Source organism: Flavobacterium akiainvivens (assembly GCF_001278115.1).
GTDB lineage: Bacteria > Bacteroidota > Bacteroidia > Flavobacteriales > Flavobacteriaceae > Flavobacterium > Flavobacterium akiainvivens.
In genome coordinates this window covers 3,021,623-3,079,293 of sequence record NZ_LIYD01000005.1, presented here as the reverse complement: position 1 = coordinate 3,079,293, position 57,671 = coordinate 3,021,623, and the positions used below count along the sequence as shown (strand labels likewise).

Here is a 57,671-nt window from a genome sequence, read left to right as displayed (position 1 = left end):
TGATATTGCAAACGGCATTTTTTGGGGCGAAATGTACCTGCTGGGCGTAGATATGGGCGGCGAAGAATATATTACCGTTAAATACATACGCAAGAGCGACAAAAAAGGCCACATTGTGCTGTCGAGCGAAAATAAAGCCCACCAGGACAAGGAAATTTCAATTTCAGACATCAGGGCGCTGGCGCTGGTAAAAGGCAGCATACGCATTAATGCGATGATTTAAGGAAAGGTTCTGAGGTGTTTAGGCGTTGAGGTTCTTAGATACAATACAAGCCGTTGCAAATGCAACGGTTTTTTGTTTTAAATAGGCGGTTAAGGCATGGTTTTCATATTCGCTTTAGGCGAAATGGCTCTGTTCCCTCATCGCTGCGTGAGACACATTCTGAGAAACATTCAATGTGTCTCTACAGAAAACCTCTGTGTGTGTCTGCGTTTGCCTCCGTGAATCTCTGTGGTACAGTCTTTTTTAATTTCTTTGCGAACCCCCCCCTCTTTCTACAAAAAATCCTCAACAATCCACAAAAAACTACAGCAGGCATTGTTTTGGCACCGGCTTCAAAAAATCTTCAGTTAAATTTTAAATAACTGTTTTTCAGGGTGTTTTGGGTTTGTTTTTTCTGTTTAACGTTTCTTTAAGGCGCTCAGGGCATTGATGTTGCCTTTTACTATGGCGTACAACGATGATTAAAATTAAAAACATTATACAATGAAAAAGTTATTTGTAAGCGCCCTGATGCTAACAGGATTTATGGCAATGGCGCAAGAACCGGCAACACAAGCACAACCACAATCTGCAACTACAACAACGGCTAAGCCTGCACAACCTGCATCGGCTACGCAGCAACCGGCAACAGCAGCTACGCCTGCTCCTGCAAGTACAACTACAGCCCCTGCTACTACAGCAACACCGGCTGAAGTTTCTAAAAAAGAGGCTCCTGCCGCTACACCGGCACAGCCTGCTGCTGCACCTAAAAAAGAAACCGCAGCAACCAAACCCGCTGACCCTGCTAAAAAATCTTAATTCCACGACTTTTTAGCGCCTATTTATATATCCACAGTCAGGGCAGTTTTTTTTATCTATTTTACCTGCCCTACATTCAAAAACCCTCCAGGCTTTATTGTTTGGAGGGTTTTTTTGTGTTTGAATTTTATTTCCTACTTCTTGGTATACAGGTTGTTGTCCTTGTTTACATCGGCCATGCGCTCAGCAGGGTCAATGGCCAGTGCACTTACGTTAGCTTTTGGCTTGCTTAGCTTAAACTCATAGGTTTGGTGTCCCCAGTCCCAGTCCGGCAATACGGTGCGTTTGGCATTAGGGTAAGGATTGTCTTTAATAAAGCGCATCATTTCCAGCGGAATGTAAAACGTTTCCTGCGTACCGTCGTCATAGGCCACAATCAGGTCAAGCGGCATAGGCATACGGCCTTTGCGTTCCAGCACTACGGTGCCGTCTTCCTTAACTTCCTTAATGCCATAGTCAATGGTGTTGGTGGTTTGTGTCCAGTCAGTAAGATACCAGTCCAGCTCGGCACCGCTTACCTTTTCGGCTACGCGCTTAAAATTGTTGGGTGTAGGGTGTTTAAACTTAAACTCGTTGTAATAACGGTTCAGGGTTTTGGCAAGGTTGTCTTCGCCTATAAGGTAGCCCAGCTGTGCCAAAAACACCTCGCCCTTGCTGTATGAAGCAATACTGTAGGCCATGTTAAGGTCATAGCGGTCAGAATGCGTGCTTTGCGGCTGCTCTTTACCGGTTTTAACCAGGTACAGGTAGCTGGCATAGGCATCGGCAAACGGGTTTTCGTTGTCTTCTGCCTTTGGTTTTGGCATAACGGTAGCCAGTGCCAGGTCTGATATATAGCTGGTAAAGCCTTCGTCCATCCACGGGTGCTTGCTCTCATTACTGCCCAGTATGTGCTGAAACCACGAGTGGGCAAACTCATGCGCCGTAACACCCACAAGGCCGGCATAAGTATGGCCTGTAATAAGCGTACACATGGCATACTCCATACCGCCATCGCCACCCTGAATAACAGAATATTGCTTGTATGGGTATGGGCCTATATGCTTGTTGTAAAACTCTAAAAGCTCAACGGTTTTGGGCTGCATCTGTTTCCAGGGCTCCAGGTTTTCGGGTACGTTTTTGTATAAAAAGTGCAGCGTAACGCCGTTTGGCCCGTCTACCTTATCGTGAATATACGCCGGGTCTGCCGCCCATGTAAAATCGTGTACCTGTGGCGCTACAAAATGCCAGGTAAGCGTTTTGGTTTTTTTCGGGATTTTAACCTCCACACCGGCATCCTGGTAGCCTTTGCCTATTTCGTTAGGGTTTTGCAGGTAGCCGCTGCCGCCCACGGTATAGTCTTTATCAATGGTAATGTTTACATCATAATCGCCCCATACGCCGTAAAATTCGCGTGCAATATATGGGTCGGCATGCCAGCCTTCAAAGTCATATTCCGCCAGCTTGGGGTACCATTGGGTCATGCTCAGTGCCACGCCTTCAGATGAATTACGCCCGTTACGGCGAATCTGTACCGGCACCTGGCCTTCAAAATCGAGCGTAAAAGTGGTTTTAGCACCCGGCAGAATGGGTTTGGCAAGGGTAACCTCAAGTATGGTGCCCGATACTACATTAGTAGCCGCTGCGCCGTCCTGCTTTAGGTTTTTTATGTTGAGGTAGCCTATTTCATCGGGCTTAAGAGTGCTGATGCGGCTTTGTTTGGTGGTCTTGTTGTCGGCGCCTTTAAAGCTTTTAACCATGCGCCCATCTGGGTCCTGTATGGCCTGCAGGCGGGCATCCATTTCGCTGCCCGGCTGAAAGGCGTTGTTGTACAGGTGGTAGTACACACGCTTTAAGGTGTCGGGCGAATAGTTAGTATATACCAGGGTTTGCGTGCCGGTATATTTATAGGTTTTTACATCCATATTGACGTCCATTTTGTAGTCAACATGCTGTTGCCAGTAGCCCGTGTTTGGGTCGCGCTGTGCAAAAAGGCTCGTGGCCGAAAGTATGGTTATGGCTAAAAGTGTTCTCATTCAGTAAAAATAGTTAAAAAGTCGAAAGTCTTAAAGTCAAAAGTTATAAAGAAGCTACAGATATACAAGGGAGACATTTATTCAATAATCCCCATCATCAGGGCTGTTTTCACGGCTTCGGCGGTATTGGCTACCTGCATTTTGCTTATAATGTTCTGCCTGTGGCGGTTAACCGTGTATGCCGATATGTGCAGCTGCCCGGCTATTTCTTTGCTGGCAATGCCTTTTGCAATCAGTGCCAGTACCTGTGCCTCGCGGGTGCTGAGCAGCTGGCGGTCATACTGGCTGTATGCTTCCACGGGTAATACCTCGCCGGTTTCGGTGTTAATAATGCGCCCGTTTATGCCCTTTTGCGGCTCGTTATTTGCCGCCGGGGCATACAGGCACAAGGCAAGCCATATACTGCCGTTAACAAGGCTTTTTGGGTACAGCATGCGATGGGTTATGGGCACATAACTGCCTTGTGGGTTTAGCGCCCTGAGTGTGCAGCAGGTGCTGTATTTTATACGTTCATGGGCAGGCAGGCTGTTTTGCAGCTGAATGTAACGCAGCTCCAGCACGTGGCGTTCGGCAATATCATCGGGGTGTATTTTGTTGAAGATAAAATCTTCAAAGGCAGATTCTATAATAGTACCTGATTGCGGAAGGCCAAAAAAATGCCCAAACGCACCGGCATAAATATAGCTGCTGTTGGTACTGAAGTCTGACAGTACGGCCACATTGTTTTCTATAGCTACATACTGCTGTACCTGCTCTTTGTATGCGGCAAGGGTTTCCTGCCTGTTTTCGGCATCGTTTAAAAAAGCCTGGCCCAGCAGCATACTGCTTAACTCCTGCGGAACGGTGGTTGTCATTACTTAAAATGGTTAATTATAGGTATTGCGCCCGGTTGTGTGTGCGGCTACCTTTGTTTCAAATGTACTTAAATCTTTCTATAACAAACCTGTTTATATATGAAAACAAACACGCTTACTGTTGTGGCGCTCGCTTTGCTGGTGGCTTCCTGCAGCCCTAAAAAAGAAGATGCCCCCAAGCCTGCCGAAGCCCCCGAACAAACTGCTAAAACGGGTGGTTTTGTAAATGGCAACCCCTGCAACATAACCATTTCGGGTATTAACTTTACCAAATCAGTTAACGGTGCTGATAGCCTGGTTACAGCCGATGCCAATGGTAAGGTTACCTTTAAGGTGGGCGCTAAAAAAGATTATTTTAACGACCCCGACGGAAAACTGTCTAACAACACTGCGCCTATATTGCTAACTGAGGTTGATAATACAAAGCCGTTTACCCTTACGGCGAAAGTTACCCCGGGCTTTACCGAAAAAGGCCTGTACAACGCCGGCGTGCTGTATATGTATGTTAACGATGACCTGTACCAGAAATTTTGCTTTGAGCAGGACGAGCGCGGCAAACACCGTGTGGTTACCGTGCGCACCATAGGCACGAGTGACGATAATAACCATGATGTGGTAAACCAGCCGTGGGTATACATGAAGATAAGCAGCGACGGCAAAACCGTGGGTAGCTACTATTCGTTAGATAATAAAGAATGGCAAATGGCGCGCCTGTATAAAAACGAATATCCCGAAAAGCTGTGGCTTGGCCTTAGCTCACAATGCCCTGTAGACGAAGGTACAACAAGCTATTTTGAAGCAGTAAGCCTGAAACAGGAAAGCATTAAGGATTTCCGTACAGGGCTTTAGATTTATACATTTCCCCCAAAAACAAGAAAACCCCCGGCCATTACAGCCGGGGGTTCCTATTATTAAAAATACCTCAGAAAAAACTATTTTCTCGACTCCTTGTCAGCAAGTATAATCGCGTTGTAAGCGTTTACAATCTTGCCCGACTGAGAAGCCTCTGCAAATGGGCGTGTGTTAGACGGGTCTCCGCCCACAATCACGTTGCCCGGCAGTGCAAGGCCGCTATCCATAAGGATGTGCTTAACCTGAACGGCGCTAAGCTTAGGGTAGTAAGCACGCACAAGCGCTGCCACACCCGCTGCATTAGGCGATGCCATAGAGGTGCCCTGCAGGTACTTGTATTCGTTATTAGGCGTAGTGGCATAAATCCTCATGCCCGGTGCATAAACGTCTACCTTTACCTTGCCGTAGTTAGAAAAAGGAGCAACAACTTTTGTGCCATAATCATAGCCAAGTGCGCCCACTGTTAGAATATTATCAGTATACTGCGTTAGCGTGTTTTTATCATCGTTAGGGTAACGCTCTGTGTTGTCGGCATCAAGGTCCATACCTTCGTTACCGGCGGCAAACACAATAAGAACGTCTTTATCGGCTGCATATTTTATAGCATCATATACCCAGTCGCTGTGTGTGGCATAGTATTTACCAAATGAGCCGTTGATTACCTTAGCGCCGTTATCTACCGCATAGCGAATGGCTTTTGCAACGTCTTTGTCATACTCATCGCCATCGGGCACTGCACGAACCGACATGATTTCTACATAGTTAGAAGCTACACCATCTCCGCCTATGCCGTTACCCCTTGCCTGTGCAATAATACCGGCAACGTGTGTGCCGTGTAGCGCACCTTCTTTTTCTGGGCCCCAGGCTACGTTATTACCATATCCGTTGGCATTCCAGTCGTCTGCGTTGTCTTTAAGTATGTCTTTACGCGGGCTGTAGTCTATGTTAAGGTGGTATTTGCCTTCATCGCCCACACCGTTCATGGCCTCTTCAAGCTCAGATGAAAGCTCGTTTTGGTCTACCTGCGCCAGTATCCTTACAAAACGCTCTTTAGAGTCGTTAAGCATCTGGTTGTCTGTCTTCAGGTTTTTAACCTGTTCAGCGGTATAGCCTTTGCCAAGTACTTTTTCAAACTCCTTGTTGGCATCATAAATATACTGTATGCGTTTTTTTCCGGCCTGTATTTGCTGGATTTCCTCATCATACTCAGCCTTGGCACGCTTGTAGGTAGCGCTGCCGTCGTCTCCTTTTTTCACGATACGCACAAACTCCATGTTTTCGTGCTCAACATCACCAAGGAAGTTCCAGCCGTGTACGTCGTCTATATAGCCGTTTTTATCGTCATCAATGCCGTTATTAGGAATTTCTTTAGTGTTTGTCCAGATAACGTCTTTAAGGTCAGGGTGCTCAATATCTACACCGCTGTCTATAACGCCCACTACCACTTTAGTAGCCTTGCGGCCTTTAAGCAGTTCATAAGCACGGTCTACGCTCATGCCAGGAACCGAGTCGTTAACCAGGTCAAGGTGGCTCCAGCGCTGTTCCTGCGCTTCAGTAAGCTTGGCTTTTTTAGCCGTTATGGTTGATGTTACTTCAAGAGGGGTAGCCGTAATCTTTTTCGCGCCACAGCTTGCTAAAAAAAGTGCCAGCGCTGAAGAAAGTAAAATGGATTTAAATTTCATTTTTGAAAATGTGTGAATTACGTTATGTACAAAATTGGTCTAAAGTATTGCCAAATTGTTACACAAATGTACATATTAACATTATATTAATACCTCATTAGCCTTAAAAACTTCTTTAAGGCGCACGCCTTTCTCGGTGTGTTCTACAGTTATAACCTCATTATACGGGTCGTGTTCCAGTATAAGGTAGTAGCCTTTACTGGCCGCTTCATTAAGAAATTTTGATTTTTCGTCGAGTGTAAGCAACGGCCTTGTGTCATAGCCCATTACATACGGCAGCGGAATGTGCCCGGCGGTAGGCAGCAGGTCGGCCACAAAAACAAAGGTCTTGCCGTTAAGGTTCAGGGTAGGCAGCATTTGCTTTTCGGTATGGCCATCCATAAAGAAAACGCCAAACCCGGCTTCGGTCTCTGCCTTAAAATCGCCGCTTTCGGGGCGGGTTATAAATTTCAGCTGGCCGCTTTCGTGCATGGGCAGTATATTTTCCGGCAGGAACGATGCCTTTTCGCGGGCATTGGGTTTGGTAGCCCACTCCCAGTGGTTGTCGTTTGTCCAGAAATGGGCGTTTTTAAAAGCAGGCTCATAGCCCGTGCGGTCTTTGTTCCACTGTATGGCGCCGCCGCTGTGGTCAAAATGCAGGTGGGTTAAAAACACATCGGTAATATCATCGCGGCTAAAACCATGTGCCGCCAGCGATTTATCCAGGCTGTGGTCTCCCCAAAGGGAGTAGTAGCCAAAAAACTTGTCGTTTTGCTTGTTGCCCATTCCGGTGTCAATAAGGGTAAGGCGGCTGCCGTCTTCCACCAGCAGGCAGCGTGCGGCCATGTCTATAAGGTTATTGGCATCGGCCGGGTTGGTTTTATTCCATATTGTTTTTGGCACCACGCCAAACATAGCGCCGCCGTCGAGCTTAAAGTTACCGCTCTCTATTGGGTATAGTTTCATTTGGGTTTGTTGTTTGCGGTATGCAAATTAGGGTTTATTTATGGCATGGGCAAAAATGGCTGCTGTAAAAACAACACAGTTTATGCACGTTGCATAAAAACAAAGCCAAATGCATTTAGATTGTATAAAAATAAACGTAATCTATGGTAATATTTGGCATAAAGATAGTAACAGTTTATAAACACAACTTTTTGTGGTATCTTTGCACAAAATTTACACTAATAATAAGGTATAGATTATGATAAAAGTTTCTGATTCAGCAAAAAAGAGGGCTATCATGCTCATGGAGGATGACGGCTTTAACGCAGCTACCGATTATATAAGGGTAGGCGTAAAGAGCGGCGGATGTTCAGGCTTGTCATATGAACTAAAGTTTGACAACGCGCTTAGCGAAAATGATAAAGTATTTGAAGACAACGGCGTTAAAATAGCGGTAGACAAAAAAAGCGTGCTGTACCTTGCCGGTACCATACTTGAGTTTAGCGGCGGCCTTAACGGCAAAGGCTTTGTTTTCAACAATCCTAATGCCGCAAGAACATGTGGTTGTGGGGAGAGTTTTTCATTATAATTGAAAGATTGAAAAGATTTAATAATTGAAAGATTGATGAGCCTGACCAAAACCTTTGATCAGTTTGAGGTGTATCAAAAATCTATAGTTCTTGCAAGGGAAATATTTAATTTGATGAACCATTCAAGCTTTGAAAAGGAATATGGGTTTAAAGATCAGATAAAAAGAGCTGTTGTTTCTATAAGCAACAATATTGCTGAAGGTTCTGAGTATAATAATAACCGTCAGTTTATCAGGTTTCTTAGCCACTCTAAAGGGAGCTGTGCAGAAGTAAGAAGCATGTTGATACTGGCTGTTGAATTAGGACTATTGAGCAGGGAGCAGATTCAGGTGTCATTTGATTTAAGTATTGAGATATCAAAAAATCTCTCAAAGTTCATTGATTATCTAAAGTCAAGGCTTTAGAATATTTCAATCATTAAATTTTTAAATCTTTAAATAACTAAAGATGAGTAAGTATACAGAAGAAGAATTAAAAATCGAACTCGAAAACAAAGAGTATGAGTACGGTTTTTATACCGATATAGAGAGCGATACGTTTCCGGTAGGGTTAAACGAGGATATTGTGCGTGCGCTATCGGCCAAGAAAGAAGAGCCGGAGTGGATGACACATTGGCGCCTTGAGGCTTTTAGGGCATGGGAGCAGATGACCGAGCCTAACTGGGCTAACGTGCATTATGATAAGCCCGATTTCCAGGCCATATCATACTACTCGGCGCCATTAAAAAAGGCTAAGTATGAAAGCCTTGACGAGGTAGACCCTGAGTTGCTTGAAACCTTCAAGAAGCTGGGCATCTCTATAGATGAGCAAAAAAAACTGACGGGCGTGGCGGTAGATATCGTTATGGACTCGGTATCGGTAGCTACTACATTTAAAAAGACACTGGCTGAAAAGGGCATTATTTTCTGCTCTATAAGCGAGGCTATAAAAGAACACCCTGAACTGGTACAGAAATACATAGGCAGTGTGGTGCCGCAAAAAGACAACTTTTATGCAGCACTAAACTCGGCCGTATTTAGTGATGGGTCGTTTTGTTATATACCAAAAGGTGTGCGTTGCCCAATGGAACTGAGCACCTACTTCCGTATTAACCAAGCAGGTACAGGCCAGTTTGAGCGTACACTTGTTATTGCCGATGAAGACAGCTATGTAAGTTACCTTGAAGGCTGTACGGCCCCAAGCCGCGATGAAAACCAGCTGCACGCTGCGGTGGTTGAACTTATAGCGCTTGACAATGCCGAAATTAAATACAGCACGGTGCAAAACTGGTTCCCCGGTAATAAAGAGGGTAAGGGCGGTGTGTTTAACTTTGTTACCAAGCGCGGCCTTTGCGAAACCAATGCCAAGATATCTTGGACGCAGGTAGAAACCGGCAGCGCCGTTACCTGGAAATACCCAAGCTGCGTGCTGAAAGGCGATAACTCGGTAGGGGAGTTTTACTCAATTGCCGTTACCAACAACTTCCAGCAGGCCGATACAGGTACCAAGATGATTCACCTGGGTAAAAATACCAAGAGTACCATTATTTCTAAGGGTATCTCGGCGGGTAAGTCGCAAAACAGCTACCGCGGGCTTGTACAGATAGGCAGCCGTGCCGAAAATGCACGTAACTTCTCTCAGTGCGACTCGCTGCTTATGGGCAACAACTGTGGTGCGCATACGTTCCCGTACATCGAATCGAAAAACACAACAGCCAAGATAGAGCACGAGGCTACAACCAGTAAAATTGGCGAAGATCAGGTGTTTTATTGCAACCAGCGTGGTATACCAACCGAAAAGGCTATTGCCCTTATTGTAAATGGCTTTAGCAAAGAGGTGCTTAACAAGCTGCCTATGGAGTTTGCTGTGGAAGCGCAAAAGCTGCTGGAGATTAGCCTTGAGGGGTCTGTAGGTTAAATTTGTTTCTGGTTTCAAGTCACTTACTCATCATTTAAATTTGTAGTTATGGACTTTATTTTAAATAATGTAAAGAAAGAAGATTTGCCTGTGCTTAAGGCATTAGCAAAACGTCTTGACTTTGAAATTGAAATTATTGAAACGGAAAGTAAATCTGTAGAAACTGATAATTAAGAATATTATAAAGATATGAGGCTCTGAGTCAGCAACCTGAAACTTGGAACCTGAAACCTGAAACTTACTACGATGCTAAAAATAAGTAACCTGCACGCCAGGGTAGAAGACAAAGACATATTAAAGGGTATTAACCTTGAGGTTAAGGCCGGTGAGGTACATGCCATAATGGGGCCAAACGGTTCGGGTAAGAGTACGCTTTCATCGGTTATTGCCGGTAATGAAAACTATGAGGTAACCGATGGCGAAATCCTTCTTGAAGGTGAAGACATAGGCGAGCTGGCTCCGGAAGAGCGTGCACACAAAGGTGTGTTTCTTTCGTTTCAGTACCCTGTAGAGATACCGGGGGTATCGGTAACCAACTTCATGAAAACGGCCATAAACGAAACCCGCAAGGCTAACGGCCAGGAAGAAATGCCGGCTAACGAGATGCTGAAGCTTATCCGCGAAAAAAGCGAGCTGCTGGAAATAGACCGAAAGTTCCTTTCGCGGTCGCTAAACGAAGGTTTTTCGGGTGGTGAGAAAAAGCGTAACGAAATCTTCCAGATGGCTATGCTGGAGCCTAAAGTGGCTATTCTTGATGAAACCGACTCAGGCCTTGATATCGATGCACTTCGCATTGTGGCAAACGGTGTTAACAAGCTACGTAACGAAGAAAATGCTGTGATTGTTATTACCCACTACCAGCGCCTTCTTGATTATATTGTGCCTGATTTTGTACACGTATTGTACAACGGCAAGATTGTAAAGAGTGGCGGTAAAGAGCTGGCCTACGAGCTTGAAGAAAAAGGCTACGATTGGATTAAGGCGGAAAACTAGTTCTGCGAGTAGAAGGTCAAAAGTCATAAAGTCGAAAGTTGAGAAATGGGAAAGTTCGGTTCTTTTGAGGAGATTAATTCGTGGCAAAAGGCCAGGGTTTTCAACAAAAAGATATATACTATTACCGATTCTGATGCTTTTAAAAGAGATTTTGACTTAGCCAGACAGATAAGAAGATGCTCTGTTTCTGTCTCTTCTAATATCGCAGAAGGCTTTGAGAGGAATACAGATAAAGAGTTTATACACTTTCTTTACATTGCTAAAGGGTCTGCTGCCGAAGTGCGTTCGCAATTATATCTGGCTTTAGATCTGAATTACATATCTCAGGAGACATTTAACGAATTGTTTTCTGAAATTACAGAAATATCAAGGCTGCTTGGCGGCTTTATAAAATATCTTACTAAGTAGGGTTCGATGAGGTCTTTTGACTTTTGACTTTACAACTTTAGACTGTTTTAATGGATTTAAAAGAAAAACTATTATCGTCTTTTATGGCTTTTGAGGAGCGTGTAGATGTAAACACATCATTGCACGACATCCGTACAGAGGCTATTAAAAACTTTGAAGCAAAAGGCTTTCCTACCAAAAAGGAAGAAGCCTGGAAATATACATCGCTAAACGCGGTGCTTAAAAATGATTTCAGCGTGTTTCCCAAGCAGGAAAATGCGCTTAATTATGCCGATGTAAAAAAATACTTCCTGCACCAGATAGACACTTATAAACTGGTGTTTATAGATGGCGTGTTCAGCTCGTTTTTAAGCAGCACCACGCACGACGGGCTTGATGTATGCCTTATGTCTTCGGCGCTTACAAAGCCTAAGTATAAAGAGGTTATAGACACCTACTTTAACAAGATTGCAAATACCGATGAAACGCTTACATCGCTTAATACAGCATTTGCAGTTGAGGGCGCATTTATAAACATACCTAAAAGCAAGGTAGCCGATAAGCCTGTTGAAATCATGTACCTGTCTACAGGTAATGAGGCCGCCCTTATGGTGCAGCCGCGTAACCTGATTATTGTGGGCGAAAATGCGCAGGTGCAAATTATAGAGCGTCACCAGAGCCTTAACGAAAACCCGGTACTTACCAACAGCGTTACCGAAATTTTTGCACAGGAATACAGTAACGTAGATTATTACAAAGTGCAGAATGATGTGCTTACTGCCACTCTTGTAGATAATACCTATATAGCCCAGAAAGGGCATAGCGACGCTTCTGTGCACACATTTTCGTTTGGGGGTAACATAACCCGCAACAACCTTAATTTTTACCACCAGGGCGAACGTATTGAGAGTACGCTTAAGGGTATTACCATTATTGGCGATAAGCAGCTGGTAGACCACTACACACTTGTGCGCCATGCCGAACCGAATTGCGAAAGCCACCAAAACTACAAAGGTATTTTTGACGGTAATTCAACCGGTGTGTTTAACGGTAAGATATATGTTGAGAAAGAAGCACAGAAAACCGATGCTTTCCAGCAGAACAACAACATATTAATGAGCGAAAAGGCAACCATAAATGCCAAGCCGCAGCTTGAAATTTTTGCCGATGACGTAAAATGTTCACACGGCTGTACCATAGGCCAGCTGGATGACGATGCCATGTTCTATATGCAAAGCCGCGGTATCCCGGCTAAAGAGGCCAAGGCCCTGCTTATGTATGCGTTTACCAATGAGGTTATAGAAAGTATACGCATACCAGAGCTTAAACAGCGTATAACAAAGCTTATAGCCACTAAGCTGGGTGTTAATATAGGGTTTGACCTGTAATCATCTAAATTATAAATCAGGCCGCATGTTTACCGCATGCGGCTTTTTTATTACAAAACCTGAGATTAATCATAGGTTAAATAAGGCCAATCTTATTTAGAAACATTAAAAATAATTTGGTTATCTAACCCACACGCTGTAGATTTGCACTCAATTTAGAATTAATCTAACTAAATGAGAATGCAATTCAGGGCCAAAGTTTCTTTATTTTTTATTTCTGTTCTTTCGCTTACAGCCGCGGCCCAGGAAAATGATACTATTAAGGGTGTGCTTGAAGAGGTAGTGGTAACCGGCCAGATAGAACCACAATCCATCAACAAATCAGTTTTTAACGTGCGTGTTATATCTAACGAAGATATAAAAAGGCAGGCCGGCAACAACCTGGCCGACGTTATGAACCAGTACCTTAACATAACGGTTATGCCCAATAACAGCACGGGCAAAAGTACCGTGAGTATGTTTGGCCTTGACGGGCAATACCTTAAAATTCTTGTAGACAACGTGCCTCTGGTTACCGATAACGGCCTGGGTAACAATGTAGACCTTACACAAATAAACCTTGACGATATAGACCATATTGAGATTATAGAAGGCTCAATGGGCGTAACGCACGGTGCAAATGCAGTAAGCGGTATTATAAACATTATTACTAAAAAGGCAACATCTACTGATTATGAGGTAAGCGCCACTGTGCAAGAAGAAACCATAGGCGATGAATATGAGCCTTTTGCAAACCGCGGCCGCCACATACAGGCGCTGCGTGTGGCACACAGCTTTAACTCTAACTGGTTTGCCTCTATAGGTGCCAACCATAACGATTTTACCGGCTTTCAGGATACAAGGGGCGGCGAAAACTATACGCCTTATGACCCTAACACGCCCCAAACCAACCGTGGATACAGCTGGCTGCCTAAAGAGCAGTGGTTTACTAATGCCACGCTAAGGTATCAAAAAGGCCTGACCAGGGTGTTTTATAAGTTTGATTATTTTAACGAGCACATAGATTATTACGATCCTGTGGTTGGTAGCGAGGTAGTAACCGGCGTTGGCATACTAAGGTATTCTAACGACCGTAAGTATGACACCCAGCGCTTTTACCACCACTTAAATGCAAGCGGCCACCTGTTTAACCAGCTTAGCTACAACGTATCTGCATCATATCAAAAGCAGCAGCGTGACGTAAACGAATACAGGTACTACATACAGACCGGACAGCAAACGCCAAGGTTTGATGAAACGTTTCAGCGTACAGAAGTGCTGTACAGCACCGGTACACTTAGTAACTTCTTTAAAAATTCTATTGCCGACCTGCAGATAGGATACGAACTTGTAAATACCGATGGTTTTAATTCGGCACTTTCGGGCACATTTAATAACGATGACCAGCAGGGTGGCGACCTTAATAAAAGGCTTGAAAATTATGATGTTTTTGCCGCATCTGAAGTAAAGGTTTCCGAAAGGTTTTCTATCCGTCCGGGGGCACGCTACTCGTTCCAGTCAAAATTTGACGACCAGTGGGCGGCTTCATTAGGTTTCAGGCAGCTGTTTAACCAGGGTTATGAGGCAAGGGCATCTTTTGGCAGGTCATACCGCACGCCTAATTATGATGAGCTGTATACCTACATGGTAGATGCTAACCACAATGTACAGGGCAATTCGGCACTATTGCCGGAAACCGGATATACAGTTGAACTAAGCGGGCGCAAGAGTACGTATACTGCAAATGGTCTTTCAATTTCCAATGCACTTAATGTAACCTATAATGATGTGCAGGACCGTATTGAGCTTGCCATTGTAAACCCGTCTCCGCTGGCTTATAAGTACATTAATATAAGCAACTATAAATCGTTCCTGGCATCTACATCTAACAGCTTTAAGTATAAAAACTGGGATGCCCGCGTGGGTGTAACCCTTTTGGGTATATCAAGAAAAATAGATACCGGCCTTGCCGCGTCAGACGATAAATTTTTGTTCAACGTTCAGGCTAATGCCAATGTGGGCTACACCGTGCCCAAGTGGAACACTGTATTCTCGGTTTACTACAAGCTAATGGGCAGGTCGCAGCAGTTTGTGCAAACAGGCTCTATAGATACCGAGGCACCGCAGTTCCATCTTCAGGAAATTGAATCGTTCGGCCTTCTTGATGCTTCGGTGCGCAAATCCTTCTTTAGTGGCAGGTTTGATGCTACCGTTGGCGCGCGCAACCTTCTTGATGTGGTTAATGTACAATCTAATGTAGCCAGTAATGCAGGAGCACACAGTGCAGGCACCACAAACCTGCTTATGGGTTATGGCCGTTCTTATTTTTTAAAGCTTACGTATAATCTCAACTTTTAAATTACCCATATATGAAAAAGATATTCTTATTACCACTGGCACTGTTTGCTTTTGTTGCATGTAACGATGATGACAGCGGATATGTAGCACCAATTGAACAAATTAGCGAAGGTACCCTTTTAGGTACGCCGGAAGCACCACTTGGCCTTGGTGGCTCTAACCAGCAAAATGCGGTTTATGTAGACCTTAGCGGTGAAGACGTGATACCTTTATCACGTGGTTCGTGGGATTTGGGCTTTTACTCCGGCTCTTCTAACAGGGTTGTAATAAACGGTGCTGTGGCTATGGCTGCAAAAAAGCTTGAAACTACCGATATTACAGCCGTACAGCAGCAGGATTTAACCGTGGCTGTTGGTACGTTCCAGGCTTCAAATATGGCTTTTGTAGATAGCCCTACGGGCGACCTTAACGCTACTGTTTTTGGCGATATCGCTGCAAGTGAGGCAGAGGCGAGTGTTTACCTGGTTAATTTAGGTAATAAGATACCTACTACACCGGCTGATTTGGGTTCGGTTAACACAGCAGGTACACCACGTGGCTGGAAAAAAGTAAAGATTTGGGCCACTACTACAGGCTACACCATGCAGTATGCTAACCTTGATGCCACAACTGCACAAACAGTAAATATTGTAAAAGACCCATTATATAACTTTACATTATTTAGCCTTGAGGCAGGCGCCCTTGCAGCGGCAGAACCACAGGCAGCCGAATGGGACCTTAAGTTTACAACGTTTACAAACGAGGTATTTCAGGGTGGTGCAAGCGCGGGCGCTTATTTCTTCTCTGATTATGTTGTTACCAATACAAGGGGTGGTGTAACATCTGTAGCTATTGATGGCGATGCAGCAGCATATAATGCTTTTAACCTTGCGGCATTTAACAGTGGCAACCACCAGCTTAGCAATGACCAAAGGGCCATTGGCGAGCACTGGAGGGATGTATTTACCCGTACAACTTTTGAAGATGTATTTTTTGTGGTAAAAGATGCCGCCGGCAACCTTTACAAAATACGTTTTTTAGCAATGGTTAGCGCTGAGGGTGAACGTGGTTTCCCTTCATTCCAGTATGCATTGCTACAGTAACCTTTTACGTTCTTAGTAAGTTAGTTTTTGTTTTATTTTTCCCGGCGGGTCGTGTGTGTATGGCAAGCCGGGATTTTTATTTTTATATCTTTTAAGATTAGGTGGTTAATGCGCTAATTTGTTTAGAGAAAGCCTGTAATTACAGGCTAAGTACTATATTTGGCACTCAAACCATTTACGCCATGAAAAAATATTTTATCTTACTGCTACTTCCTTTTTTGCTTACTTCATGTTTTTTTGCCAAAGGCCGCATTGCAAAGCATCTTACTGTTGAATCTAAGGCTATTCCACCTGATTTTGGTAAAGACGATACTTAACTGGTGTGTATACTTACCGGAAACAACAGCCGCGATAAATATATGCGCAGCGCTTTTGAAAGCCGCTACCATGGCAACCATGTGTTTCTTGATGCTACAAGGCTAAAGCTTGACGGTTATGAAGATGTTTTAAAATACCGCTATGTGCTCGATTTTCATCATTATTCATCGAGTATGGTAGATACTGATGGCAGGTTAAGGACATCAGGCATATCTGAATACTATATTCACGACCGTGTGGACAATAAAGATTACAGTTCTAAATATAAATCATCTATGTTTGGCAAATACCTTAAGGCTTATGCCGAGGAGCTTGAGAAAAAACGCCTGGCCGAAAAATAACCATCGTGATTAAGGAAACAGTAGCGCACCGGTAACACAGTGCGCTTTTTTGTTTTAAAGCCATTTACAAAGGTTTATTTGTTGATTCGGTAATTTGGGTATTTGTACAGAGAACGCCCGGCAGAGTGGCTGTAATGATCTTTCAGGAAGCTGTGATATTGCCTGTAGTACTTGAAATTGGATTTTGCATCTCTTTGTGCCTTCTTTGCGGTTCTTTGAGATACAGCAATCAGGTACACAAAATAAAAAAGCGCGCCCTGTTACAGGCGCGCCTTTTGCAAGCTTAGTTTTTGTTTTATTCTCTTTATTTTATGCTGGCAAACAGGTATTCCCTGTTCATACGGGCAATATTTTCAAGCGATATACCTTTAGGGCATTCAACCTCACAGGCACCGGTATTGGTACAGTTACCAAATCCTTCTTCGTCCATTTGGCGCACCATGTTTAGTACACGCTGCGTGGCCTCTACCTTACCTTGCGGAAGCAAAGCATACTGAGATACCTTAGCGCCCACAAACAGCATTGCAGAGCCGTTTTTACAGCTTGCAACACACGCACCACAGCCTATACATGCAGCCGCTTCAAAAGCGCGGTCGGCATCATGCTTGGGTACCGGGGTGGCGTTAGCGTCTATCGTACGGCCAGATGTGTTAACCGATACGAAACCGCCGGCCTGCTGAATCCTGTCAAATGCAGAGCGGTCTACCACAAGGTCTTTAATAACCGGGAACGCCTTACTTCTCCATGGCTCAACATAAATGGTGTCGCCATCTTTAAAAGAGCGCATGTGCAGCTGGCAGGTAGTAACCTTGTGTGCCGGGCCGTGTGCCTGCCCGTTTATGTATAGCGAACACATACCGCAAATACCCTCGCGGCAGTCGTGGTCAAACGCTACAGGTTCTTTCTGGCTGCTTACGAGCTGTTCGTTCAACTGGTCAAGCATCTCAAGGAAAGAGCTGTCGGTAGAAACATCGTTAAGTGTGTAGGTTTCGATGTTTCCTTTTGTTTTGGCGTTTTTCTGACGCCATATTTTCAGGGTGATGTTTATATTCTTTGAAGCCATAATCTTCAATTTTAATTTACAATTTTATAGTATATGTTCTCTGCTCTATAATTGGCTCAACACCTAATAGATTAGTTAGTTTTCTTAACGTAATCTTATCTAAATTCTTTGGCACTTCCTTTTTTGATACAATCAAAATACCATTCATTCTCTTTTGTACAGGCTTTTTATTTTGTCCAATCTTTTTAAAACAATGTTTTGTGCTTTCTACAGTGGCAAGTATTTGTTTTAAACCTTTATTATTGTTAGAACCTTTTAACTCAATAAAAAATACATCATTTTCCGTCTCAACACCTAAATCACATTTTTCATATTCTGATTGTATGTCTTTAAAAACACAGTTCTCAAATTCAATCACATTGTAATCAATTTCATTACTTGAGTTATCAATCAGGCATACGCTGTCTGATTCAGCCTTTTTATCTTTTAAAGTATCTTTTTTCTTTTTCCGAAGTTCTTTACATCCTTCAATTAATCTGCAATCAATCATCTTGTGCAGTATTATTATATGAAACTTCAATACTCAACAACCTGTCAAACTCATCACTTATTATTTCTGAAACACTGTCAATGTAATCGGTGTTTATCAGGTTTTCCTCCCTGTCAAATATATCTTTAGCCTCGCCATCGCCTAAATAGTAGACAGCAATATCATTAGGGTTAAGCCAATACTTTTCAGGGATTATTTCTTTCACCTGCCCTTTAAATGCGTCATTATCCAAATGACCTATTGTATAAGCATACACTAAATTGTTCAGCGAGCTTAGTACATAAGGGCTGTGAGTAGGTAGAAGAAATGAGTGTTTGTTATTATATATGTTTTCAACGAAAAATTCCATTAGTTTTTTTTGAACTTTTGGAAAAAGATTCATTTCCGGCTCTTCTATTATGAAAGTTCTCTTCCTCTTTGCGTAAAACTTTTGAGCGAGTACAATTGGAATAGTTGATTGATAACCACTAGAACCATTGTGAACTAAATAATATTCTGAATTACTCTCCTTTTTGGCATAACCAAGTCCATTTTGATTTTTGTAGACCAAGGATAAAGGTTCAATAGCTATTTCAATATTATACCCCCTTACAATTCTGTTTAGCTTTGATAACTCATGTTGTAAGGCTTCAGAGGTCAATAAGCTATTACTAAATGATAATGATTGAAGAACTCTTTCGGTTGGAATATATAATGGATTATCCATTATTTTTTTTACATTAAGCCTATAGAAGTTTTCGTTTGGTGTCCACCCCAACATTTGAAAAAATTCAACGGCTGTTTTTTTCTGTAAAGTTTCTTCAATTCGTAAATCATCCAGTTCAGATAATAAACGGTCAAATTCCTCAGATTCTGAAGTTATTTTTGTATGAAGTTCAAAAAACTCTTTACGATAATCTAAACCGTCTCCGACATTTTCATTTTCAACAACCTTTTTACTCTTGAATTCAAATATATACAAGGGATTTTCATAATAAAAACTTGAATTTTCTGAAAGATAGCTATCCATCTCCCAGTCCCTTAATCCATCCGAGAATTGTTCATTGTTGGCGAATTGATTTTGCTTATCAACACTTACTGAATAGTTTACAATATAACTAAAATACCTGCAAACCGCTAACACCTTAGCAATTGTACTCTTACCGGTAGCCTGTTCGCCTATAAGAATAGTCATTTTGCCCAAGTCAAGTTCTACTGACTTGATTGGGCCAAAATTCTTTATGACTAATCTTTCGCTCATTTTATTTGTAATTCCTGGCTGCGATTTTAATGTACTCATATTTAAGCACTTCTTTATGAAGTACTTCGTGGTTAATATCATCGCCCTGGTATTCCCACGCACCAACAAAGTTGAAGTTTTCATCATCACGAAGGGTTTCGCCCTCGCTGTCCTGATATTCTTCACGGAAGTGGCCACCGCAAGATTCTTTACGCTGTAAAGCATCGCGTGCCATTAGCTGGCCCAGGTCAATAAAGTCGGCCACACGTATGGCTTTTTCAAGCTCTGTGTTAAATTCATCGGCACTGCCCGGAACAAACACATCGCGGTAAAACTCTGCCTTAAGAGCTGCAATTTCGTCAATAGCCTCAATAAGGCCCTGTTCGTTACGGCCCATGCCCACTTTGTTCCACATAATGTGGCCCAGTTTTTTATGGAAATGGTCTACCGACTTAGTGCCCTTGTTGTTTAGGAAACCGTCTATCTGCGCTTTAACGGCGGCTTCGGCTTCGTCAAACTCAGGGGTGTTAGTAGGTATAGTACCGGTACGTATTTCGCCTGCAAGGTAGTCAGACACTGTGTACGGAAGTACAAAGTAACCGTCTGCAAGGCCCTGCATTAGCGCCGATGCACCAAGGCGGTTAGCACCGTGGTCTGAGAAGTTAGCCTCACCGGCCACAAAACAGCCCGGTATAGTACTTTGCAGGTTATAGTCTACCCACACGCCACCCATGGTGTAGTGTACGGCAGGGTATATTTTCATTGGCACCTCATAAGGGTTATCTGCCGTAATCTGCTCATACATCTGGAACAGGTTACCGTATTTTTCCTCAATCCATGCCTTGCCCAGTTTAATAACCTCTTCGTCAGACGGGTGGTGGTTACCCTGTGCATAAGCCGTTTGGCGGCCTTTGTTTATAATTTCTGAAGAGAAGTCAAGGTAAACACCTTCCTGCGTGTCGTTGTTTTCAATACCAAAACCGGCATCGCAACGCTCTTTTGCAGCACGTGAAGCCACGTCGCGCGGAACAAGGTTACCAAATGCAGGGTAACGGCGCTCCAGGAAGTAATCCCTTTCTTCTTCTTTAATATCGGTAGGCTTAAGCTTTCCTTCGCGGATGGCTACAGCATCTTCAATCTTTTTAGGAACCCAGATACGGCCCGAGTTACGCAGTGATTCTGACATCAGGGTCAGCTTAGACTGGTTAGTGCCGTGAACCGGGATACACGTAGGGTGAATTTGAACATAACAAGGGTTAGCAAAATAAGCGCCTTTTTTGTGGATTTTCCACGCGGCGGTAACGTTGCTGCCCATTGCGTTTGTAGAAAGGAAGTACACGTTGCCATAACCGCCAGAAGCGATAATAACTGCGTGGGCCGAATGCCTTTCTATTTCGCCGGTAATAAGGTTACGGGCTATAATACCGCGGGCTTTGCCACCCACTTTAACAATATCAAGCATTTCGTGGCGGTTGTACATCTGTACGCGGCCAAGGCCTATTTGCCTTGAAAGCGAAGAGTATGCGCCAAGAAGCAGCTGCTGGCCGGTTTGGCCCGCTGCATAAAACGTACGCTGTACCTGTGTACCACCAAAAGAGCGGTTGTCCAGCATTCCGCCGTAGTCACGTGCAAAAGGCACGCCCTGGGCCACACACTGGTCTATAATATTAGCCGAAACTTCGGCAAGGCGGTGTACGTTAGCTTCACGCGCACGGTAGTCGCCCCCTTTTATAGTGTCATAAAAAAGCCTGTATGTAGAGTCGCCGTCATTTTGGTAATTTTTGGCGGCGTTTATACCACCCTGTGCAGCAATAGAGTGCGCACGGCGGGGAGAATCCTGAAAGCAAAATGCCTTAACATTGTAGCCCATTTCGCCAAGCGATGCAGCAGCAGATGCGCCTGCAAGGCCGGTACCTACAACTATTACATCAATCTTTGGCCTGTTGTTTGGCGCTACAAGCCTAAGGTGGTCTTTATACTTGGTCCATTTTTCGGAGATGTGGCCTTCCGGTATTTTAGAATCTAACGTCATGATATGCTGAGTTGATTATTTTAGAAAGAAGTGAATGTAAACAGGTATTACGGCAAATAAAAACGGCACTACAATGGCAAATGCATAGCCAAACTTCCTGATAAGGCCGTTGTATTTAGGGTTGTTGGCACCAAGCGACTGGAAGGCGCTGCCAAAACCGTGGTACAGGTGGAAACCGAGCACCACCATGCTGATTACATAGGCTATTGTGTACCAAAGGCCATAAGTAGGCTCTTTAAAAAACTCTATGGTAATTTTGTAAAGGTCTTTGTATAGTTCGGCAATTTTAGCACCGTTTTGCACGGCATACACCTCTGTGCGGTTTTTAATTTCTATGGCGCCCTGGTCTTTATACATTACCGGAATGTAGTCTCCTGTAGTGGTAACGTAGTTTGGCTCAAGCTGTGCTTCCTGGCCCGGGTACATGGCCTGGCCTTTTAGCATTATGGTTTGTACCGGCATATTTGCATCATAGTGCATCCTTGCCCAAAAGCTAATCATGTGTGTAACAATAAACACAAGGATAACCGTACCCAAAACAGCCATGTTGCGGCTTGCCCAGATGGTGTTTTTTTGTGGCTTGTTCATTACATACGCTACCGGCCTTGCTTTTTTGTTTTGTATTGTAAGCATAATACCGTCTACCGCGTGGAAAATGATAGAGATGTAGGTAAGGTAAGAAAGTGCCTTAACGGCAGGGTTGGTGGTCATGAACAGCGCATACTGGTTAAAGTGAAGTGCTGCAAATTCTCCGGTTGATAGTAGCTGAAGGTTGCCCAGTAAGTGCCCCACAAGGAACAGGCAGAGAAATAAACCTGTTAAAGCCATCCAGTATTTTTTGGCTAAGGACGACTTCAAAAGTGCAGATTTTGCCATAATGTTTGTTTAAAAAAGTAAAAGTTTTTAAAAATCAAACAAAAGTAAGGCTAAATGATATTTACCACAATGGCTTAAAGCTAATTTATAATGAGTTTAAAGTGGATATTTTTTAAAGTATTTGCATTCATAATTTAAAAAATGTGTTTTTTTAACCTAAAAAAATCTTAAAAACTGCAAAGACTTAAGAAATTTACAGTTTGGGTGTTTAGCGCCCCTTATTGCCTAAAACGGTTTAGTAGGTTCAAAAAACGCCTGAACTTTCAAAATTTTTGAAAGTTCAGGCGGGATATTTTAAACGTTACTGCCGGCCCGTGCCGTAATAATAGCATATGTCAAAACCTCTATTTTGCATTGAATATGGAGCTAAGTTGATTGAAAAGCCCGGTTACAGAAGTAGACTTGTTAATACATGCATATAAGCTTGTAATGTTATTTCCCCCACGCCAGAAAATTTCCTGTTCTTTGATAGTTCCAATTATTTTGGCTTTTAAATCCTCAAGGCTTAATGTCCTCTCTGGTTTCAAGGTTAAATCTACAACGTATTTCCTCTCAAGGAATATATCGTAACCGAAAAGCATCCTACTTTTCTGGTTTTCTGAGCATTGAGAACCCGAAACGATTTTCCTGTAGCATCTATAATCATCAGGTTATTGTAAAACCCATTTTTAAATCCTTTTGAGTTGCAGATAATCAGGTCGTTGGGTTTACTGGCAAGATGTAATATACCGTCGTTTGGAAATGCCAATGCGGGGAATGTAATGTCATTTATCAGTATCTGCATGTGTTTCTTTGTTAAAAACCACCGGTATCTTGTTTTTAGAGGTAATGGTGCCATTAAAAACGGTATATCCATTATCCCGGATTGTTTTTAAATCGGTGCGGGAAATTTTGTTCTGATAATCTGTCCCATCACTATCCAGCTCAATTTCGGCATAGTATTTTTCTTTAGAATCTAATACTACCTGATAATTTGTGTGCTCTATAATATTGCCAAACGGCAGTATTATAAACCATTCAAAATAAAGTGTTTCGCCCGGATGGATTATGAAATTTTTTTTGTCATATTGTTCATAATGACTGTATCCTAAATAGTTTGCCACAAAATCTACACCCCAGGTTGCTTCTCTCCCTTTTGGTTTTACAAGTTCTCCCTTATTATCTTTTATACCTACAAACGCCCTGTCCATTTTAATATAATCCTTTTCAAAACGGCTATTAAAATTATTGAGGTTAAAGTAATAGGTTGTGTCGCTATTATTAGTCAGCTTATAAGTTATAACTGTTTGTGCGCCCTTAGGGGCTGAAGTATATTCAAGCCTGTACTCTTTATACTTATCGGGACTTACATTAAGCGCATTAACCTGCTTAGTTAAAATCTCAAGTTCTAAAGTTCCGGTGTTTTTGCAGCCAAACAGTACAATGGCAAATAATAGTGTTAGGTATTTCATTGTTTTGTAAAGTATTGGTTAGGTCCCTAAAATTATGAGGTATAGTTTTATAACTCAGGCACAAACCGATTATTGCAAAAATCAATAAATTCACTCACGCTATCCGGTGCGCGCTCTTCTACCGTCATACAGCCCATTGCCGGATTAAGCAATTTCTTGCACTCGTTATAGTACAGCAGCGCATCAGCATCTGTTTCAGGGTCAGAGCCGGGAGTGGAAAACCCAAATATTGTAGCGCCATCGGTTGTGTAAAGCACCATGGTGTGGTGTATGGGGCTTTCGGGATCTGAATTACGCCAGTAAAGGCAGTAGTCAGAAGCGGTATCGGTTTCAAGGGCTTTCATTAGCTCATGCTCATTGCTAAATTCCCTCTCGGCAACATCAGCATATTGCGGCAGCGAAAATGCATCTGATTCTTGTTCCCTGTTTGGCATAAACCTGTCTAAGAACACTATAGCTGTATTATATCGCCTTGAATACACAAGGTGGTACTGGTCAATATACTGTGGCATACTAATGCGTCTTGGTCATATCTTCATCTACCACCAAAATAAAATCGGCCTTTTTAAGGTTTTCATCCTCCAGCTTGTCCAGCTCTTTTTGCGATATGGCGGCAATGGTTAAAATCTTCACATTTGGAGTTTGTTTTTTCAAATACCAGTTTATACCCTCAAAATTATCGCTGTGGTAAGTGCCGTTGTAGTGAACAAATATAGTGTTAGGCGTTAGGTTCTGCGCAATAAAGTAGCCCATGGTGGCATCTTTAACCGCTTGTGCCTTGGGCAGGTTATCCCCACCGTGGCCACCGCCCATTTTCAGCATTTCCTGGTAGCCGGGCAGGCTGGCATCATAGGCTATAGGTAGCGGGGCAATCCAGGTTTTCTCTTCTGCGGTAAGGCTGTTTAGCGCTTCAAAGCCCTGCTTGTACACCAGGCTTGCGTAACGCCTTGGTATATTGGCGGCTACAAATTTAAATTTCTTATCCTTGGCAAAGTCAACCAACGGCTTGTAGTCGGTCTTATAATTGGGCCACAGGCGCGCCACGCTGTCAAACTGCTTTTGGTTGATGGTTCCGGCCAGGTATTGGTTGAGCTCGTCCTGGTTGTCGGCTTCAATCATTTCGGCGCCCAGCACAAGGTTGTGGTTAGCGCCCAGATCTTTAGTCAGCTCCAGCTGCAGCCAGTGCACCATGGCATCGTCGTGCAGTTCGCCAAACAGTACCACCTCTGTTTCTCCGGCGGCTTTCAGTAATTTCTTATAGGTGGTTTTCTTGCCTTCTTTGGTAAACAGCTGGTAGCCCTGCTTGTCTTGGGCAGTGGCGGTTACGGTTATGATAAGTGCGGCAAAAAGGGTGCGTAATTTCATTGGTTATTTATAATGAATATGAATAATGCCGCTAAAGTAAGGATTGTTTGCCGAATGTGTTGCCACGAATTGCACTAATTCCACAAATTTTAAAACCAATATGATAGTATAGCATCTATTCATGTTTTAAAGAATGTATAATAATTAGAGAAAATGGTGCAATTCGTGGCTTATTCTTTTAAATTTGCGTTTCCTTCAATAACTACAACACAATGAATACCGGAATAGACGCCATTGCCTTTGATATTGCCAAGCTGCACTTACCTATTAAAACACTTGCCGAAGCACGTAACATTGAGCCTGACAAGCTTGAAAAAGGCCTGGGGCTGCTAAAAATGACCCTGCCCGACGTGCACCAGGATACTGTGGTGTTTGCAGCCAATGCGCTTACCCGCCTTATTGAAGACAATAACCTTAATCCGGCCGAAGTAGCCCGTATTTATGTGGGTACCGAAAGCGGTATTGACAACTCTAAGCCGGTGGGTTCTTTCCTTATCACATTAATGGAGCAGAAGTTTGGGCACAACACTTTTTTGCATGTAGATACGGTAGATTTTACCTTTGCCTGCATTGGCGCGGTAGATGCCCTGCACACCTGCATTGACTTTGTGCGCCTTAACCCAGGCAAGAAAGCCATTGTTATTGCCAGCGATATTGCAAAGTATGATTTAGAGTCTACCGGCGAATATACACAGGGTGCCGGTGCGGTGGCCTTATTAGTAAGCGAAAACCCGCGTATCATGGCGTTTGACAACAACTGGGCGGTAAGCACCAAGGGTGTGTTCGACTTTTTTAAGCCCTACCATACCATCCATAAAAAAGACATTACGGGTAATGATGCCAACCAGCCTTGGTTTGGCAATCTTGAGGCCCATATAGAAATACACAAAGACCAGCCGGTTTTCGACGGCCAGTACAGCAACACGGTGTACACCGACCGTACCCGCGAGGCCTATGCCATGTTTAAGGAAATGACGGGCACTACAGGCTGTTTGTATGATACCTGGGAAGCCATAGTAATGCACCTGCCCTATGCGTTTCAGGGCCGCCGCATGTTTGCCGAGATTTTTGCCAAAGATGCCGAAACCCCGCTGCTTACCGGTACCGAAGAAGACTACGCAACCCGCCTGCGCGACATTAGCAAGGGCGAAGACTATAAAGCATTTGTAAACCAGAAACTGCAACCTGCCGAACCGGCTTCGTCATTAATTGGTAACCTGTATACGGGTTCTATATTTATGGGGCTGCTGAGTACGCTTGTGGTGGCAGCCAACGAAAGCCGCGAACTTGAAGGCAAAAAAATTGGCTTCCTGGCTTACGGCAGCGGCTCTAAGAGCAAGGTGTTTCAGGGGACGGTACAGGCCGGATGGAAAACCGCGGCACAGCAAAGCCGCCTGTTTGAAACGCTGGACCGTAGCACGGCAGTTGACTTTGAAACCTACAACCGCCTGCACAAAAAAGAACAGGACTACAGCGCCCTTGCCCCGGTTAATGAGTGGGTGTTAGACTACATTGAAACCGAGTTGCCCAACCTTACGGGAGCACGTTATTATAAGTGGGTGGAGTAATTACGCAAGCTCATAGCTGGTACTGCGCCCGCCCGCATCACTCTTTTTAAGGATGTTTGCGGCTATGAGGCTGTTTATATCGCGCAAAGCGGTATCGGGCGATATCTTTGTCATTTTGGCCCATTTGGCTGCGGTAAGGTTACCCTCAAAGTCAGTCAGCAGTTTTTCAAGCATGAGGCGTTGGCGCGGATTTTCAATTTTTGCGGCGTTATTTGCCCAAAAATTATGTTTGAAAATAATTTTATCGAGTACTTCGGTAGATGCTATAAGCGATTTTTGCAGGCATTCTAAAAACCATTTTATCCAGGCGGTAATATCCAGTGGCCCTTTTTGGGTAGTTTCCAAAATATCATAATAATAATTGCGCTGTTTTTGTATTTGGGTAGACATACTGTAAAAACGCTGCGGGATACCATCGGCACGGGCCAGGAGCATATCAGTAATAGCACGGGCTATCCTGCCGTTTCCGTCTTCAAAGGGGTGTAGCGTTATAAACCATAGATGGGCAACGGCGGCTTTAAGGATGTAATTTTCGTTAAGTGACCCTGAATTGAGCCATTCAATAAATTGTCCCATTTCGTTTTCCAGGGCCGGGGCATCAGGAGCTTCAAAATGAATTTTCTTTTTGCCATACCCGCCCGATATAACCTGCATAGGCCCATTGGAATCAGTACGCCACCTGCCGGTTTCAATAATATACATGCCACTCCTCCCGGTAGGAAAAAGCAGGCTTTGCCACCCAAAAAGCCTTTCCTTGCTCATGGGTTGATTGAAATGCTGTGTGGCATCAAGCATCATTTCCACCACACCGTCTATATGCCTTTCAGAGGGAACAAGGCCCGATATGTCAACCCCAAGCCGTATAGCTACCGATGAGCGTACTTGTTGGGTATTTAAAATCTCGCCCTCAATTTCAGAGGACTTAATTACATCCTGGGTAATGGTTTCAAGGCTGGCTTCTGTTTTCAGCTCAAAACCTACCATTTCCATTTTACCCAAAAGCCTGCCTTGCAAGCCTGCAATTTCATGTAAAAGAGGCTGCAATGCAGTATCGTCCCATTCAAAATGAGGCCATTTTTCAATTTGGTAAATATAGCGTGGCATAATTTTACAGCTTTATGCGGTAAATATAGCAACTATTCTCCGCATATTTTGCGGAGAATACCAAAATAATCTCCGCATGCTATTCTGTCCCATCAATCGTGAAATGAAATTGCGGCTGTAAAGCAGGCAGTTGCTGCCAGGGCAGGGGTGTGGTTACCACTTTGCGCCCATCTAAAAAATCAAACACCATAGTATTGTCCTGTTTCCGGTAATGTATGTTATAAGTTTCGCCCATATAACCCTTTAGGTGTAGTAGCTGTTTTTTGTGGTCTTGGATAAAATAGAAATCCTTTATACTGTCACGCATTTCCATAATAATATAATTTTTAGGGTGGATGAAAATACGTTTCATTTGCATCTGGCTATGGTCCTGAACCTTACCGTCTTTTGTATATTCCATAACTTCATACGCCCCGGTTAAAGCGTACGGGTTTCGCATATAAAGTCGCGATGTGTAGCCATGCAGCAGCATCAGCCCTATGGCAAAGCATTTCAACCCCGCTTTTACATATACAGGTATGGTTATCGTTTCCGGTTTTGGTAATACTGTTGGCTTCTGCGTAAGCAAAAAAGCAAATAACGTTCTTAGCTGTGGCCAAGAGGCATACACCGCCATGGCAAGCAACAGCAGGCTGAACATTTTTACCGAAATATCAAACGTAAAGTTGATGATAACTACCTGCACCAGCGTGATTATAGTCAGGAGTAACCCTATAAAACGTGTGCGGTTAATAAGCAATAGCAGGGCGGCCAAAACTTCTGTAATGCCCATAATAATCTGGTAGGCAGGGGCAATGCCTATGGTGCTCCAGTACAGTATGTCGCGGTCAAGGTTGCCAAAGGGCGTGTAGAGTATGTTAGGCGCCGGGGTGTAGAACTGCCGCAGGTATACCTTATCTAATCCATACTTTAGCAGTACAAATGCCAAGTAATATACCGATGCCGTTTTTAAAACAGGCAATAGCTTTTGGTGGTGTTTCTTTAAGGGAATGGCTAAAACTGCCGCTATTAATACCAAAATACCCATGAGTAGCAGCATCGACCGCGTGTCTGATGAAAATTCAACAGGCCCATAAGCATTGCTGTACAACAGGTTGCGCAAAAAACGTACGGGTGCTTCAAAAATAAGTTCGGTAATACCCTGCTGCACGGGGCGGTAGGCAAAAGGGATGAACACCATGCACAATACAAAAAACAACCCCCTTGCCCGGCTTAAAAACTGCTTCATGCCAGCCGTGCCGATTTTAGTTTGTGCACCATGTAAAATACAAAGCCAAACAGTATGCTTAGTGCTGCCAGGGCCGCTACCATAAGGGGCATATTGGGTGTGCCTAGGCTGTCATTTGGTGCAACTGGCAGGCTGTTCTTTTTGGTTTTGTTGTTGTCGTAGTTTATGAGTACGGGTTTATGTTTTGCGTCATACGGTTGTAAAACGCGTAAAATACTGTCTTTTTTGTGTTTTTGGCTCAGTAGCGGATGGTTGTATAGTGTGTCGCGCCCGGGCTTAAAGCTGATGGCAGATTTTGCATAGTGCCTGTAAACATCTTTTTCAGAAGAAACTACTACTACTTTATCATCAGGCAACAGGATAATAGAGTCTATAGTAAAACTCATTTGCTTGTCGGGCAGTCCAAAATTAGATTCCCCTATATCAAACAGGTTGTTTTCAAAGGCGGTATTAAACGTAGCCATACTGCCGCTGTGGCTTTTGTGAGAGATAAGTTTTGTTTGCGCCATTGCCGGCAAGGAGAGCAGCGCGAGGAACAGGGTAAAATTTTTCATAATCAGAGGTTTAGGGTAATAACTCTTTTTTGAGGCGGTTTAGTATAAACTTAATTTCGCTTATAAATTATCAATCTGATTACAAACACTATTAACATGATCTAAACAATACAATAAGGCAGATTCATCAACGCTCATCCATTGAAATAATTGTTGTAATTCAGCATATCTTTGCCTTGCATAAATGGTGCTTTTTATGCTTGTGCCAACTTGAAAACAAATGGGTTCATGATGTGCAATACGGTTTCTAAGATTGTTGATTGATTTGAGCAGGTTGAAAACGAATGATTGATTATACGTTACGCCTGGGGAGCCAGCAGGCCGTCCGGGAAAAATTCTTAAAAGTCTACTGCCTGTAGCTACAAACTGGTGTTGTGCAAACATATAACGCCAAAAACCGAAACCAAGTTCGGCCACAAGTTTATCATGGGTATAGAAATCACCAAGCTTTGTAAGCGACTCCTGAATACTTTGTGCTGTAGTCCTACACCGCGGATTTTGAAATATGCCTCCTGGATTTATTGAGTCTCTTAACCAGTCATTGCCATAACTGGTTATACAGTTGTTATTAATAGCATTTCGTAATATTATTTCGAAGCAACCTTCAATGGTAAATAATTCTTGTGAGAGTTTAAGATTGTAGCGGTATAAAGTCATAGATTGCCTGGTGTTATTGTTGCAGGCAATTAAATAACGACTCATTCGTGCAGGAGAAATGAGTTGTTCAAAGTCATTATATTTCATATATTTAATGCAATGTTTGCAATGTTTGCAATGTTGCAATTAATTCGTATCTTTGCCCTATCTTATTCCCGATAGCCACTGAAGAAATTCAAGCGATCGGGTTTCGTTTTTATAGTGGTTTGCAATTCTGTAAATATATAAAAATCTTCCCCTTATTTTTTCAGTATTCCCATTCTCCCTACCTTTGGTATAGAATAAAAATTATTTATCATGAAATACCACCAGATACCCGCAAGCCTTTTCATTAAGAACCGTAAGAAGTTTATGGCAGAAATGAAACCCAAGAGCGTTGCGGTATTCAATTCTAACGATATATACCCCGTGAGTGCCGACAGCACCCTGCCGTTTGCCCAACACCGCGATATTTTTTACCTGAGTGGCGCCGACCAGGAGGAGTCAATCCTGTTGTTGTGCCCCGATGCCCCGTATGAGCACCTGCGCGAAATTTTGTTTTTGCGTGAAACCAACGAGCACATAGCAATATGGGAAGGCGAGAAGCTTACCAAAGAACGCGCTACCGAAGTAAGCGGCATTAAAAACATCGTTTGGCTTAAGGATTTTGAAAAAACGCTGTTTGAGGTAATGACCTACTGCGACACCATTTACGTGAATACTAACGAGCACTACCGCTCATCAGTAGAAACCGAAACCCGCGAAGACCGTTTTATCAAGTGGTGGAAAGCCAAATATCCTGCGCACCAGGTGGCCAAGAGCAACCCCATTTTACAGCGCCTGCGCTCTGTTAAGGAGCAGGAAGAGCTTGACCTGATGCAACAGGCGTGCGATATTACCGAGAAAGGTTTCCGCCGCATACTGGGCTTTACAAAGCCGGGTGTTTGGGAATATGAAATTGAGGCCGAACTGATTCACGAGTTCGTCCGCAACCGCAGCAAGGGCTTTGCCTATACGCCCATCATAGCCAGCGGCAACAATGCTAACGTGCTGCACTATATTGAAAACAACCAGCAGTGTAAGGATGGCGACCTGATTTTATTTGACGTAGCCGCCGAATATGCCAACTACAGCAGCGACCTGAGCCGTACGATTCCTGTTAACGGGCGTTTTACCGACAGGCAAAAAGCGGTATATAATGCCGTGCTGAATGTTAAGAACGAAGCCACTAAAATGCTTACCCCGGGTACGCTATGGAAGCAGTACCACATTGAGGTGGGCAAGATAATGACCAGCGAACTACTTGGCCTTGGCCTTTTAGACAAAGCCGATGTACAGAACGAAGACCCTGCATGGCCGGCCTATAAAAAGTATTTTATGCACGGCACCAGCCACCACCTGGGTCTCGACACGCACGACTACGGCCTGCTGCACGAGCCCATGCAGGCTAACATGGTGTTTACCGTAGAGCCGGGTATTTACATCCCTGCTGAGAAATTTGGTATACGCCTGGAAGACAATGTGGTAATCCAGCCTACCGGCGAACCGTTTAACCTGATGCGCAATATACCTATTGAAGCTGAGGAGATAGAAACTCTTATGCAGTCGAAAGTTTAAAAGTCGAAAGTCATAAAGTTAGCTTCACTCAGACGGATGGAACGCGGCCTTCGACTCCCGATAGCTATCGGGACAGGCTGACAGATGGAACGCGGATGATACGGATTAAGCGGATTTCCATGGATTTTTTTGCGTTACGTTTTTCAGTCGCCGTCATTGCGAGGAGGCACGACGAAGCAATCTCTAATTACAATAAATATCAAAGCCCTGCATTTGCGGGGCTTTTTTACAGGTATTAACTATAATTATTTCGGTGTTTTTAAGTTATTAGCTTTTACAAGCCTGTTATATGAAAACCATCCTCTCACTAATTGCTGCGTTGTGTTGCCTTACATGCTTTTCCCAAAAAGATAAAACTGTTATTAAGGTTGAGTATAACCCGCAAGCCTACCGGAAAATTGCCCTTGATACGTTAAAGTATATGTTTGATGCCCAAAAACGGGTAAAGCCTGTTAAGAAAGACAATTATCATTATTTTGTGCAGGATACCACACAATTCGAGAACCTGGACATAAAGGTAATACCGGTTTTCAGGATTATTACTAAGGCTTTTTCAGATTATAGCTGCGATAAAAATATTGAAGATTACATATTGTTTGAGGAACGTTACAAGTATCTTGTTGCAAAGGTAACAGACACTAATGGATGGAGTGGCGATGTAGATATACCGGATGTAAATTATGAAACCGAACGGTTTTATCCGGGCGAATGGGTGTATGCCGATAGCGACTCAGAGCCGTATTACTACATCAAAAAACTAAAATTTTGGACACCTGATTTAGATCAGGATTATGAAAAGGAAATGAATATGTTTCCCAACCGGTTTTATTTTAAAATTTGGGGGCTTCCGCAATTATTGCTTTATATTGATAAGAAAGACAGTAAGGTATATGGCAGGTATGTTGGTCCCTGCTCCTGTATGTATGACAGCGCTTATCAAACAGCAGAGGAGTTTATAAAACAAAACGAAGATGCACAGAAAACCTATCCGGTTAATGAACTGGTACAAAAATATGCAGGCCCGGATCAAATCAGGCTTGCGGCATTAGGTTTTTGTAACCCTGAGTATGGCAACCCGGGTATAAAAATGGAGCCGTTACATTGTGATGGTACATATCCTGAAGGCAGGGCGATTAAGCTTACCGTTAAAGAATAAGCTATTTAACAAAAGCTTTATTTCCCCATTCATGGGTATTCTTACCTTTGTATTCCCACCCCGCCCTGCGTCCCGATAGCTATCGGGACCTCCGGGGGAGGGGAATAGCTTCACTCAAACCTGAAAAAATCCGTGGAAATCCGCTAAATCCGTGTCATCCGCGTTCCAAATTCAAAACATGAAGATAGATTATAAGAATATAGAAATTCATTTTGCCTCTTACGGCACTGCCACAAAAACCATTGTCCTGCTGCATGGCTTTTTAGAAAACCAAACCATGTGGGATTATTTTGTGCAGGAATACAGCAAAACCTACCGTGTTATAACCATAGACCTGTTGGGCCACGGGCAAACGCCCTGCCTGGGCTATGTGCACACCATGGAAGACCAGGCCGATGCCGTGCACGCCGTTTTGCAATACCTTAAGGTTGATAAAGCCACTATTATGGGGCACAGCATGGGCGGCTATATTGCACTGGCGTTTGCCGAATTGTATCCGGAACTTGTTACCGGTATTGTACTGCAAAACAGTAGTTCGTTACCCGACAGCGACGAACGTAAAACCAACCGCAACCGCGCCATTGCGGCCGTTAAGCAAAACGCCACGGCTTTTGTGCGCATGAGCATTGCCAACCTGTTTAGCGAAGAAAACCGCGATTTTTTTAGCCAGGAAATAGAAGACCTGCGCGACCAGGCGCTGCAAACCCCACTACAGGGCATTGTGGCGGCTTTAGAGGGTATGAAAGTGCGTAAGAGCAGGGAAAGCCTGCTGCATACCGCAAACGTGCCCATACTGCTTGTATTGGGCAAAAAAGACCAGAGCCTGCCGTATGATGAGCACGCCCCGCAGGCAAAAGGCACCCCGGTAAAGCTGGTAACCTATCCGCACGGGCATATGGCGCATATAGAAAGCCGCAATGAGCTGCTTGCCGAAACCCTTGATTTCTTTAAAGGGGTATAAAACCCAAAGCGCGCATTCTTTTGAATGCGGCGCTTTGGGTTTTATTAGTGTAGCCATTTTTAACTGCTACCTGCTTACTGACTACCGATCACTGACCACTGAATACTAATTAAAGCATCCCCAGCTCCAGTTTGGCTTCTTCGCTCATAAGGTCGCGGGTCCAGGGCGGGTCGAAGGTAATTTCAACCTCGGCATCCTTAACGCCGTCAATATTCTTGATTTTTTCCTCAACCTCTGCCGGAAGGCTTTCTGCCACCGGGCAGTTAGGGCTTGTAAGGGTCATAAGTATTTTAACTTCATGGTCGGTATTTACCATAACGTCATACACAAGGCCCAGTTCGTATATATCAACCGGAATTTCAGGGTCATAAATACCCTTCAGCACCTTTACAATCTCTTCGCCAAGCTGTGCAGTGTCTATTTGTTGTTCCATAATTTTATTAGTTTTTGGCGTTAAACGCCAGTGCATACATTTTAATTTGTTTAATCATGCTCACCAGGCCGTTGGCACGTGTGGGCGAAAGGTGTTCCTTAAGGCCTATCTCATCTACAAAATCAGTATCGGCATTAAGGATAGCTTCCGGCTTTTGCCCGCTGAAAACGCGAATCATAATGGCAATAAGCCCTTTGGTAAGTATGGCATCGCTATCTGCCGTAAAGGCCACGGCGCCGTCTTTTTCTTCGGCGTGCAGCCATACGCGGCTCTGGCAGCCTTTTATAATATTATCGTCAGTTTTATATTGCTCTTCAATCAGCGGAAGCGTTTTGCCCAGGTCAATCACATACTGGTAGCGCTCCTCCCAATCGTCAAACATTGAGAACTCGTCTATAATCTCGTCCTGAATTTCTTTAATGCTCATTTATTTCTTTTCCAGTTCACTAATTTCAATAATCTTGTCTACCAGCGGCTTAATTTCTGCCGGGGGGTTGCCGTGGTCAAAAGTATGGGTTGCATAGCTCTCGCCGTTGGCCTTTATGGTAAGCGTAGCGGCCAGTGCGCCGTCAAACTGGTGCTTTTTGCTGGGCGCTTCAAGGGCATCAAGGGTGGTAAGGTCAATTTTCTTGGTTTCCTCAATCAGTGCATCCCAGTCTTTGGCATTGGTTTCCTTGTAAGGGATATCTTCATCTTCAGAACCCGGGCGGCCCTTGTAAGGGTAGGTGTCTTTTTCGGTTATGGTAATATCCATAATAGTACCGCGCGTAACGGCGTGATACACAAAGCTAACATCGCTCAGTCCCGATTTTTGGGCGGAAGCCGATGCCGCTGATTTTGAAGACTTACAGCCTGTTAGCATAACAAGTGTAAGTGCCAGTAATGTTGCAATCTTTTTCATAGTTATTAGCCTCTCCCCCAGCCCCTCTCCAAAGGAGAGGGGAGGACCACTCTGCCGGAAGGGAAATGTGGTTTTAAATTTTTCTTTGTGAGACTTTGTGCCTCCTTTGTGTGTCTTTGTGGTACAACCCACGTAAAAATACTAAAAATATGCCAAACCGTTTAGCCCAGCATCATCTGTGCTTTTTTAACGGCAGCAATCAGCGCATCTATCTCTTGTTTAGTGTTGTAAAAAGCAAATGACGCGCGAATAGTGCCCGGTATGCAAAACGCATTCATAACCGGCTGTGCGCAGTGGTGGCCCGTGCGCACGGCAATGCCCATTTTATCTACTATAGTGCCCACATCATACGGGTGAATGCCCGCCAGGTTGAATGACAGTACCGATGCTTTTTCCTTTGCTGTACCCACTAATTGTATACCCTCTATTTCGCTAAGTTTTTGCGTGCCATATTCCAGCAGCTCGTGCTCATAGGCGGCAATGTTGTCAAGGCCAATGCTGTTAAGGTAATCTACCGCAGTGCCCAGCACTATGCCCCCGGCAATGTGTGGTGTACCGGCCTCAAACTTATGGGGCAGGTCGGCATAGGTGGTCTTTTCAAAGGTAACCTCCTTAATCATTTCGCCGCCACCCTGGTAAGGGGGCAGCTTGTTGAGCCATGCTTCTTTTCCATACAGGATGCCCGTGCCCGTAGGGCCGCACATTTTGTGTCCGCTAAAGGCATAGAAATCGGCATCGAGCGCCTGCACGTCTATGCTAAGGTGTGGCGATGCCTGTGCACCGTCTATAAACACGGCAGCGCCCACGGCGTGTGCCTTATCAATAATAAATTTAACCGGGTTTATGGTGCCCAGCGCGTTTGATATATGGTTAACCGAAACAATTTTTACGTTTTCGTCCAGCAGTTTTTCAAATTCTTCCAGTACCAGTTCGCCTTTTTCGTTCATGGGGATAACGCGCAGGCTGGCACCTGTTCGCTCGCACAGCATTTGCCACGGCACAATGTTGCTGTGGTGTTCCATAGCCGAAACCATTACGGCATCGCCAGCCTTTACAAACTGGGTAAAGCCGTTTGCAACCAGGTTAATGCCGTGTGTGGTGCCGCTGGTAAACAGCACTTCGTGCGCGTGTTTTGCGTTTATGTGGCGCTGAATGGTGTGGCGCGAAACCTCATAGGCATCGGTAGCCAGCTGGCTCAGGGTATGTACCCCACGGTGAATGTTGGCATTTATTTCGCTGTAATATTTTGAAATGGCATCTATAACCACCTGCGGCTTTTGCGATGTGGCGGCGTTATCAAAATACACCAGCGGCTTGCCGTTAACCGTTTGTGTAAGTATAGGGAAATGGCTCCTTATGGCCTGTATATCTAACATTTGTATGTTTTCTGTATTAAAAGTATGCATCAATATAATATTGTACTGCAAAGGTAAGGGGTATTTTTTTAAAACGGCTTTTTTGGGCAGGGTTTTAAGAAGCAGCTTTGGCAAAGCCCGCCCTGTGCCTTGCGGTTCTGTGTTAAATAGCCTTATCTTTGGGGTTCAATACTAATTTTCCCTGACAAATGACACCTGCACTGTTTTACAAGATATTAAGGCAAAACTTTCCGTTTAGCCCCACGCTCAAGCAGGACATTTTTTTGCAAAAAATAGCCGAATTTGTTTCCGGAGGTGGCAAAAACGACCTTTTTGTACTGAAGGGATATGCCGGTACAGGTAAAACCACCATAATTTCCACGCTTGTAAACCACCTGGCTGATGCCAAGATGAAGTATGTGCTGCTGGCACCCACGGGCCGTGCTGCCAAGGTTATTTCGGGCTACTCTAACCGGCAGGCGTTTACCATACACAAGCGCATTTATTTCCCCAAGAAAGGGGCAGGTGAGGGCATGGGCTTTACGCTGCAAATCAACAAATTTAAAGACACGGTTTTTATTGTAGATGAAGCCTCTATGATAGGCGACACGCCAAACGACAGCAAGCTGTATGAAAACGGTTCGCTGCTGGACGACCTCATGAGCTATGTGTATACCGGCACCAACTGCAAGCTGATTTTAGTGGGCGATACCGCACAGCTGCCACCCGTAAACAGTGACATGAGCCCCGCGCTGGATATAGACGGACTTGCACGCGAGTATTACAAAGACGTACAGCACATAGAGCTTGACGAGGTTATGCGCCAGGCTGAGCAGTCGGGTATATTATACAACGCTACAGAGCTAAGGGAGATACTGAAGTCACATTTTATAGATACATTTCAGTTTAAAGTAAAAGGCTTTAAGGATATTGTGAGGCTAACGGATGGTTATGATATCCAGGATGCCATACACCATGCCTACAGTAATTATAGTATTGAAGATACGGCGTTTATTGTGCGCAGTAACAAGCGCGCCAATGCCTATAACCAGCAAATACGGATGCGGATATTAGACCGTGAAAACGAGCTGTCTACAGGCGACTACCTTATGGTGGTAAAGAACAACTATTTTTGGCTGGACGAAAAAAGTGAGGCCGGGTTTATTGCCAACGGCGATATTATTGAGGTGCTGGAAATTTTCAGGATTGAGGAGCTGTATGGGTTTAAGTTTGCCCGCGTAAAAATAAGATTGGTAGATTACCCCGACCAGATTCCGCTTGAAACGGTGCTGCTGCTGGATACCTTAACGAGTGAGTCGCCGTCGTTAACATACGAAGAAAGCAACCGCCTGTACCAGGAAGTACAGCTTGATTTTGCCGATGAGCCCACGCAGTTTAAGCGTTTCCTTAAAATAAAACAGAACCCGCATTTTAATGCGCTACAGGTAAAGTTCAGCTATGCCATGACGTGCCACAAAAGCCAGGGTGGGCAGTGGAACACGGTGTTTATTGAGCAGCCCTACCTGCCCGAGGGTATCGACAGGGATTACATCCGCTGGCTGTACACGGCGGTAACACGCGCTAAGGATAAGCTGTATTTGATAGGGTTTAAGGATGAGGTGTTTGAGGATTGATTTACACCTTCTTATCAGCATTTCCTGTGCCGGTTTCAATCAATAGTTTAAGGCTGGCTAAATAATGGTTCCAGCCGCCTTCGCAAATTTCATAGCATTCCAGTTGCGGCTCAAGGCCAAAATGGTTAAAGGTTATGGTGCCACCGGTTATTTCAAACACTATCTGTGTGCCGTTCCATTCGTTGTGCCGGGTTACAAAATGCTTGTGGCTGTCGGTTACCCGCCATATTACTTTTTGGTTGGGTACAAGTGCTTCAACCTTAAGTTTCATGTGGGTTTCGCCAAAGGTAACGGTAAAGGCATCGCCTACGTTTTGTGTGTTGCCCTCCATATTTTCAGTCCACCAGCCGGCAACGTTGTTAATGGCGGTGTATAGTTCGCCGGAAGGCTTAGGGGTTTCAATTAATGCGTAATAGTTGTTCATTTTGATTGATTATGTAAGCCAAAAATAGCGTGTATAACTATCTTTTAACCTGTGCAGGCAAGACAACAGGGAGGGGAGTATGGGACAAAAGAATTTTGTGGGTAGCGTTTTTTACTCCCTGATTTCAACTATTTTCACGAATTTTGAATTATTAATATAAGCAAACAATTCTTTTAGAGGTTAAAACACAAAGACACAAAGGCCACAAGGAAGAAGTATGAATAAGTTAAACCTATAATTGAGATACGGTGCGTATCTTTTTGTGAACTTAAAAGGGTTTTAATGTTCTAAAAGCTTAGTGTTCTTTGTGTCTTTGTGTTAAAAAAACAGCTAAATAATAGTAAAATAAAATTATGAAAACCATAGCCGTTATACCCGCACGATATGCCAGTACCCGTTTTCCTGCCAAGCTAATGCAGGATTTGGGCGGCAAAACCGTTATTACCCGCACCTACCAGGCTGCCCTTGGCACCGGCCTGTTTGACGATGTTTTTGTAGTAACCGACAGCGATATTATTTACAACGAAATCACTGCCAACGGCGGCAAGGCCATTATGAGCATCAAGGAGCATGAAAGCGGCAGCGACCGTATTGCCGAAGCCGTTGAAAGCCTGGATGTTGATATTGTGGTGAACGTGCAGGGCGATGAGCCTTTCATTAACAAAGAACCGCTGGCCGATGTGCTGGAGGTGTTTAAAAGCGACTTTGCCCATGAGGTAGACCTGGCATCGGTAATGACGCAGATTACGGATTGGAACGATATTGAAAACCCCAACAACGTAAAGGTTATAACCGACCAAAAGGGCTTTGCGCTGTATTTTTCGCGTTCGGTTATTCCGTTCCCGAGGGATAAGGAAGTGGGGGTAAGGTATATGAAGCATATTGGCATTTACGCGTTCCGCAAGCATGCGCTTATGGATTTTTACAAGCTGCCCATGCAAACCCTTGAAGCCAGCGAAAAACTGGAACAACTGCGTTATTTAGAGTACGGAAAAAAAATCAGGATGGTAGAAACCAGCCATGTGGGCATTGGTATTGATACCCCCGAGGATTTAGAAAAAGCGAAGGGGCTGTTGGATTCTTAGATTGTTCGATTGTTGGATTGTTGGATTTTTCGACTGGACGCGATTTTCGATTCCCGATAATAATTGGGACAGGCTGACTGAAAGTGGAACGCGCCCTTCGGCAAGCTCAGGATGACACGGATTTAGCGGATTTTCACAGATTTTTCGAATACTGTTTTTCAGGTTCCGTCATTGCGAGCGAAGCTTGCGGAGCGTGGCAATCTTTAATAGAAAAAGGATTGCTTCGTCGTTCCTCCTCGCAATGACGGCGACTGAAAATAGGGGTTCCTTACTCCACCTTAAGCCCAAGGCCGTCTATATACCCCTTGTTCTGGAAACAGTTTTTGTACTGGCACTGCTCTAAAAAGCCGTTCAGGGCTTTTTGCACCTTAACCCTGTCAGGCATATTCTTGCGGATGTTTTCAAACGAACTGCGGTCGCTGTCGGCATACTTGGTAATCAGCGGGTAGTCAGCCGGCTGGGTAAAATTCATGATGCCGCGGGTGTTGTCCATCTTTTTATACGGCCAGTAGGCCCAGTTAATCTGGTTCTTGTCCAGCAGGGCGGTAAACTCCTTAATCCACTCATCCGTATTTTCGCCGGTTTCGCCTATGTAAATGGGCACATTGTGCTTATCGCGAAAATCAACATACTGTTGTATGGCTTCCTGGTTAACGTCAAACCAGTATTTGTGGAATTCATACACAATATTATCATCCAGTATTTCTTCAAACACACCAAAATCGCCCGCCCAGACAGAACCGTTCAGGAATATGGCATGCTTTTTATCAACGGTACGTATATCGGCCACGGCACGCTTGTAAATTAAAAACAGGCGGTGGTTGTAGTCTTTCACTTCATCTTTAAAGTAATGGGCAAAGGGCTCGTTTACCACATCATAGCCTATAATAACAGGCTCGTTGCGGTAGCGGTTTGCAATGCGCACCCATATTTCGCTTAACTGGTTTTGTGCGGCCTGGCTAAAATACAGCCACGGGTAGCCGTAAGAATCGTCTATATTATCGCCCGTTTGCCCGCCCGGTGCGCAGTGCATATCCAGCAGCACATACACGCCCTCTTGGCGGCACCAGTTTATAACGCGGTCAAAATATTCAAAGCCCTTGTTGCGGGTGCCCATATACAGGTCATCGGTAAACATTTTGTAGTGAAACGGCAGGCGCAGGTGGTTGCAGCCTATGCGCTTGAGGTACTTAATATCATCGTGCGTAACGTAGCGGTCAAGGTATTTATGCCAGAAAGCGGTGGTGCTGTCGGATCCTACCAGCTCGTTAAAAAGCTCGTCAATTTTAGTGGGCGATGCTACTTTGTTGGTTTTAAACATGTAGCCTTCGGGCACCAGCCAGTTGCCCAGGTTAGTGCCTTTAAGGGTAATGGGTGTGCCGTTTGGCTCAATAATTTGTGTGCCCTTTGTTTTTACAACGGGGGTAGAGGCGCTGCCATAGTCTATGCCGCCGTCTAATTCGCGGTAAGTACCGCAGGAAGAAAGCAGGCCAAGGGCAGCAAATAAAGCAAAAAATGTGTTTTTGGAATTCATTGTTTTAATTATTTGCGAATGTGGTTATTTTATGGCGCTAAAGGTATAAAAATTGCCATTATAACGATTTAGTTTACCCGCCAGATGCACGGATACATAATTTTAATATCACACAAAAGCCGTTGCGCGTTACCTTATTTTAACCCTTATTTTTTTTCATTCTAAATAAAAGGGATTACATTTGCCTGCAATTTTATACACTTATACAACATTAACCAATGAAAAAAATAACTTCACTACTGGCGGCAATACTTGTGCTTGCCACGGTTTCTTGTAAAAATGAAGGCGCCAAGCCTGCTGAAGGCGAGACCACCGCTAAAGATACTATTGTAAAGAATGACGTAAGCCGCATTGTGTCGCTTAACGGCGCTGTTACCGAGGTAATTGCTGCGCTGGGCCACGAAAAAAACATTGTGGGTGTAGATGTAACCTCTACCTATCCTGAAAGCGTTAAGACAACGGCTAAAGACCTGGGCCACGTGGCACACGGTGTTTCTATAGAAGGTATTATGGAGCTTAAGCCAACCATTATCTTCGGTACAGAAAAAGACCTTACGCCCGACCTTACGGCTAAAATAAAAGCCAGCGGTGTTAAGGCCGTTATCTTTAAGCAGGAGTTTACAAAAGACGGTGCTAAAAAACTGATTGCCGATGTGGCTAAAGAACTGGGCCATGAAGATATTAAGGCCGTTCAGGACAAAATTGATACCGACCTTGCCGGTGTAACCAAGCCTGAAAAAGCGCCTAAAGTACTGTTTATTTATGCCCGTGGTGCAAATATGCTTATGGTAAGCGGTTCTGGCACACCTATTGAGGCTATGATTCAGCTTGCAGGTGGCGAAAATGCCATTACCGGTTTTGCCGATTACAAGCCCCTTACACCTGAAGCCGTTGTTACTGCAAACCCTGACTATATACTGTTGTTTGACAGTGGTGCACAAAGCGTAAACGGTGAAGCAGGTGTGCTTAAACTGCCGGGTGTTGATAAAACCAACGCCGGTAAAAACAAAAAAATTATTACAATGGATGGCGGTTTGCTTACCAACTTTGGCCCTCGTACGGGCGAAGCGGCTAAGGCTTTGAACGCGCTGCTTAAATAATGCAGAATAAGCTCTTTTTATACCTGTTGTTAAGTTTTGCACTGCTGGCCGGGCTGGCAGTGTGGTCGCTGTACAGCGGGGTGTTTGTATTTGAAAAACATTCGTTCTTAGAAATATTCAGCGGGATATGGACTAACGATGGCAGCATAGACGCATCTGAACGCTTTGTGCTTATGGATTTGCGCCTGCCGCGCATTGCTATGGGTATACTTATAGGTAGTGCACTGGCTGTTAGCGGCACGTGCCTGCAGGGTATGTTCCGCAACCCGCTTGCCACGCCCGATTTGCTGGGCATTACCGCAGGGGCATCGCTTTTTGCGGCTGTTACCATTGTTTTGGGCAGCTACATAAAGCCTTATATACCCGAGGCGCTGCATTATTCACTACTGAGCGTTATGGCTTTTGCAGGCGCGCTTATAACCATGATACTGGTATACCGCATCTCAACGCAGGGCGGGCGCACCAACATTGTTATGATGCTGTTAAGTGGTGTGGCTATTACGGCAATAGGCTTTGCCGTTATGGGGCTTTTGATTTACTTTGCAAAAGATGATGAGCTGCGCGACCTTACCTTCTGGAACCTGGGCAGCCTTGCCGGGGCAACCTGGATAAAATGTGCCATACTGGCGCTGGTGGTTTTGGTTGCATACAGCATGCTCATAAAAAAAGGCAAAGCGCTTAATGCCATGATGCTGGGCGAACGCGATGCACAGCACCTGGGTATACCTGTTGAACGGATTAAAAAACAAATTGTGGTGCTAACCGCCCTTATGGTGGGCACCAGCGTGGCATTTGCCGGTACCATAAGCTTTGTGGGGCTTATAGTGCCTTATATCTTAAGGCTTATATTTAAGAGCAACTACCACATAATATTGCCGCTGGCGGCGGTTTGGGGTGCTATACTTATGCTTAGTGCCGATACCATAAGCCGTACTGTGGCTGCACCGGGCGAATTGCCCATTGGGGTGCTAACCGCTTTTATGGGCGCACCCATTTTTATGATGATCCTTATAAGGAACAGAAAACAAATGTAATGTTACAGGCTACCAACATATCTTATGCGCATCGCAGGTTTACCATACTCGAAGGTATAAACGTTGAGGTAAACCACGGCGAGCTGCTGGTTATTGTGGGGCCTAACGGTGCCGGTAAAAGTACGCTGCTTAGCGTGCTGGCTAACGAAATGGGCAAAGGCAGCGAACCCATTATCTTTAAAAAGAAAACCTTTAAAGACTGGGATGAGCGCGAGCTGGCACACAACAAGGCCAAGTTTTCGCAAAGCAACAGCCCTGATATACCTCTGTCTGTAAAAGATGTGGTAATGATGGGCCGCTACCCTTATTTTAATGCCACCCCGCACCAAACCGATATAGATGCCGTGCAGGCCGCCATGGAAGAAACTGATGTGGCACCGCTTGCCGGGCGTGAATATAACTCGCTTAGCGGTGGCGAAAAACAGCGCGTGCACCTGGCGCGGGTACTTGCCCAGCTGGATAACGATGTTGATAACAAGCTTGTGTTTTTAGATGAGCCGCTTAACAACCTTGATGTGCTGCACCAGCACCGCATACTGCACACCATTAAAAAATTTACACAGCGTGGCAACACCGCTGTTATGGTGCTGCACGACCTTAACCTGGCCGCACAGTTTGCCGATACGGTTATGCTGCTTAAAAAAGGCCGTATTGTGGCTCATGATGTGCCGGGCGAAGTCTTTACGCGCGAAACCATTAGCCAGGTATACAACTTTCCGTGCACTATATGTGCCAACCCTGTAAATCAAAATCCTTTAATTATCTTCGGAACTTAATTATTATCAGCATATGAGTACCATCACCAACACACTAAAACAGCAGTGGGATGCCCTGAAAGCAGAAAACCCACACCTTCGCATCCGTAATGCCGCCGAAAAACTTGGCGTTAGCGAGGCAGAGCTTCTTGCCACACAGGTAGGCGAAGAGGTTGTACGCCTGCGCCCGGAATTTGCCAACATACTTACAGAGGTAGAAAGCCTTGGCAAAGTAATGGGCCTTACGCGCAACGATGAGTGCGTGCACGAGCGCAAAGGTGTTTATCTTAACCCTGACTTCAGCAGCCCGTTTGCAAGCCTGTTTGTGGGTGAAGATATCGATATGAGGATTTTCCTTACGCATTGGGATAAAGCCTTTGCCGTAAGCGAAAAAGGTGAGCACGGCGACCGCAAGAGCCTTCAGTTCTTTGGTAAAGACGGCCTTGCCATACACAAAATTTACCTTACGGCCGACAGTAATGCCGAGGCGTTTGACGTACTGGTACAAAAATACACATCAGACAACCAGTCTACAGAAGAGCCGGTTACTGAAGTTGTTGTAAACGTGGAAGAAAAGCCGGATTCTGAAATAGATGTGGCAGCTTTCCAGGAAGCATGGACAGGCCTTAAAGATACGCACGCGTTCTTTGGTATGCTGAAAAAATTTGGTGTTACCCGCACACAGGCGCTTCGCCTTGCGCCAAACGAGCACCTTGCTAAAAAAATTGAAAAAGAAGGTGTTGTAAAAATGCTTGAGGCTGCGGCCGAAACCAAAACGCCTATTATGTGCTTTGTGGGCAACCGCGGCAACATACAAATACACACAGGCCGTGTGCGCAAAACCATGTGGCACAACCAATGGTTTAATGTAATGGACCCTGATTTTAACCTGCACCTTGACACCGAGAAAATTGCCCAGACATGGGTGGTGCGCAAGCCTACCGAAGACGGCGAAGTTACCGCTATTGAGGTATTTAACGAAATGGGCGATATTATCGTACAGTTCTTTGGCAAGCGCAAGCCGGGTGTTCCTGAACTACAGGAGTGGAGGGATATTGTAGCGGCCCTGTAATTTTTACTAGGTATATTTAGTTTAGTGTTAAGTCGCCTCTGCAAAGGGGCGGCTTTTTTTGTTTGTAGAGACACATTGAATGTGTCTCACATTGCCACAGATTTAAATGATTTACACAGATTATTTGCGATGGCTTTTGAAGATGCACAAAGAAGGCGCAAAGTTTTTTTAGAGGCGCATTGAAGTGCTTTACGTAGGGGTAAAAAACGGTTTACCTGTAATAGGTAATTTGTTTACCGTTGTAATACCCAATGCCGCTGTTTGTGGTTAAGAATATAACTTCGCCGGGTGCGATAAACTCAAATTTGGTAACGTTCATTTGCGCGCCAACAGCATGCGGCATGCCATAATCCCACATGAGCGAAGGTTTAAAAAGCAGCTCTTTCTTATATTTTTCATTCTCTTTACTAATCCTGAAAAAGCCATCGCTGCCATAGTAATAAAAATGGTTGTCAAAAGGGTTGTAAGCTGTAGGGCCTATGTATTCGGTTGTGATTTTGTGTATACCAAGATCATTAGTTAAGGTTTCATAGCCTATTAAACCTTTAAGCCTGTTTATCTTATAAAAACCGTCATAAATACTCTTTTCAAGCAGGGTAATGTTTCCGTCAAGAAAAAAGTGCATGAGGCTTTCTGATAGCAAAAAATTGCCCTCACCATCTTCTGCAATACCTTTCATGTGATTTATATATAGATCATATGGAAATTTATAAAGGGTATCGGTTTCGGTAATTTTTACATATTCAGGAAATTCTGCAAACAGTACTGCATCGCCCGGGTTACGGTTTCTCGATTCATCATCTTCATACTTGTCATCATACATAAAGTACAGGTTATCGGCAGCGGTAAATTTCCTGGTGTTCAGGTCAAAAAAAGCAATACCGCCACCAAATTCGCCACGGTCGTAGCAAAACCATAACTTTCCGTTGGCATCTAAATATTGCAGGCTGCCTGTTAAAAAGTGTCTTTTCCCCTGGGTGCGTACTGTCATTTCCTGCAATGCCTTTTGGTCTTCAGGGTAATACCTTGAGCCGTCATAATATACACCTCTTGATGTAATTACTACAGGCATATCTTTATACATAAACAAATTACGTATACTGCCCGCATTTATAACCGAATCAAGCACGCGCCCCTTAAAGTGTATCTGCCCTTTTGTGGTAACACTAACTGTATTGCCCGATGCGTGTTTGGCCACAGCAGCAATGCCCTTTTCAACAGAGTAGCTGCCCTCTTTAATATCCCAGATAATGAGGCTGTCGCCGGCTGTAACGGCAAATACAAGCCCCGTTTTATCGATTACAAAATTTTTATAATGTGCACGGGTAAAAGTAAAGGCTTTAACCGGCAGGCTGTCTTTGGGCTGTGCCGCCAGCAGCAAAGGCAAAAGAAGGAAGTATAACAGTTTCATTTTGAGGAGAATTTATCCAAATATAACAAATTACGCTATATGTATAGGTTTAAAAACCAAACATATAGCGTAGCCTGTTTGTAATTTGAATTTTGTTTTTTGGAATTTCTCCCAACTTATGCTTCCACTACCGCAATATCCTTATCCTGTATGTTGTTAAGCGGCTGCTGGGTGGCTTTGCGCTTTACCAGCCTGTCTACCCTGTACATAAGCCCAATGCTTACAAAGGTAATGACCGCTACAATATAGCCCACAATTTCATAATGTTCCAATGGGCTTGCTTTGGTGGGCTGCACCACAATAAGGCCGCCTATAACGGCACCTATACCGCCTGATATTTGCTGTAATGATGCGTTAATGCTCATAAAGGCACCCCTGTCCTGCATGGCGGGTACACCGCTTACCAGGGTGGTACTGGGCACCATGCGGCCTGTAATGCCCACCATCATAAGTATGTTGAAGGTAACCACAAGTCCAAAGGCTATGTTGCCCATGTGGGTGTATACGAGTATTACACCTGTTGCCCAAAGGCATGCTACAGCAAACAGCCTGAACTTATTAACCCTGTCACTCAAAAAGCCCATAAAAGGCATGGCTATCAGTGTGGCGATGCCGGCGTACATAAACACCAGGGGCAGGTCAACATCGCTTACCCCCAGGTTGTTTACGGCAAAGGTGCTGCCAAAAGGCATCATCATAAAACCGCCTATAGAGAGCAGCGCGGTAGAACTAAAGGCTATGCGGTAATCCCTGTTTTTAAGCGTGTTGAGCAGGTGCGTTAGCGGAGAACGGTCATGCTTTATAGCAAGGTGGGCGTTAACCGGTTTCAGTACGGCTACAATCAGTATGGCAATAAGGGCCGCTAATGCAGCAACGACAATAAATGTAGTATGCCAGCCAAAGTGGTTGGCTACCCAAAGCCCTACGGGTATGCCCATAACCTGGCTTACGCCAAAGCCCATTTGTATTACACCCATAACGCGGCCACGCTGCTGCAGGGTGAAAATATCGGTTACAATGGCCATTGATATAGAGCCTATTACCCCGCCAAAAAGGCCGGTAAAAATGCGTGCTGCCACCATTTGGGTATACGATTCTGCCAGGCCGCAAAACACGGTGCCAATTGTAAAACCTATGTAAAAGAACAGCAGCAGCTTTTTACGGTCAAACTTATCGGCAAAACCGGCCGTTAGCAGGCCCGATGCCCCGGCGCTGAATGCATAAGCCGAAACGGCTATACCAAACTGTTGGGTAGACATATTGAGTGATTTCATAAGGATATCGCCCATGGGCGACATTACCATAAAATCGAGTATTACGGTAAACTGCGTAAGTGCCAGTATTATAACTACAAACCACTGGTAAGAGGTTAGCGCAGTTGATTTTTGCTTTTCCATTTCAGGTTGAAAAATTGAATGATGATTGATAATTTTTGATTGGTGACTGAACTATGGGGTAAGCGCTTTTATAACAACCCGAAGCGCTTCATCCTTCATTTGGTTTGTAAATGCAAATGGTTTTTTGCCCAGGCTCTTGCCTTCGGTATCAAACTTGAGCATGTTGTATAGCGGGCCATAGGCAATGCTCCAAAACACCTCCATGGTAAGGGGCACCAGCTCGCCGCGCTGTATGGCGTTGTGGCAAAACTGCCCCATAACGCTGCCAAAACTGCCAAAGCTTTCCTCCAAGACATATTCGCCATGGGGCGAGTGGCGTATAACCTCATAACAGGCGGCCTCGAGCTTGTTTTGCATATGGAAACTGATACGGTTTTCCCACTGCTGGCGCAATCCCTGTGCAAAAGGCATATTTGGGTCGAAACCCTGTAATGCTGTGGCAAAAAACCGTTTGCCAATTTCAACGCCTATTTGCTTAATAAGGTGGTCTTTGTCCTGGTAGTAGATGTACAGTGTAGCTACCGATATGCCGCAGGCACGGGCAAGCTTGTTCATGCTAAAGCCTTCAAACCCTTCGTTTACAAGCAGTTCTTTGGCTTTGGTTTTTACAAGCTCTTCCTTATCGGCATTACGGGTGCGCATATTTAGTTACATTTACGCTGCAAATATAAATGAATGTTCGCTTACTTATGTTTTGTGAATGTAAATTTTTAATGTAATGCGCAGGAAACCGTATAGCATTTTTATGTTTTAAAAACCCGTACCTTTGTTATACATTTTAGCGTAAGGATTATGGAAGAAGAAATGGAAATAATAAACCGCGTGGCCAATAGCGTCCTGCAGGTTTTTGACCTTGAAGACTATTACCCCGAAGGCGAGCGCCTGGGCTTAGACCTATCTGAATGGTTGTGGGAAGGGTTTGTATTGCGTGAGAAAGATTTTCGCGAAACGCTTAAAAACCATGACTGGGCACAGTACCAGGGCAAATTTGTGGCGCTGTATTGCAGTACCGATGCCATTGTGCCTGCCTGGGCCTATATGCTGGTAACGGTTTATTTACAGCCGTTTGCCAAAAAGGTAATCCAGGGTACGCCACAGCAAATAAACACCCTTGTATACCAGGAAATTTTAGACGGGCTTGATTATAGCGAGTATGAGGGCAAACCCGTAATTATAAAGGGGTGCAGCCGCAAGCCGGTGCCGCAGGAAGCCTATGTAATGGCATCGCAAAAACTGCTGCCGGTGGCCAAAAGCATTATGTTTGGCGAAGCGTGCTCATCTGTACCGCTGTATAAAAAAGCCAAGGTTTAACGTAATATTAGCCTTTGTATGGAAATACAAAGGCTATTTTTGTAAAAACACGAAACGCCATGAAGAAACTTTTTACCCTATTACTACTTACTATTGCTTTTATTGCCACAGCGCAGGACAGTATACAGCCACCACAGGCCGATAACGACACCATAGGCCCGTGGACCAAGAAAGGCAACGCCTCGTTCCTGTTTAACCAGAGTACGTTTGATAACTGGATTGCCGGTGGCGAAAACAACATTTCGGGCAACATAGGCATAAACTACGACCTGAATTATAAAAAAGGCGACTGGGCATGGGATAACAAGCTAATGGCTTCTTATGGTATTGTAAAAACCAAAACCAGTTCATTTGCCAAAAAAACAGACGACAGGCTGGAACTGAACTCGGTACTGGGTAAACAGAAGAGCAAGTACTGGTACTACAGTGCCTTCGCCAATTTTAAAACGCAGTTTACAAAGGGTTACCTGTACGACCGCGATGAAAACGGCGCTGAGGTGCGCAGTGAGTATACCAACTTTCTTTCGCCGGCTTACCTGCTTGCGGGTGTGGGTATGCTGTATAAAAAGAACGACAACCTTAAGGTTAACATATCGCCTGTAACCAGTAAGTTTACATTTGTAGACAGTGCGTTTACCCTGCCCGATGAGGCTTATTTTGGGGTAGAGCAGGGCAAGAGCATGCGTTATGAGCTGGGTTTCAATACATCATTGTATTACAAGCTTGATGTTATTGCAAACGTGCAGTTTGAAAACATACTAAACCTGTACAGCAATTACCTTGAAGACCCGCAAAATGTAGATATTGACTACCAGCTAAACATTGTGATGAAGATAAACCGTTACCTTACCACAAACCTTAGCTTCCAGACTATTTATGATGATAATGCTTTCCGTGGTTTCCAGATTCGCCAGGTGTTTGGTGTAGCGGTAAACTACGGGTTTTAAGCCTGTTTGATAGAAAATATAAGCCCCGCAATTGCGGGGTTTTTTTATTTCCCTGATTTTTCGTGGCTGCTTATTATATGGCTTGCATAATCAAAATCTATGTTTTTATATTCGGCAGGCAGTTTATATATTATACGCTTAATACCGCTTTCTTTTTCCGGGGGGAGATTATTTGCGCTCCTGGATGTTATATAATATTTGTTGCGCACAACGGTATCGGCATATACATACTCTACGGTATCAATCTTAAAGCCGTTCCACCTGTATTTGTACATACCCGGATAATGCCCGTATTCATACCCGCGCACTACTTTTTCCTTTGGTTAAAATGTGGGGTTTATAAACTCCTGCTTATCTGCAAATGCACCGGTTTTCGGGTTAAAAATATACACATCATACCTGTCGCGGGCACAACACCCCGAAGATGGGTACCAGTGCACGGCAAAATCTTTATGGCCATCACCATTTATATCCATAACGGTATCGTTCACATGTGTTTGGCCCGGCACACCATTATGCAAAACCTGCACAAGCTTTAAGCCCTGTACCTCAAAAATATCGGTATATACTATAGATGAAGCTTCCCTTTTAATTTTTACATACCTTTTGTTTTTGGAAAACCAGCGGCCACCGGTTACATCAGTATAGGCCTTCATATTATCGGTAAGTGTATCGTGAAACGAAAACGAGAATTCGGTTTGCCTGTAGGTTTTAGCCATTCCAATTGCCTTTACCAGCATTTTTTCTATGGCAAGGCTGTCCTGTAGCTGGGCAAGGCTGTCGTTTATCTTTTTTTGCTGTGGCGAAATGCCGGCCGAATCAGTATGACCCGGCGCTAAGGCAGGTGTTTGGTTTACGGGTGTGTTCTGCCGGCAGGCTATAAACAGCATGGCGAGGCACAGCAGGGGTAAGGTGGTTTTCACAGCAGGAGATTTTAGGTTAAATATACAAAAAAGCATTGCCTGTAATTGCGTAACTTGCCTGTAGTAATATTTATTGTACATGACCGAGATTGAACGCAAGTTTTTAGTAAAGACTGACGATTATAAAGCACAGGCCTTCAGCAGTAAGCGCATTGCGCAGGGCTACCTTAGTTCGGTGCCGGAGCGTACCGTGAGGGTGCGCACCAAGGGCGACAAAGGCTTTTTAACCATAAAAGGTAAGGGTAATGAAAGTGGTACCACCCGTATGGAGTGGGAAAAAGAAATAACCGTTGCCGATGCCCAACAGCTACTTGCCCTTTGCGAACTGGGCGCTATTGATAAAATTCGGTATGAGGTGCAGGTGGGCAGCCACGTGTATGAGGTAGATGAGTTTTTTGGCGAAAACGCAGGCCTGGTGGTTGCCGAAATTGAACTACAGGAAGAAAACGAAGCTTTTGAAAAACCCGAATGGCTGGGCGAAGAAGTAACAGGGCAGGAGCGCTACTACAATGCTTACCTTAGCCGCAACCCCTTTACTGCATGGAAGTAGCATATGACTTAATTATAATAGGCGGTGGGCCCATAGGCATGGCGTGTGCCATTGAGGCGCAGCTGTACGGCCTCAATTACCTGATTCTGGAAAAAGGTGCACTGGTTAACAGCTTGTTTAACTACCCGCTGTACATGACGTTTTTCAGTACGGCCGAAAGGCTGGAAATAGGCAATGTGCCCTTTAGCTGTATTGCCCCAAAACCGGGCAGGCAGGAGGCGCTGGAGTATTACCGCAACATACAAAAGCACTTTAAGCTGAACATTAACCTGCATGAAAAGGTGATTTCGGTAAACAAGCAAAAGGCGGGTTACTTCATAGTGCATTCAGACAAGGGGTGGTACAATGCACAAAATGTGGTTATTGCCACCGGGTTTTATGATATTCCCGTGTATATGAATGTGCCGGGCGAAAACCTGCCGCACGTGCGCCACTACTATAAGGAGGCACATGAATATGCCTTTCGCAAGGTGGTGGTAGTGGGCGCTAATAACAGTAGTGTAGATGCCGCGCTGGAATGCTGGCACAAAGGCGCTGATGTTACCATGGTTATCCGCAAGGGCGAAATAAACGACCGCGTTAAGTACTGGATTAAACCCGATATAGAAAACCGTATTAAAGAGGGCAGTATCAAAGCCTGGTTTTATTCGGAAATTACAGAGATTACAGATAAGGAGGTCAAAATCTTTACGCCGGAGGGGTATGAAACCCTTGAGGCCGATTTTGTACTGGCGCTTACGGGCTACCGACCCGATATTGACTTTTTAAAGGCGTGCGGTATTGCCGTTTCGGATGATTTGCTGTGTACCCCGGCCTATAACCCGGAGACCATGGAAACCAATGTGCCCGGCCTGTACCTGGCGGGTGTGGTGTGCGGTGGCATGGAAACCCACAAATGGTTTATAGAAAACAGCCGCGTTCATGCCCAAATGATTATTGGCAATGTTGTTAGGGAAATATGATTAGTGCGTAGTGGTACACTAATGCGCCTTTGGAGGAGTAACGGTCAGTCGGCTGTTTTCCGGCGGGAATGTAGGAACCCGAAATACGTGGCAAAGAGCAGCGGGGGCTGCTTTCTACCAGTGTTGCCTAAAAAACTCCACTACATAGTGGCGAATGGTGGTAATAGTACGTTTCATATCATAATGTTTTAGTTAAGGCAAATTTCCTGCACTATACTTATATACACAATACCCATTAATAAGGATTTTTAAAGAAAAACGGAGGCAATTAGCTATTTGTTGGAAGATTAGTGGTGCATTCTAACACAAAGGCCACCAAGTTTTTTCACAAAGAGCACAGCAAAAACCGCCTTCGGCGTAAGATCACAAAGCTTTGTGTGCTTCAGGAATGATTTCATTGCTATAAGCCTGGTGGCCTTTGTGTTTAAAAGATTGAGGATTTTTAAAGAAAAAGGGAGGCATTTGCCTCCCTTGTGTTATTCGTCGTTGCTTTCTTTTTCCTCGGCGTGGTTGTCTTTATAATCCGGGTAGAGGAAGTTGTTATACGGGAAACGTGTAATGTGTATTTGCCTTACGGCCTCATATACTTTTTCCCTGAACTGCTCAAAGTTTTCTTTGTTGGTGGCCGAGATAAACAGGGCATTATTTTCGCCCACGTTGTTCATCCAGGTTTGTTTCCATTCGTCAAGAGAGTAGTGGCGGGTGGTTTTTTCGGTAACCAGGTCGTCTTCCTCAATAACATCGGGCTTAAAGGCGTCTATTTTATTAAACACCATAATGGTGGGCTTGTCGTTGCTCTTTATTTCCTGCAATATCTGGTTTACAGATGCTATGTGGTCTTCAAAATCGTGGTGCGAAATATCTACCACGTGCAGCAGGAGGTCGGCCTCGCGCACTTCGTCGAGCGTACTTTTAAACGATTCTACCAGCTGTGTAGGCAGCTTGCGTATAAACCCTACGGTGTCACTCAGTAAAAAAGGCAGGTTTTTAATAACCACTTTGCGCACGGTAGTGTCCAGCGTTGCAAAAAGCTTGTTTTCTACAAACACCTCGCTTTTGCTAATCACATTCATAAGTGTGCTCTTGCCTACGTTAGTGTAGCCTACAAGTGCCACGCGCACCATGGCGCCGCGGTTGCTGCGCTGCACGCCCATCTGGCGGTCTATAGTGCGCAGTTTTTCCTTAAGGAGTGCAATACGGTCGCGCACAATACGGCGGTCAGTCTCAATTTCGGTTTCACCGGGGCCGCGCATACCTATACCACCACGCTGGCGCTCAAGGTGGGTCCACATACCGCTAAGGCGTGGCAGCAGGTACTGGCACTGGGCCAGTTCTACCTGTGTGCGGGCATAGCTGGTTTGGGCACGCTGTGCAAATATGTCTAATATAAGGTTGGTGCGGTCCAGCACCTTGGCATTAAGTTCGCGGGTAAGGTTTTTTTGCTGGGCGGGGGTAAGCTCGTCATCAAAAATCACGGTTTTAATATCGTGCTCTTTAATATATAGGTTGATTTCCTCAATTTTACCGGTACCTAAAAACGTTTTTGGATTGGGTTTTTCCATACGCTGGCTAAAACGTTTTACAACCTCTCCACCGGCAGTGTAGGTTAAAAATTCCAGTTCATCCAGATACTCAGATAGTTTCTGTTCGTCCTGTTCACGTGTTATAATTCCTGCCAAAACGGCCTTTTCATATTGTATAGTTTCTTTCTCGAGCATGCTGAATATAATGTTTTACAAAATTATAAAAATTAAGGCGGTTTAATTTTCATATTAGGAATGAATTATCAATTTAGAATTTTTTGTGTTAATTTTCACTTAGATGTTACGTATGTGTTATATTTTTTTAAATTTGGGAGATATTTTACCTAAACTTAAAATACTATGAGGAAAATTACACTACTGCTATTCATGGCCTTAGTATCCTTTTGCGGGTATGCACAGTACCCCGAAGGGTTTGAAGGCGAGTGGACAGCTGCCAGCCCGGGCCTTGGAGCTTCTCCTGCGGGTCCTGCTGGGTGGGCCATTGTTAACGAAACGGGCCCCATTAACACCTGGATTCAGGGTAACGGTACAACGCAGCAGCCTGCTTATGCAGGTAGCCACTCTGCCTACCTGAACAGCGAAAACGTTACCAATGGTACCGTAGCCAGAGACTGGCTTATTACTCCTGCAACAGTTGTGCCAACTAACGGCCAGCTGCGTTTTTGGTCAAGGCTTTTTGTAAACGGAGACTCAGGAAACGCTTACAAAGTGTTGATTCAGCCGGTAACCGGAACAGGCTCTTATGCTTTACAAACAGACACGTCTCTTTTTTCGGGCACTGCTGCAAACTGGACGGAACTGCAAATTAACCCTTCTCAACAGGAATGGGCAGAAAAAGTTGTTTCGCTTAACACATGGGTAGGGCAAACGGTTTACATTGCCTTTGTTATGGAAACCGATGCCGGAGACCGTTGGGCAATTGACAACGTAAACGTGGTATCTCAGTGTCTTGACCCTACAGGATTAGGTGCAAGCAACATTGGTATTACTACGGCAACACTAACCTGGACAAACCCTACGGGTGGTGCACCAACAGGTTCTTATGACCTTGAAGTTATACCGGTGGCACAAGGCCCAACAGGTACGGTTACTGATACTTCTACTTCTACATCTTACAACGACACAGGCCTTTTAGAAAACACAGACTATAAGTTTTATGTAAGGGCAAACTGTGGAGACGGCAACACCAGTAACTGGGTAGGTCCGTTTAACTTTGGTACGGCGGCACAGGGTGAAACCTGTAACACGGCTATTAACATTGCGGCACTGCCGTATTCTACCTCTAACAATACCTCAAACTTTGGCGATACTGTAGAAGGTTCGCCGGGTGCTACAGGCTGTGGTACTACAAGTGCCTACCTGGGCGGTAATGATGTGTTTTATGCTTATACCCCAACCGTTAGCGGAACCATTAGTGTAGACGTTAGCGGCAACGGTACATGGACCGGTGTATTTGTATACAACAGCTGTGCTAACGTGGGTGTTAGCTGTGTGGGCGGTGCAAGCAACTCTGCTGCGGTGCCCCTTAGCATACCTACTATAGCTGTAACAGCGGGTACTACTTATTATATAGTAATTTCTACATGGCCTACGCCACAAACCACTGCCTACAACCTTGTTGTGCAGCAGGTAAACTGTGCGCCGCCTGTGGGCCAGGCTACAACTACTACTGCTACCAGTGCCAGCCTTAGCTGGACTAATCCAAGCAGCGCCACATCATGGGAAGTTGTAGTACAGTCTCCGGGTGCAGGCATACCTGCCGGTGCCGGTACAACTGTATCTACAAACACTAACTACCCTGTAACAGCTACTACCCCTGCGGGCGTAGCGTTTACATCTGCCACTACTTATGAGTACTGGGTGCGTGCCAGCTGTGGCAACGGCCTTTTTAGCGCATGGGCAGGGCCTTATACTTTTATGACCACGCAGGTTCCGGCTGCAATGCCTATTGCAGAAAACTGGGATAGCGGCACATCTAACGGATGGTCTTTAAGTAACGGTACACAAACTAACAAATGGCATGTGGGTACTGCTACCTTTAACAGCCCGGGCCACTCTCTTTATGTATCTAACGACAACGGTGTAACAAATGCTTACAACAACGGTGCCACATCTGTTGTGCATGCATACCGCGACATTACCATACCTGCCGGTGCAGACCAGGCATTGCTTCAGTTTGACTGGAAGAGCGTAGGTGAAAACAACTGGGATTACATTCGTGTATGGATGGTGCCTACAAGCTTTGTGCCTACTACAGGTACACAGATAGGAAATGCTACAGGCCACGTTCAGGTGGGTGGCAACTTCCAGGCCAGCAACACATGGCAAACCAGCAACAATGTGCTTTCGGTTGCAGAATATGCTACACAAACCAGGAGGCTTGTTTTTGAATGGCGCAATGATGGCGGCGGCGGTACTAACCCTCCGGGTGCTGTAGATAACATTAACTTTAGTGTTATTACCTGCCCGTCTCCTACAAACCTTACTTTAGGTACTACTACCGAGACTTCGGCTACCTTTAACTGGACAGCGCCAACTACGCCTCCGGCTTCATACGACTACTATTTTAGTACGTCTACAACAGCCCCTACGGCTGCAACGGTTCCTACAGGAAACACTACTACAACTACTAACACCCAGTCTCCGCTTACGCCAAGTACAGCTTACAACTTCTGGGTAAGGAGCCACTGTAGTGATACTGATACCAGCTTCTGGATAGGGCCTGTAAGCTTTACCACGCCTCAAATACCGGCTACATTACCAATTAACGAAAACTGGGATGGCGGTACTACTAACGGATGGACGCTTAACAACGGCACGCAAACTAATAAGTGGGCAGTAGGTACTGCTACCTTTAACAGCCCGGGCCACTCGCTTTATGTAACTAACGACAACGGCGTATCTAACGCTTATACTACAAACACAGCTACAAATAACGTAGTACACGCGTATCGCGACCTTAGCGTGCCTGCAGGTACTACTGATGTAAATGTGTCTTTTGACTGGAAAAACGTGGGTGAAACAGGATGGGACTACATTCGTGTATGGCTTGTACCTGCTACATGGACACCAACCCCGGGCACGCAAATTACTGCCGATGCCACAAGGGTACAGCTTGGTGGTAACTTTGTTGGCTCTAACACCTGGACTACGTTCCAGAACATACAAAACTGGTCTGGCTATGCTAACGGCATAAGGAGGATTGTGTTTGAATGGCGTAACGACACCGGCGGCGGTACTAACCCTCCGGGTGCTGTAGATAACATTAATGTTAGCGTTATTACCTGCCCTCAGCCGAT

General features: G+C 44.6%; 58 protein-coding genes (2 of these 58 running past the window's edge). 29 read left to right on the top strand and 29 right to left on the bottom strand.

Annotated features, from left to right (window positions below; translation table 11 throughout):
• Together AM279_RS13800 and AM279_RS13795 are read left to right on the top strand one after the other, a co-directional pair.
• On the top strand, positions 1-223 hold the final stretch of the coding sequence (locus tag AM279_RS13800) for a S24 family peptidase (protein ID WP_054410345.1). It extends 470 nt beyond the left edge of the window; only the last 223 of its 693 coding nucleotides appear in the window; its start codon lies off the left edge, out of view; its stop codon occupies positions 221-223.
• Between the two features lie 483 nt (positions 224-706).
• Entirely contained in the window at positions 707-1,021 is a 315-nt protein-coding gene (locus tag AM279_RS13795) for a hypothetical protein (RefSeq protein ID WP_054408613.1), read from the top strand.
• A 134-nt stretch (positions 1,022-1,155) separates the two neighbouring features.
• Here the strand turns inward: AM279_RS13795 and AM279_RS13790 are convergent, their stop codons facing one another.
• Entirely contained in the window at positions 1,156-3,036 is a 1,881-nt protein-coding gene (locus AM279_RS13790; RefSeq protein ID WP_054408612.1) for a M1 family metallopeptidase, read from the bottom strand.
• Positions 3,037-3,113: 77 nt separating this feature from the next.
• Entirely contained in the window at positions 3,114-3,890 is a 777-nt protein-coding gene (locus AM279_RS13785) for a response regulator transcription factor (RefSeq protein WP_054408611.1), read from the bottom strand.
• 99 nt (positions 3,891-3,989) lie between these two features.
• On the opposite strand from AM279_RS13785, the gene AM279_RS13780 reads away from it, so the two are divergent.
• Positions 3,990-4,739 carry a DUF1349 domain-containing protein gene (locus AM279_RS13780; RefSeq protein WP_054408610.1) on the top strand — a complete coding sequence of 250 codons (750 nt, stop codon included), beginning with the start codon at positions 3,990-3,992 and terminating at the stop codon, positions 4,737-4,739.
• Between the two features lie 83 nt (positions 4,740-4,822).
• Here AM279_RS13780 and AM279_RS13775 read toward each other — a convergent pair whose 3' ends face one another.
• Both AM279_RS13775 and AM279_RS13770 read right to left on the bottom strand, forming a co-directional pair.
• On the bottom strand, positions 4,823-6,424 hold the full coding sequence (locus tag AM279_RS13775; protein WP_054408609.1) for a S8 family peptidase: 1,602 nt from the start codon (positions 6,422-6,424) through the stop codon (positions 4,823-4,825).
• A gap of 81 nt (positions 6,425-6,505) precedes the next feature.
• Complete coding sequence (locus AM279_RS13770) at positions 6,506-7,369, bottom strand: MBL fold metallo-hydrolase (protein WP_054408608.1); 864 nt, start codon at positions 7,367-7,369, stop codon at positions 6,506-6,508.
• 238 nt (positions 7,370-7,607) lie between these two features.
• Between AM279_RS13770 and AM279_RS13765 the strand changes: the two genes are divergently transcribed.
• The 11 genes from AM279_RS13765 to AM279_RS13725 all read left to right on the top strand — a co-directional run bounded on the left by AM279_RS13765 (position 7,608) and on the right by AM279_RS13725 (position 16,680).
• Complete coding sequence (locus AM279_RS13765) at positions 7,608-7,937, top strand: HesB/IscA family protein (RefSeq protein ID WP_054408607.1); 330 nt, start codon at positions 7,608-7,610, stop codon at positions 7,935-7,937.
• A gap of 36 nt (positions 7,938-7,973) precedes the next feature.
• A complete protein-coding gene (locus tag AM279_RS13760) occupies positions 7,974-8,342 on the top strand; it encodes a four helix bundle protein (protein WP_236688520.1) in 369 nt (122 codons plus the stop codon).
• A 43-nt stretch (positions 8,343-8,385) separates the two neighbouring features.
• Positions 8,386-9,834 carry a Fe-S cluster assembly protein SufB gene (gene sufB, locus AM279_RS13755; RefSeq protein WP_054408606.1) on the top strand — a complete coding sequence of 483 codons (1,449 nt, stop codon included), beginning with the start codon at positions 8,386-8,388 and terminating at the stop codon, positions 9,832-9,834.
• A gap of 48 nt (positions 9,835-9,882) precedes the next feature.
• Positions 9,883-10,008, top strand: a complete 126-nt coding sequence (locus tag AM279_RS20965) for a hypothetical protein (protein WP_262494133.1) — start codon at positions 9,883-9,885, stop codon at positions 10,006-10,008.
• A 72-nt stretch (positions 10,009-10,080) separates the two neighbouring features.
• Positions 10,081-10,827, top strand: coding sequence for a Fe-S cluster assembly ATPase SufC (gene sufC, locus AM279_RS13750; protein WP_054408605.1), 747 nt, complete (start codon positions 10,081-10,083; stop codon positions 10,825-10,827).
• Positions 10,828-10,872: 45 nt separating this feature from the next.
• A complete protein-coding gene (locus AM279_RS13745; protein ID WP_054408604.1) occupies positions 10,873-11,235 on the top strand; it encodes a four helix bundle protein in 363 nt (120 codons plus the stop codon).
• Positions 11,236-11,285: 50 nt separating this feature from the next.
• Positions 11,286-12,602, top strand: a complete 1,317-nt coding sequence (gene sufD, locus AM279_RS13740) for a Fe-S cluster assembly protein SufD (protein WP_054408603.1) — start codon at positions 11,286-11,288, stop codon at positions 12,600-12,602.
• A gap of 174 nt (positions 12,603-12,776) precedes the next feature.
• Positions 12,777-14,939, top strand: a complete 2,163-nt coding sequence (locus tag AM279_RS13735; protein WP_082344235.1) for a TonB-dependent receptor plug domain-containing protein — start codon at positions 12,777-12,779, stop codon at positions 14,937-14,939.
• Between the two features lie 11 nt (positions 14,940-14,950).
• Positions 14,951-16,021, top strand: coding sequence for an HmuY family protein (locus tag AM279_RS13730; protein ID WP_054408601.1), 1,071 nt, complete (start codon positions 14,951-14,953; stop codon positions 16,019-16,021).
• 182 nt (positions 16,022-16,203) lie between these two features.
• Complete coding sequence (locus AM279_RS20960) at positions 16,204-16,338, top strand: hypothetical protein (protein ID WP_262494132.1); 135 nt, start codon at positions 16,204-16,206, stop codon at positions 16,336-16,338.
• 3 nt (positions 16,339-16,341) lie between these two features.
• Positions 16,342-16,680, top strand: coding sequence for a hypothetical protein (locus AM279_RS13725; protein WP_054408600.1), 339 nt, complete (start codon positions 16,342-16,344; stop codon positions 16,678-16,680).
• A gap of 304 nt (positions 16,681-16,984) precedes the next feature.
• Here the strand turns inward: AM279_RS13725 and AM279_RS13720 are convergent, their stop codons facing one another.
• The 9 genes from AM279_RS13720 to AM279_RS13680 form a co-directional block, all read right to left on the bottom strand.
• Positions 16,985-17,743 carry a succinate dehydrogenase/fumarate reductase iron-sulfur subunit gene (locus AM279_RS13720; protein ID WP_054408599.1) on the bottom strand — a complete coding sequence of 253 codons (759 nt, stop codon included), beginning with the start codon at positions 17,741-17,743 and terminating at the stop codon, positions 16,985-16,987.
• Positions 17,744-17,759: 16 nt separating this feature from the next.
• Positions 17,760-18,233, bottom strand: a complete 474-nt coding sequence (locus AM279_RS13715; protein WP_054408598.1) for a hypothetical protein — start codon at positions 18,231-18,233, stop codon at positions 17,760-17,762.
• Positions 18,226-19,512 carry an AAA family ATPase gene (locus tag AM279_RS13710; RefSeq protein ID WP_160316450.1) on the bottom strand — a complete coding sequence of 429 codons (1,287 nt, stop codon included), beginning with the start codon at positions 19,510-19,512 and terminating at the stop codon, positions 18,226-18,228. Before AM279_RS13710 ends, AM279_RS13715 begins: the two co-directional genes overlap by 8 nt.
• Positions 19,475-21,484, bottom strand: coding sequence for a fumarate reductase/succinate dehydrogenase flavoprotein subunit (locus tag AM279_RS13705; protein ID WP_054408596.1), 2,010 nt, complete (start codon positions 21,482-21,484; stop codon positions 19,475-19,477). Before AM279_RS13705 ends, AM279_RS13710 begins: the two co-directional genes overlap by 38 nt.
• Positions 21,485-21,499: 15 nt before the next feature.
• Positions 21,500-22,360 carry a succinate dehydrogenase cytochrome b subunit gene (locus AM279_RS13700; protein ID WP_054408595.1) on the bottom strand — a complete coding sequence of 287 codons (861 nt, stop codon included), beginning with the start codon at positions 22,358-22,360 and terminating at the stop codon, positions 21,500-21,502.
• Between the two features lie 344 nt (positions 22,361-22,704).
• Positions 22,705-22,941: a hypothetical protein gene (locus AM279_RS13695; RefSeq protein ID WP_054408594.1), complete on the bottom strand. Its 237-nt coding sequence runs from the start codon at positions 22,939-22,941 to the stop codon at positions 22,705-22,707.
• A gap of 183 nt (positions 22,942-23,124) precedes the next feature.
• The gene (locus AM279_RS13690; RefSeq protein ID WP_054408593.1) at positions 23,125-23,811 is read right to left on the bottom strand and encodes a hypothetical protein; all 687 of its coding nucleotides are present in this window, start codon (positions 23,809-23,811) and stop codon (positions 23,125-23,127) included.
• A gap of 47 nt (positions 23,812-23,858) precedes the next feature.
• A complete protein-coding gene (locus AM279_RS21090; protein ID WP_054408592.1) occupies positions 23,859-24,323 on the bottom strand; it encodes a hypothetical protein in 465 nt (154 codons plus the stop codon).
• Between the two features lies 1 nt (position 24,324).
• Positions 24,325-25,176, bottom strand: coding sequence for a ChaN family lipoprotein (locus AM279_RS13680; protein ID WP_054408591.1), 852 nt, complete (start codon positions 25,174-25,176; stop codon positions 24,325-24,327).
• Between the two features lie 212 nt (positions 25,177-25,388).
• On the opposite strand from AM279_RS13680, the gene AM279_RS13675 reads away from it, so the two are divergent.
• A complete protein-coding gene (locus AM279_RS13675; protein ID WP_054408590.1) occupies positions 25,389-26,744 on the top strand; it encodes a hydroxymethylglutaryl-CoA synthase family protein in 1,356 nt (451 codons plus the stop codon).
• On the opposite strand, the gene AM279_RS13670 is transcribed toward AM279_RS13675, so the two are convergent.
• The 4 genes from AM279_RS13670 to AM279_RS13655 form a co-directional block, all read right to left on the bottom strand.
• Positions 26,745-27,848, bottom strand: a complete 1,104-nt coding sequence (locus AM279_RS13670; RefSeq protein ID WP_054408589.1) for a Fic family protein — start codon at positions 27,846-27,848, stop codon at positions 26,745-26,747.
• 79 nt (positions 27,849-27,927) lie between these two features.
• Positions 27,928-29,076: a hypothetical protein gene (locus AM279_RS13665; protein WP_054408588.1), complete on the bottom strand. Its 1,149-nt coding sequence runs from the start codon at positions 29,074-29,076 to the stop codon at positions 27,928-27,930.
• A complete protein-coding gene (locus AM279_RS13660; protein WP_143090399.1) occupies positions 29,073-29,630 on the bottom strand; it encodes a hypothetical protein in 558 nt (185 codons plus the stop codon). The genes AM279_RS13665 and AM279_RS13660 overlap by 4 nt, the downstream gene beginning before the upstream one ends.
• A gap of 60 nt (positions 29,631-29,690) precedes the next feature.
• Complete coding sequence (locus AM279_RS13655) at positions 29,691-30,374, bottom strand: Abi family protein (RefSeq protein ID WP_054408586.1); 684 nt, start codon at positions 30,372-30,374, stop codon at positions 29,691-29,693.
• Positions 30,375-30,584: 210 nt separating this feature from the next.
• On the opposite strand from AM279_RS13655, the gene AM279_RS13650 reads away from it, so the two are divergent.
• The 3 genes from AM279_RS13650 (at position 30,585) to AM279_RS13640 (ending at position 34,000) form a co-directional block, all read left to right on the top strand.
• Positions 30,585-31,883 carry an aminopeptidase P family protein gene (locus tag AM279_RS13650; protein WP_054408585.1) on the top strand — a complete coding sequence of 433 codons (1,299 nt, stop codon included), beginning with the start codon at positions 30,585-30,587 and terminating at the stop codon, positions 31,881-31,883.
• 289 nt (positions 31,884-32,172) lie between these two features.
• Complete coding sequence (locus AM279_RS13645) at positions 32,173-33,039, top strand: hypothetical protein (RefSeq protein WP_054408584.1); 867 nt, start codon at positions 32,173-32,175, stop codon at positions 33,037-33,039.
• A gap of 178 nt (positions 33,040-33,217) precedes the next feature.
• Positions 33,218-34,000, top strand: coding sequence for an alpha/beta fold hydrolase (locus AM279_RS13640; protein ID WP_054408583.1), 783 nt, complete (start codon positions 33,218-33,220; stop codon positions 33,998-34,000).
• Between the two features lie 109 nt (positions 34,001-34,109).
• Here the strand turns inward: AM279_RS13640 and AM279_RS13635 are convergent, their stop codons facing one another.
• The 4 genes from AM279_RS13635 to AM279_RS13620 all read right to left on the bottom strand — a co-directional run bounded on the left by AM279_RS13635 (position 34,110) and on the right by AM279_RS13620 (position 36,710).
• Entirely contained in the window at positions 34,110-34,433 is a 324-nt protein-coding gene (locus tag AM279_RS13635; RefSeq protein ID WP_054408582.1) for an SUF system Fe-S cluster assembly protein, read from the bottom strand.
• Positions 34,434-34,440: 7 nt separating this feature from the next.
• Complete coding sequence (locus tag AM279_RS13630; RefSeq protein WP_054408581.1) at positions 34,441-34,860, bottom strand: SufE family protein; 420 nt, start codon at positions 34,858-34,860, stop codon at positions 34,441-34,443.
• Entirely contained in the window at positions 34,861-35,334 is a 474-nt protein-coding gene (locus tag AM279_RS13625; protein ID WP_054408580.1) for a hypothetical protein, read from the bottom strand.
• Positions 35,335-35,495: 161 nt separating this feature from the next.
• Complete coding sequence (locus AM279_RS13620) at positions 35,496-36,710, bottom strand: aminotransferase class V-fold PLP-dependent enzyme (RefSeq protein WP_054410341.1); 1,215 nt, start codon at positions 36,708-36,710, stop codon at positions 35,496-35,498.
• A 188-nt stretch (positions 36,711-36,898) separates the two neighbouring features.
• On the opposite strand from AM279_RS13620, the gene AM279_RS13615 reads away from it, so the two are divergent.
• Positions 36,899-38,323, top strand: coding sequence for an ATP-dependent DNA helicase (locus AM279_RS13615; protein ID WP_054408579.1), 1,425 nt, complete (start codon positions 36,899-36,901; stop codon positions 38,321-38,323).
• A 1-nt stretch (position 38,324) separates the two neighbouring features.
• Here the strand turns inward: AM279_RS13615 and AM279_RS13610 are convergent, their stop codons facing one another.
• The gene (locus tag AM279_RS13610; RefSeq protein WP_054408578.1) at positions 38,325-38,747 is read right to left on the bottom strand and encodes an SRPBCC family protein; all 423 of its coding nucleotides are present in this window, start codon (positions 38,745-38,747) and stop codon (positions 38,325-38,327) included.
• Between the two features lie 353 nt (positions 38,748-39,100).
• Here AM279_RS13610 and kdsB point away from each other — a divergent pair, with 353 nt between their 5' ends.
• Positions 39,101-39,832 (top strand): 3-deoxy-manno-octulosonate cytidylyltransferase, encoded by a 732-nt coding sequence (gene kdsB, locus AM279_RS13605; protein ID WP_054408577.1) that lies wholly within the window; start codon positions 39,101-39,103, stop codon positions 39,830-39,832.
• A 268-nt stretch (positions 39,833-40,100) separates the two neighbouring features.
• Here the strand turns inward: kdsB and AM279_RS13600 are convergent, their stop codons facing one another.
• The gene (locus tag AM279_RS13600; protein ID WP_054408576.1) at positions 40,101-41,366 is read right to left on the bottom strand and encodes a glycoside hydrolase family 5 protein; all 1,266 of its coding nucleotides are present in this window, start codon (positions 41,364-41,366) and stop codon (positions 40,101-40,103) included.
• Between the two features lie 218 nt (positions 41,367-41,584).
• Here AM279_RS13600 and AM279_RS13595 point away from each other — a divergent pair, with 218 nt between their 5' ends.
• Genes AM279_RS13595 through AM279_RS13580 form a run of 4 tightly spaced genes read left to right on the top strand, consistent with a single transcriptional unit; the run spans position 41,585 to position 45,327 of the window.
• Positions 41,585-42,466, top strand: a complete 882-nt coding sequence (locus tag AM279_RS13595) for a heme/hemin ABC transporter substrate-binding protein (protein ID WP_054408575.1) — start codon at positions 41,585-41,587, stop codon at positions 42,464-42,466.
• Positions 42,466-43,500, top strand: coding sequence for a FecCD family ABC transporter permease (locus AM279_RS13590; protein ID WP_054408574.1), 1,035 nt, complete (start codon positions 42,466-42,468; stop codon positions 43,498-43,500). Before AM279_RS13595 ends, AM279_RS13590 begins: the two co-directional genes overlap by 1 nt.
• Positions 43,500-44,276: a heme ABC transporter ATP-binding protein gene (locus tag AM279_RS13585; RefSeq protein WP_054408573.1), complete on the top strand. Its 777-nt coding sequence runs from the start codon at positions 43,500-43,502 to the stop codon at positions 44,274-44,276. The genes AM279_RS13590 and AM279_RS13585 overlap by 1 nt, the downstream gene beginning before the upstream one ends.
• 13 nt (positions 44,277-44,289) lie before the next feature.
• Entirely contained in the window at positions 44,290-45,327 is a 1,038-nt protein-coding gene (locus AM279_RS13580) for a hemin-degrading factor (protein ID WP_054408572.1), read from the top strand.
• A gap of 211 nt (positions 45,328-45,538) precedes the next feature.
• Here the strand turns inward: AM279_RS13580 and AM279_RS13575 are convergent, their stop codons facing one another.
• The 3 genes from AM279_RS13575 to AM279_RS13565 form a co-directional block, all read right to left on the bottom strand.
• The gene (locus AM279_RS13575) at positions 45,539-46,738 is read right to left on the bottom strand and encodes a hypothetical protein (RefSeq protein WP_054408571.1); all 1,200 of its coding nucleotides are present in this window, start codon (positions 46,736-46,738) and stop codon (positions 45,539-45,541) included.
• Between the two features lie 116 nt (positions 46,739-46,854).
• Positions 46,855-48,135, bottom strand: a complete 1,281-nt coding sequence (locus AM279_RS13570; protein WP_054408570.1) for an MFS transporter — start codon at positions 48,133-48,135, stop codon at positions 46,855-46,857.
• Positions 48,136-48,186: 51 nt separating this feature from the next.
• Positions 48,187-48,777, bottom strand: a complete 591-nt coding sequence (locus tag AM279_RS13565) for a TetR/AcrR family transcriptional regulator (protein ID WP_054408569.1) — start codon at positions 48,775-48,777, stop codon at positions 48,187-48,189.
• 150 nt (positions 48,778-48,927) lie between these two features.
• Here AM279_RS13565 and AM279_RS13560 point away from each other — a divergent pair, with 150 nt between their 5' ends.
• Entirely contained in the window at positions 48,928-49,446 is a 519-nt protein-coding gene (locus AM279_RS13560; RefSeq protein WP_054408568.1) for a DUF2480 family protein, read from the top strand.
• Between the two features lie 59 nt (positions 49,447-49,505).
• Entirely contained in the window at positions 49,506-50,393 is an 888-nt protein-coding gene (locus AM279_RS13555) for a DUF3078 domain-containing protein (protein WP_054408567.1), read from the top strand.
• A gap of 44 nt (positions 50,394-50,437) precedes the next feature.
• Here AM279_RS13555 and AM279_RS13550 read toward each other — a convergent pair whose 3' ends face one another.
• Entirely contained in the window at positions 50,438-50,701 is a 264-nt protein-coding gene (locus AM279_RS13550) for a hypothetical protein (protein ID WP_054408566.1), read from the bottom strand.
• Positions 50,702-50,716: 15 nt separating this feature from the next.
• Positions 50,717-51,316 (bottom strand): hypothetical protein, encoded by a 600-nt coding sequence (locus tag AM279_RS13545; protein ID WP_143090400.1) that lies wholly within the window; start codon positions 51,314-51,316, stop codon positions 50,717-50,719.
• A 79-nt stretch (positions 51,317-51,395) separates the two neighbouring features.
• Between AM279_RS13545 and AM279_RS13540 the strand changes: the two genes are divergently transcribed.
• Together AM279_RS13540 and AM279_RS13535 are read left to right on the top strand one after the other, a co-directional pair.
• Entirely contained in the window at positions 51,396-51,866 is a 471-nt protein-coding gene (locus tag AM279_RS13540; protein WP_054408564.1) for a CYTH domain-containing protein, read from the top strand.
• A complete protein-coding gene (locus AM279_RS13535) occupies positions 51,857-52,828 on the top strand; it encodes a YpdA family putative bacillithiol disulfide reductase (protein WP_054408563.1) in 972 nt (323 codons plus the stop codon). The genes AM279_RS13540 and AM279_RS13535 overlap by 10 nt, the downstream gene beginning before the upstream one ends.
• A gap of 476 nt (positions 52,829-53,304) precedes the next feature.
• Here AM279_RS13535 and hflX read toward each other — a convergent pair whose 3' ends face one another.
• Positions 53,305-54,546, bottom strand: a complete 1,242-nt coding sequence (hflX, locus tag AM279_RS13530) for a GTPase HflX (RefSeq protein WP_054408562.1) — start codon at positions 54,544-54,546, stop codon at positions 53,305-53,307.
• 165 nt (positions 54,547-54,711) lie between these two features.
• Between hflX and AM279_RS13525 the strand changes: the two genes are divergently transcribed.
• On the top strand, positions 54,712-57,671 hold the beginning of the coding sequence (locus tag AM279_RS13525) for a fibronectin type III domain-containing protein (protein WP_054408561.1). It continues 3,919 nt past the right edge of the window; 2,960 of the gene's 6,879 nt are visible here — the first part of the coding sequence; it begins with the start codon at positions 54,712-54,714; its stop codon lies off the right edge, out of view.

Coding starts and splice junctions, on each gene's coding strand:
- AM279_RS13625 (WP_054408580.1), bottom strand. CDS start 35,334: ATGAAAAAGATTGCAACATTACTGGCACTTACACTTGTTATGCTAACA.
- kdsB (WP_054408577.1), top strand. CDS start 39,101: ATGAAAACCATAGCCGTTATACCCGCACGATATGCCAGTACCCGTTTT.
- AM279_RS13580 (WP_054408572.1), top strand. CDS start 44,290: ATGAGTACCATCACCAACACACTAAAACAGCAGTGGGATGCCCTGAAA.
- AM279_RS13650 (WP_054408585.1), top strand. CDS start 30,585: ATGAAATACCACCAGATACCCGCAAGCCTTTTCATTAAGAACCGTAAG.
- AM279_RS13635 (WP_054408582.1), bottom strand. CDS start 34,433: ATGGAACAACAAATAGACACTGCACAGCTTGGCGAAGAGATTGTAAAG.
- AM279_RS13715 (WP_054408598.1), bottom strand. CDS start 18,233: ATGATTGATTGCAGATTAATTGAAGGATGTAAAGAACTTCGGAAAAAG.
- AM279_RS13590 (WP_054408574.1), top strand. CDS start 42,466: ATGCAGAATAAGCTCTTTTTATACCTGTTGTTAAGTTTTGCACTGCTG.
- AM279_RS13630 (WP_054408581.1), bottom strand. CDS start 34,860: ATGAGCATTAAAGAAATTCAGGACGAGATTATAGACGAGTTCTCAATG.
- AM279_RS13770 (WP_054408608.1), bottom strand. CDS start 7,369: ATGAAACTATACCCAATAGAGAGCGGTAACTTTAAGCTCGACGGCGGC.
- AM279_RS13730 (WP_054408601.1), top strand. CDS start 14,951: ATGAAAAAGATATTCTTATTACCACTGGCACTGTTTGCTTTTGTTGCA.
- AM279_RS13540 (WP_054408564.1), top strand. CDS start 51,396: ATGACCGAGATTGAACGCAAGTTTTTAGTAAAGACTGACGATTATAAA.
- AM279_RS21090 (WP_054408592.1), bottom strand. CDS start 24,323: ATGCCACAGTATATTGACCAGTACCACCTTGTGTATTCAAGGCGATAT.
- AM279_RS20960 (WP_262494132.1), top strand. CDS start 16,204: ATGAAAAAATATTTTATCTTACTGCTACTTCCTTTTTTGCTTACTTCA.
- AM279_RS13665 (WP_054408588.1), bottom strand. CDS start 29,076: ATGAAGCAGTTTTTAAGCCGGGCAAGGGGGTTGTTTTTTGTATTGTGC.
- AM279_RS13700 (WP_054408595.1), bottom strand. CDS start 22,360: ATGGCAAAATCTGCACTTTTGAAGTCGTCCTTAGCCAAAAAATACTGG.
- AM279_RS13620 (WP_054410341.1), bottom strand. CDS start 36,710: ATGTTAGATATACAGGCCATAAGGAGCCATTTCCCTATACTTACACAA.
- AM279_RS13610 (WP_054408578.1), bottom strand. CDS start 38,747: ATGAACAACTATTACGCATTAATTGAAACCCCTAAGCCTTCCGGCGAA.
- AM279_RS13655 (WP_054408586.1), bottom strand. CDS start 30,374: ATGAAATATAATGACTTTGAACAACTCATTTCTCCTGCACGAATGAGT.
- AM279_RS13600 (WP_054408576.1), bottom strand. CDS start 41,366: ATGAATTCCAAAAACACATTTTTTGCTTTATTTGCTGCCCTTGGCCTG.
- AM279_RS13775 (WP_054408609.1), bottom strand. CDS start 6,424: ATGAAATTTAAATCCATTTTACTTTCTTCAGCGCTGGCACTTTTTTTA.
- AM279_RS13785 (WP_054408611.1), bottom strand. CDS start 3,890: ATGACAACCACCGTTCCGCAGGAGTTAAGCAGTATGCTGCTGGGCCAG.
- AM279_RS13570 (WP_054408570.1), bottom strand. CDS start 48,135: ATGGAAAAGCAAAAATCAACTGCGCTAACCTCTTACCAGTGGTTTGTA.
- AM279_RS13660 (WP_143090399.1), bottom strand. CDS start 29,630: ATGAAAAATTTTACCCTGTTCCTCGCGCTGCTCTCCTTGCCGGCAATG.
- AM279_RS13555 (WP_054408567.1), top strand. CDS start 49,506: ATGAAGAAACTTTTTACCCTATTACTACTTACTATTGCTTTTATTGCC.
- AM279_RS13680 (WP_054408591.1), bottom strand. CDS start 25,176: ATGAAATTACGCACCCTTTTTGCCGCACTTATCATAACCGTAACCGCC.
- AM279_RS13595 (WP_054408575.1), top strand. CDS start 41,585: ATGAAAAAAATAACTTCACTACTGGCGGCAATACTTGTGCTTGCCACG.
- AM279_RS20965 (WP_262494133.1), top strand. CDS start 9,883: ATGGACTTTATTTTAAATAATGTAAAGAAAGAAGATTTGCCTGTGCTT.
- AM279_RS13710 (WP_160316450.1), bottom strand. CDS start 19,512: ATGAGTACATTAAAATCGCAGCCAGGAATTACAAATAAAATGAGCGAA.
- AM279_RS13795 (WP_054408613.1), top strand. CDS start 707: ATGAAAAAGTTATTTGTAAGCGCCCTGATGCTAACAGGATTTATGGCA.
- AM279_RS13640 (WP_054408583.1), top strand. CDS start 33,218: ATGAAGATAGATTATAAGAATATAGAAATTCATTTTGCCTCTTACGGC.
- AM279_RS13675 (WP_054408590.1), top strand. CDS start 25,389: ATGAATACCGGAATAGACGCCATTGCCTTTGATATTGCCAAGCTGCAC.
- AM279_RS13705 (WP_054408596.1), bottom strand. CDS start 21,484: ATGACGTTAGATTCTAAAATACCGGAAGGCCACATCTCCGAAAAATGG.
- AM279_RS13780 (WP_054408610.1), top strand. CDS start 3,990: ATGAAAACAAACACGCTTACTGTTGTGGCGCTCGCTTTGCTGGTGGCT.
- AM279_RS13560 (WP_054408568.1), top strand. CDS start 48,928: ATGGAAGAAGAAATGGAAATAATAAACCGCGTGGCCAATAGCGTCCTG.
- AM279_RS13690 (WP_054408593.1), bottom strand. CDS start 23,811: ATGAAATACCTAACACTATTATTTGCCATTGTACTGTTTGGCTGCAAA.
- sufB (WP_054408606.1), top strand. CDS start 8,386: ATGAGTAAGTATACAGAAGAAGAATTAAAAATCGAACTCGAAAACAAA.
- AM279_RS13735 (WP_082344235.1), top strand. CDS start 12,777: ATGAGAATGCAATTCAGGGCCAAAGTTTCTTTATTTTTTATTTCTGTT.
- AM279_RS13575 (WP_054408571.1), bottom strand. CDS start 46,738: ATGAAACTGTTATACTTCCTTCTTTTGCCTTTGCTGCTGGCGGCACAG.
- sufC (WP_054408605.1), top strand. CDS start 10,081: ATGCTAAAAATAAGTAACCTGCACGCCAGGGTAGAAGACAAAGACATA.
- AM279_RS13670 (WP_054408589.1), bottom strand. CDS start 27,848: ATGCCACGCTATATTTACCAAATTGAAAAATGGCCTCATTTTGAATGG.
- AM279_RS13615 (WP_054408579.1), top strand. CDS start 36,899: ATGACACCTGCACTGTTTTACAAGATATTAAGGCAAAACTTTCCGTTT.
- AM279_RS13760 (WP_236688520.1), top strand. CDS start 7,974: ATGAGCCTGACCAAAACCTTTGATCAGTTTGAGGTGTATCAAAAATCT.
- hflX (WP_054408562.1), bottom strand. CDS start 54,546: ATGCTCGAGAAAGAAACTATACAATATGAAAAGGCCGTTTTGGCAGGA.
- AM279_RS13765 (WP_054408607.1), top strand. CDS start 7,608: ATGATAAAAGTTTCTGATTCAGCAAAAAAGAGGGCTATCATGCTCATG.
- AM279_RS13645 (WP_054408584.1), top strand. CDS start 32,173: ATGAAAACCATCCTCTCACTAATTGCTGCGTTGTGTTGCCTTACATGC.
- AM279_RS13695 (WP_054408594.1), bottom strand. CDS start 22,941: ATGCTTTTCGGTTACGATATATTCCTTGAGAGGAAATACGTTGTAGAT.
- AM279_RS13565 (WP_054408569.1), bottom strand. CDS start 48,777: ATGCGCACCCGTAATGCCGATAAGGAAGAGCTTGTAAAAACCAAAGCC.
- AM279_RS13585 (WP_054408573.1), top strand. CDS start 43,500: ATGTTACAGGCTACCAACATATCTTATGCGCATCGCAGGTTTACCATA.
- AM279_RS13790 (WP_054408612.1), bottom strand. CDS start 3,036: ATGAGAACACTTTTAGCCATAACCATACTTTCGGCCACGAGCCTTTTT.
- sufD (WP_054408603.1), top strand. CDS start 11,286: ATGGATTTAAAAGAAAAACTATTATCGTCTTTTATGGCTTTTGAGGAG.
- AM279_RS13720 (WP_054408599.1), bottom strand. CDS start 17,743: ATGGCTTCAAAGAATATAAACATCACCCTGAAAATATGGCGTCAGAAA.
- AM279_RS13745 (WP_054408604.1), top strand. CDS start 10,873: ATGGGAAAGTTCGGTTCTTTTGAGGAGATTAATTCGTGGCAAAAGGCC.
- AM279_RS13535 (WP_054408563.1), top strand. CDS start 51,857: ATGGAAGTAGCATATGACTTAATTATAATAGGCGGTGGGCCCATAGGC.